Genomic DNA, 57,671 nt, shown 5'->3' with positions numbered 1-57,671 from the left:
TTTATTGTAAAACGCCCGCCTTCTTTAAAGAATGGGAACATTATTTCCCCGTCGATTTTCCTGCCTGTAAGCTTCTCCGTTTCTTCTTTAAGAAGCATAGGCTCCAGCGGATAATGCCCCCTTAAAGTCGAATCGCTGCGGCTTATCAAAATATAGTCTTTTCCCGTCGCTTTAGAGGCTTCGTATATATTTTTTGCCATCTGCCTGTGCGCCGCCGTAGTCTGGGCAACCGTAAGCCCCCTGGAATTCGTAAGCACAAAGAAAATGCTGTTTTCTTCGTTAAAGCCTTCTATAAGGGTTTCAACTTCCCAATTTGTAAATACAGACACATTGTTTACCGTCTGCACGCCCGTAGGGTCGTCGTCAAGCACAACGATTTTTTTGTTAAGTCCCGCGAGCGCTTTTGCAAGCGTTTCGTCAACTTTTTTCTCATCAACCGCCTTGTATGAACGCAATATGTCGGCGCTTATTGGTTTAACTTCCGTCATGATACTTGCCCTCCTTACTGCGCTTTCTTAACTTCAACGCCTGCAAGCTGTTCAAAATACTGAACTATGCCGCCGTGGTCGTCGTCCATATGCCCGCCTACTTTAAGCGCCTGCATAATTTCAAAAAGCTGGGCTGTCAAAGGCACCGGGCAGTCAATTTCGTGAGCCGTGTTTATAACATTTTTAATGTCTTTGTGGTTTATGGAGATCTTGCCGCCCGGCTTAAAGTTGCGTTCAACAATCATAGGTATTTTAGCGTCGAGAACCGTGCTTCCCGCAAGGCCGCCCCTGATTGCGTTGTAAACTTTTACCGGATCCGCGCCGGCCTTTGTCGCAAGCACAAAAGCCTCGGACACAGTAGCTATGGTGAGGTTAACGATAATCTGGTTTGCAAGCTTTGTAACGGAACCGCTGCCGCTGGGACCGATTAACAGCGCGCTTGCGCCCATTATATCCATATAAGGCTTAACGGCTTCAAAGTCTTTTTCCTCTCCGCCCGCCATAAAAGCAAGCGTGCCGTCTATAGCCTTAGGCTCCCCGCCAGATACCGGAGAATCGATAAATCCGACGCCTTTTTCCAAAAGCTTCGCGGCGCACGCCTTGCTTTCCGTAGGAGTTACCGAGCTCATATCGCACACAACCGCTCCGGCTTTAACCGTTGAAAAAACTCCGTTTTCGCTGAAAAGCACGTCGGACACTATTTTGCCATTGGGAAGTATTGTAAATATAATTTCACATTCCCGTCCTATTTCTTCAAGGCCAGCGGCTTTCGCCCCTTCTTTTGCAACTTCGTCGACGGCGTCCTTATTTATGTCGTAAACCATAAGTTCGCACCCTGCTTTTAAAAGGTTTTTAGCCATTGGCTTTCCCATAATGCCAAGCCCAATAAATCCTGCTTTTTTCATAGAAAATTCCCCCGTTTATTTATTTAAGAATAATTTTATATATTTAAACACAACCTCGCTAACAAATGAAATTTCTTCAAGCGAAAGCTTGGAGAGGTGTGTGTTTTCCGATTTATTTAAAAGCTCCCTTATTTTCATAACCGTATACTGTGAAATTTCCGTATTTACGTTTATTTTGCAGATACCGTTTTCGATACATTCAAGTATTTTTTCTTCCGGCGTGCCGCTGCCGCCGTGCAGCACAAGCGGTACGGACGTCAAGTCATTTATTTTCTTTAATATGTCAACCCGTATGTCGGGCTTTGCCTTATACATGCCGTGTACCGTGCCTATGGAAACGGCAAGCGCGTCTATTCCCGTACGTTCGGCAAATTCCTTTGCCTTAATGGGATCCGTATAGCTTTGGCCGTGGTCTATTTCGGTTTCATTGGAAAATTCCCCCAACGCAATGCTGCCAAGCTCCGCTTCCACCGATACGTTTTTTGCATGGGCAAGCTTTACAACCTCGGACGTATTCTTTACATTTTCTTCAAAATCCAATGCCGAACCGTCGTACATCACGGAAGTAAACCCCGCGCCGACAGCCCTTTTTATAATATTAATATCGGTGCAGTGGTCAAGGTGCAGAACAATCTGCCCCTCCGTTTCGCTTGCCGCCTCAAGCGCGATTGAATAAACCGTTTCAAGGCTCATATTTTTAAGGTAAGACGCTCCGAAGGAAACTATAGCCGGGCTTTGAGCCTCCTTAGCCGCTTTTATCACGCCGCGTATCGTTTCATAGCTGTAAACATTAAACGAGCCTAACGCCCTTTTATCCTCCTTCGCGCCTTTAAGCGCGTCTTTTAAATTTATAAACAACTGTCAAGCCTCCTCTTCATAACCGTTATGTACTTTCATTTCCCTTGTAGCCCTGTTTGCGGCCTCAATTGCCATAAGGGCCTTGTCGTCCTCGCGCGCATTTACAATTATGAAAAGCATATCCATTATTACAAGCTGGACAAGACGGCTAACCATAGCCTCCGTATAATAAGCCGAATCATTCGTAGAACTGAATATGCATAAATCGGCCATTTTTGCAAGATCGCTGTTCATATAGCTTGTAATGCCCAGCACCTTTGCCTTCCCTTCCTGCGCCAGGCGGCAACATTCAAGCACTTCTTTGCTCTCGCCCTCATGCGATATAAGTATAAGCAGATCGTCCTTTGTAAGCTGGGAAGCATGGATCAGGGCTATATGGGAGTTTCCCTCGTGTATAACGTTTTTCCCGCTCCTTAAAAATTTATGGTATACGTCCATAGCAACAACTCCGGAGCCGCCCGCGCCAAAGAACATTATTTTGCGCGCGGATTCGATAAGCTTTGCGGCTTCAGTAACGGTTTCCACAGGTATAAGGTTGTTAATATCCGTAATTGCGCTTGAAGCGATGGAAATAACTTTCTGTTTAACCTCTTCGGCGCTGTCGCCGCTTTTAATCTCCTGATATTCGGAGCCCTTGGGCGAATCGGCCGCATCGTGCCTTGATAAATCTTGGGCCATGTCCAGCCTGAAGCTTTGATAAGATTTATAATCAAGCTTATTTATAAATCTTATTATGGTAGTTTCGCTCAAATTACATTCGCGTCCAAGTTCATTCAAGGTCATCCTAACGCATTTATCCCTGTTTTCCAATATATAATTGGCAACAATTTTCTGGTTTTTGGAAAGCGTATTATATTTAACCCTGATTTCAGTGAATAAGTCTTTCGCCACAAAAAATCCCTCCTGATGTTTCCTTTTATCAGCATACCATAAAATAATAAAAAAATATAGTATAATTTTTACTATTTTTTCATGCAAAAATCAAAATTTTATTTATAGCAGTTTTTTTGCTACCCGCGCTTTTTGTATACAGAATTTTTTATACAAGACTTGACTTAAATCAAAAAGGCGTACGCGTTTAATATGGTGAATTTTTCCGTTCTTCATCGCCGCAAATACTTAACCGGTCTCCCGAAATCCCCTTTGGGCAATCACCCGCGCCGCAATTGCCGCACGGCCCGCATATTTGCGCCTTGAACAAAAAAATCCCTCCATTCAAAGCCGGAGAGCCGCTGACGCCCTTATTATCCTGTCGAAAAAATAACGTTATTTAAAGCAGGAACAATATTATCCATAAAACGCCTAAAAATTTTGTAAAAATTGCCTTGTTGCAAAATAAATTTATATAATTATAATAAAAATAAAAATAATTATTTTTAGACAAAAGAGGTAAAAAATTTGAACAGCGAAAAAAAATACTATACAATAGGCGATATTTCCGACATCTGTAACGTACCCATCAAAACCCTTAGATACTACGATGAAATTAAACTGCTTGTGCCCAGCCACAGGGATTCCGAAACAAATTACCGCTACTACAGCGAGGATCAAATGCTTACGCTTTATATAATAAGGCGGCTTAAAGGTTTCGGCTTCACGCTTGAAGAAATCCGTTCAATGGTTTATGGCAGCGCCATAAAAGCGCAGGTAGAACAGCTTGAAAAAAAAGCCAAATCGCTTGAAAAAGAAATTAAAGACATGCAGGCGCTTCACCATGAAATACTGTTTACGATAGACCGTATGAAAAAAGGCAGCGATTTTCTCGGCTGTTTCGGCCAAAACAACGGCCTTTCGGAACTGATAGCAAATTCCGACGGGTCAAAAAACGGATACATACAAACGGAAAATATTAAAGAAACATACTGCGTTTATACCCGCCGAACGGAATATAACTACCAAAACGCTTACGTTTCGGTTGCGCGGTGGTTTGAAATATTTGACATTATAAAAAAATATAATCTCAAATCGGAAGGCGTTATTACCCTCACATACCACAACGGCCAGCTTGAGCAGTTCCTTAAAAAAGACTGTGATCTTGAAGTCAGCGTTCCCGTTGAAGCTGTTGACGAAAGCTGTCCGTATTTCAAGCTGCGTCCGGCATTTAAAGCAGTTACGGCAATGCATGTAGGGAGCCATTCCACCATTATAAACACTCATATTGCCGCTTTGAAATGGATAAACCAGCATAATTACAAGATTAAAGGGCCAATATCGGAAGAATTTATTATCTCTCCTGTGGACGTAAAAAACGAGAGCGAATATCTTACCAAAATAATAATACCTGTAGAATAGCCGCTCACATCCCTGTTCCGTCCGAAACATAAAAACGCCCTAAAGCCATGAACGCATGCAAACAGGCTCGTCCGGGTTTTCAGGACGTTTTTTGTCATTTTATTTGCTTATCATAACAGGCTTGTCTTTCCGGTTATATATTTCCATTTTGGATTATTTTTACTTACGCGCTGCGCCAAAAAATTATAAATTATGTTCCGGTATAAAAATAAAAAATGCTAAAATTATAAATAAGCAAATAATTGCAAAATACAGTTTTGATTTCCATGTATTAAAACGCAAAACATACGATATAATAACAGTTTTTAAACTGTTCCGAATCCACTGCCTTCCTCGGGATATGAAATTTTATCGCTCCGATTTTCCACATAACACATAAAAACATAGCCTGCCGTCATACGCTTATAACCGTATATTTTAAATATCAGTTTTAAATCCCCGCCGCCTAAGCTTTCTACATTAGTTTCTTTTTTTTAAAAAACCACAGACAGAATATTACAACCGCCGCACTCAAAATACATACTGCCGCATATCCGTATTTCCATGACAGTTCCGGCATATGCTTAAAATTCATTCCATACCAGCCCACAATAAGCGTAAGCGGAAGAAAAACGGTCGTTACGACGGTAAACATTTTCATAACATAATTCAGATTGTAATCCATATTCGCCTGATTGGCTTCCCGAAGCTGAACAATACTTTCCCTCAGCCTTTCGACGCTTTGGCTCAGCCTTTCGGCCTTCTTTGTAAAAAGCTTAAAATAATGCAGATGTTCGTCGTCAAATATATCGTTCCTGTTCTCCAGAAGTTCCTCGCCCACGTCAATAAGCTGTTCATAATAATTATGGAGTATAAGCAGTTTCTTTTTCATTGCAAGCATTTCCGCAACAAAAACACGATCCGTATTGCCGGAGGCGATTTCCTCTTCCATGTCGCTTATTTCTATTTCCGTTTCCTCAAGCTCCACATTGTCGTCTTTAATCAGACATTCAAGCACTGCATATATAATTTTCTCAAGGGTAGCCTTCTGAGGGTTAATGCGGCGCACGGCGGAATCAAACAGGCCGTATGTGCTTTTATCCTTATCCACAATGTCAATAAGCAAAAACAGGTTCCGCCTTATCAGAAACGCCATCCTGTCCTTGTCGCCCCAAATATTTTTAACGTCCACAATATTTATAATTCCGAAACTCATATTTTCATAAACGTCGACAGAACTTCTCATGGCTCCGCTTTTTGCGACTCTCCTGCATTCGTTTAAAGCTGTCTGCGGTATTTCAAAAAGGCCGTTGTTTTCTTCAATATCGTCAATGGACAAAAGCCCGGCCGTTATTTTTTCCGGATCCAGCCGATTTATATTTATTTCCCGTATATCTTCATCAATTTCAAACAGCATCTCTGCAACCCCCTTTTAACAGAGTATACCACATAAAAGAATTTAATCGCCTGTTTTTCAGGCAAAATTTGAACTTTCGCATTTTGCGGAACTTTTTGTTTTAAAAAGCGTCTGATTTTTTGTTCTTAAAGCATGCCGCCGCGCATATAAATAATAAAGGGACATGCCGTTTAAAATTTAATATTTTCTTAATGTTTACAATATATTCATTGAATAAAAAAAGCAGTTGTAATATAATTGCGAAAAGGAGTGTGCATAAAATGAATTCAATTATCGGCGCATTGGTAGTATCAATGTCTTTAGGAACAGCGGCGCCTGTAAATACACAGGACGCGTCAGACGACGGCGCTAAAATTTCCCATAGCCAAAATTTTCCTTCACCGGAAGAAACACACGGGCTTATACTATTCGATCAAACCGAAGAAGAACGTATTGCCGAGGAGGAGGAAGAAAAACGGATAGCCGAAGAAAAAAGGCTTGCCGAAGAAAAACGCAAAGCCGAAGAAGCCGCAAAAAAAGCCGAAGAAGAACGCATTAAAAAAGAACAGGAAGAACAGGCGGCAAAAGACAGTCATGGCGGAATTAATTTTGAATACGATATCGCCTCTTACATAACCTACTACAGCCAGAGAAGTTCCGACGCAAACCGTAACTATAATATGCTTCTTGCAAGCGATTCCATAAACGGCATAATACTCAATCCCGGAGATACTTTTTCATATAACGACGTTATACTAAGCCGCCGCACTCCCGAAAGGGACTATAAAGACGCCGGCGTTATATCAAACGGCGAAATTGTGGACGCGATAGGCGGCGGCATATGCCAAATATCTTCAACGCTTTACAACGCCGCGCTTTATTCCGGCATGACTATAACCGAAAGGCGTAACCACTCCCTTAAAGTGGGCTACCTGCCGGCAGGCCGCGATGCAACGGCGTCATGGGGAAGTATAGATTTTTGTTTCAGAAACGATTTGTCCGTTCCCGTTAAAATAGAATCCGTTATGAAAAACGGGGCGATTAAGATACGCTTTCTTTCCCCTTCCGATCCCGGGATAGGAAAAATCGATCTTAAAGTTACGGAAAATAACGGAGTTTATACATTATACAGATATGTAGACGGCGTTGTGGATTATATTGCAAAAAGCGTTTATAAAAAATAAAGGAATTTCAAGCGCGGACAACAATACCGTTTTGTTTAAAAAGGGAAAAAGCATACGGCTTTCAAGGCCGGACGCCTTTTCCCTTTTTATCGCTTTTTGGCATAAAATCACATGCCTGTCCGGTATGTCTGCATTTATCTTTCCAAATTACGTTCTGTTTCATAAAGCGGTTTATTTTTTCAATATTCGTATGCAAACATATATAGCTTCAGTTTACAATAGCATGCACGGTTTTAACGGGCGCCGGCGTCGCAATAGCTGTATTGGAACCGTTTGCCGCCGCGCGTGGGCGCCCTTGCCTTGCTTTTATGCCGCTGACGCCCGTTAAAACTCTCACGGCCTCAAAACGGAAAACCTTTTGCAGTTCAAGGCGTATACGCGTAGGCGCAGCGTATTCTCCGTCAAGCGTATGCAACGCATATATCCATAAAATTTTTCCTTTCGCGGCGTGTGCGCCTTGTAAAATGAAGCTAACTGATGTTGAAGCCGAAATTTAAATATATAACCATATAAAGCCTGAGCTATAGTATAAAAGACGCTATACAGGCATAAAATATTATATTAATAAATCAGTGTCAAAAGCCTTCCTTTGTACATACTATATATTAATCAAATGAAAAAGCGGATATTTAGAAACACAGCCGTAAATACTAGCCTTGAAAGGAGGCTTGTATTATGGGCACAAAAAATAATGGCAGCAAAAAGGCGGCCGTTAAGGAAAGCGAAAAGCTTTCCCCAAACGACCTTGTGGATGAACCGGACAGGGAAATCCGTCAGTTTTCACAATATACCGCAAGCGGCCAAGCCGCGCCTTTAAACGACGTTTTTTTTGAAGGAAAAAGCAACCCTTTAAGCAGTAAGGGGAACTGACATACAAAAGAAAAATCCTCCTGTTAAAGAGAAAACCGCCAAAAAAGATACCCCGTGAAAACGGGGTATTTCCATAACCAAAATCAATTCTTTAAATTTTGTTGCGGCTTTAAAATAGTATGCATGTCTTGAGCCTTCAAAACTTGCCCTCCTTCAACTCCCATAACCCATAAATAACCACGCTGTATGCCAAACGCCATACAGCACGTTTAAAATAAACCTCTGCTGCCTTATGGCATTTTCAGTACAGCTAACGTATTTTTAATCTATTTATTATCTTTTGTTTCCCTTTCGGCAATATAAACCGCCGCAAAAAACTTATTTTAATTCACCATTACATAAAATATCCCCGACGTGCCGGCAGTCCTTATATTTTCCGCCTTACGCAATATAAATGTCAAAAATTCTTGACATTCAATATACCGAATTATATAATAAAAATGTAAAAAGAATTTGACATTTAAATATGCAAAAGGAGGGAATCTCATGAACAGCACAACAGTATTTCTTGCCGTATTCTTTGTTTTTCTGCTCTTCCTGGCCATACTGGATATATTTATGGTTGTTTCCCTAATTGCTCCCGGAGATGAAAGAAAACGTATGATTGTTTTGCAGGCGGCCGCCGATACCTTGCTTATCACCGTTTTGTCGCTTATCATCGATATTATAGAATCTCTTGCATCCGGAACCCCTCCAGCTGTAAACCCATTTGTTAACCTTGGCGTTACAGCTCTTTTCTACTTTATTTTCCTGATGCGTTACAAAAAGAAATACGGCGGCTGACTATGTACAATACAGTACGGGAAAAAAGGAAAGGGCAAGGCCTTTCACAGGACGAGCTGGCAAAAAGATGCGGCGTTTCGCGCCAAACTGTCAACGCCATTGAAAATAATAAATACGATCCAACTTTATCCCTGGCATTTAAGCTTGCAAATGAACTCCATACAACAGTAGACGGGCTCTTCACCCCATGCCCGAAAAATAAAGAAAAGAATATTAAAAAATAAGCTGCCACGGAAAACCGGTATCTTTTCAGCTTGCATTGACGTACAAATTTAACGGGCGGCGGTGTATTAATCAATTTTTTCAAAAAAGTCCGGCTTTTCCGTCCATATGCAGTTAAAAATTTTTCACGTTCAAATAAAAGCCTTTTATTAAAGGAAAATTAATGAAATTCCATTATATGCGGCGCGCATAAGCGGAAGATTTTAATTTCAATAAGTATACGCCCCTATTTGCCTAAAATAAATAATATTTAACGGCAGTTCTTAAACATTCTATTTAACCGTTTATTATAACAGATATTTTATATTGAACTCTGCATAAAAACAACTCGCATCTGAACTTGAAATTAAAAAATTCCCCTGTTATGAAAAATAAAAAGCTCCCTTTTTTAAGGGAGCCTTTTCATACAAACATAATGCACCTTACTGGAATCGAACCAGCGGCCTTTCGGTTCGGAGCCGAACGCTCTATCCACTGAGCTAAAGATGCAAAGCCTTATTTATTTTAACCTTTTTATGCTCATATGTCAAATAAATAAGGTTTATATTTTTTAAAAAACATCTTTTAAAAGCATACTGTGCATAGCATATTATACGTTTATCCGAAACATAAAACGGCGGCGCATAGTTTTAAGACTTTAAATTAAGTATGTAAACTACCGGAAACCCGCGGCAAACCATATTCCGCCGCCGTAATACATAAGCTTGATGTACAGGTAAATCTGTCCGCATAACATTTCAAGGCGTCAAATCCGCTGCAATTTTACAGGCTGACGCCAATAGCAATACGGCCGCCGCTTTTTTTCGGAATGAATTTATTGGATTTGTTTTGTTGTGCCGGCTTGATATGCGCTTGAGGCGCTCAACGCTTACCGACGGGAATTTATCAAAACTTCCGGGTTGTAATAAGCACGAATAATTCAAAATTCCTATTTAGGCCGTCTGCGATTTTGCCGTCATGCCTTCTAAAATCAAAATGTTCTGCCTTATGGCCTTTGAAATCAGGACATAAACCAAATGTATATTTTACATGTACAGCTTTATATATAATGTAAGTTTCACACAGTATCGCTTCCGTTTATTCGATACGGGAAAATGTCCTTAAATTTATTCAATCGGCCGTTAACGGCTTAAAAATATCAGCCGCAAATTAAATCCTTTAACAGCCTTTACCTCCAATTTCTGTCATTATAATTCGGCAGATCCGCCCTGTCGTATTCGGCCCAATCCCAAACCCCTCCGTTATCAGATTTTATATCCGCTCCGAATAAAACCATTGATTTTTTATACGGTTCGCTGCATTCGGGCAAATTTATGGCATATAAATATCCTTTTTCATAAATTAACCCTGCCTTATAGAAAAATATTTTTATCGTATTTTTATCTTTCATAAAATATACATAATCAGGATTGCCCTCGTAACCGCTCCAATAAGTTGTAACGCCGTATTCCTCGGGTATTGCAATAATCTGCATATTTTTCCGCCTTTCCCCCGCCTCTTCAAGAACGTACGATACGGCGGAATTAAAAACTTCAATATTGTCCTTCAGATATGCCAGCCTTGCATAATTTCTTACAGGGTATTTCCAAATAGCAAACATTATTAAAAATAATACAACCGCCGTTTTCCTGCCTTTCCGGCGAATTAATATTACAGAAAATAAAATCGGCAAATTAATGCTTACAACAACAATTAAAATCCAAATTGTTTCATAAAACTCCCTCGGCAATGAATTCCATGACCATCGGCCAAAAATATGCATGCCGTATATCCATACAAACCTAAGCCACATAATCGGGATATAGCTTATAATTGACAGTATGAGTAAAACAGACGCTTTATTAAAAAACTTTAAGCTTTTTATTTTCATGAACTTCTCCCTTTCAAATAACAATGAAATTAACGGTACCTCTTATTCCTGTAATACTCATACCCAAGCTCGACAGCGGCATAGTCGCGCGGATCGTCAAAAGACGTCCTTATATTCAACAATGTTTCCACGGCATTTTTTAAGGAACCGTCGCGTAAATATCCAAATTCGTCATAAAATCCTCCAAGTTCTTCCCCGGGAAAATTAAACTTAAAAGCCGGCTTAATTACATTATCCAATATTTGCGCCGCGCCTGCTCCTACATGGCCAAAGGCCTCCAATTCCCGTTCCATAAACATGCCGTTTGTATAATCTTCCTTAAAAGCTTCCATTAATATAATACCATATACTATATTGCCTGGATCGTCAAAACGCAATATATATCCGTCAAAATAATACCATGGAGAGTTCCATTCAGGCTTTGATTTTAGATCAAAATCACTTCCTCCTCCAACTTGTTTCACAAACTCGCCTATTCTTTTTATATGTGATAGAGATATAAAAGATTTTAAAACTCTTTTATCTAATTTGGCCAATCTCCTTCCATCATCTTCTCCCTCTCTCATTACCTCAAACAGCGCCTCCGTTACATCCGGCATAATAAAATCTTTAGCCGATTTTCTATAATCCATATTAATACCGCATCGCTTCAATTCCTGAACAGCAATTCCATCTAATAATTTCAGCGCGTCCTCATTAATATAATTTAATCCTGCCGTACCGTTTTTGGCGTCGCTTTCTATAGTTTACGCAATATCCAATAAACGTCCTAAAAAGAAAGAACGGTAATCGTATCCATTCATATGTTTTTTAAAGGACGTATTCAAAAATATCGTGTTTTCATAATAATTGATATAATTGTCGGAACATATTTCTTTTCCGCATTTTCCTTATAAAAAAACGGCGGTTAAAAACCGCCGCCCGTCTATCTCCCAAAAAACAACAGCACTGCAAAATATGACGCTATAACGCCGAATATATTTGCAATAACAGCCCCCTGAAGGGTATATCGGCTGTTTTTGACCCCAATACTGAGATAATATACGCTCATAGTATAAAATATTGTTTCCGTAGAGCCCATAAGGACAGACGAAACACGCCCGACAAAAGAGTCCGGGCCGAACTGCTTGAAAATATCAGTCAAAAGGCCTGTCGCCCCCGAAGATGAAACGGCTTTCATAACAGAAAGCGGAAGTATTTCAGGCGGAAGCCCCAAAGGCTCTATCAAAGGCATAAAAAAACCGCATACAAATTCAAGGAACCCAGAACCGCGAAGGACTGCAACGCCGCACATAAGCCCTATAAGCGACGGCAGTATTCCTAAAACCGTATTAAGCCCGTCTTTAGCCCCGCCTACAAATACGTTATAAATATCAACTTTCTTAAATATGCCGCTTATTACGATTCCCAAAACGATAAGCGGCATTATAATTGAAGATATGTACGTCAATATTTCCATTTCCGTCCTCCCGCCGCATACGCCTTTGCTGAAATGATACCCGCCATCGTAGACACGGCAGTGGCTATTATCGTAGGAAGCACAACTTCCCATGGATTTTGGCTTAAATACTGGGTTCTGTATGCAATTATATTTATGCTTAAAAGCTGGATTGACGAAATATTAATTATAAGGAACATACACATAGCGTCTGTAGCCGTATTTTTTTTATCATTAAGCTTTTGCAGTTCCTTCATAGCTTCAAGGCCTAAAGGGGTAGCCGCCCAGCCCAGCCCGAAAAAGTTTGCGGCGAAATTTGCCGAAATCCATTTCATAGCTTTATGGTTTTTAGGGACAGTTGGGAAAAGGGCCCTGTTTATCGGCATGAGCAGATTCGTAAGGGCCGAAACAACGCCGGCTTTTTCCGCTATTTTCATTATCCCGCTCCAGAAAGCCATAATCCCGGCCATCGTAACGGCAAGCGAAACAGCGTCGCGGCTGCCGTCGATAAACGCCTGTGCGGTTCCGCTTCCGTTCCCGCTTAAAATCCCCCACACTACTCCTGTTATTATCATTGCTCCCCATAATTTATTAAGCATACGTTTCTCCACTTCTTTTTAACTTATACTATGTGGAAAAAATAAAGTATAGAAATGCCAAAATTATACACATTTTTAACAATTATCCAAAATTTTGATATTTTTGTTGACAATTATTTACATATATGTTATTTTGTACATGTCTAAAATTTTTATGGGAGGTGTGTTATTTGAAATCAACGGGTATAGTGCGTAAAGTTGATGAATTAGGGCGTGTCGTCCTTCCAATAGAACTTAGGAGGAGCCTTAATATTGATACTAAAGATTCTTTGGAAATTTTTGTTGACGATGAAAAAATCGTGCTTAAAAAGTATGAGCCTGCAGATATTTTTACAGGCGAAATGGATAACCTTATAGACTATAAAGGTAAAAAAGTATCCATAAAATCAATACTCGAAATGGCTGAAATAGCAAATTTAAAAATAAGCAAATGATTTTTTATCCTTAACCTTTGCCGTAAAAACTATAAATAATCCGCTCTCAGCATTTGCGTTACGCGCGGCTTGACGTTTGTTTTTCGGCATGCGCAAACGGCAGGAATAAATGAATTTAATCCTGCACCGCAATATTTTCGATTTACCATAAATCAGCACATATCTAAACCGCCGCGGTACCGCTTTAAAAACATAAAAGCGCATTACTGCGGCGTTTTCCGTTTCCAACTAATTATAACGTTCAATTGCCGCTTAATATAAATTGCTTTTGTTTGTCTTTATCCGCGGCATAAATCCGTATACGGCAACGGTATGCCTTTATAGCCGCATCCCTTTTTTCATTCATATGTAAAGTTTCGGGGAAAGTATATGTCCATTCCCCGAAACCTAATTGCCTCTGCTCCCTGCCAAACATAGGGCATATCTTATAATCATTTGTATTGACGTGTATTATACCGCATCATTTGATGAAAGTGCGCAAAACCGGCCTCCGGAAACAGAATTATTGTTTATGTCAAGTATGAAACCGAAGCGCCACCCTTATCCGATTTATGAGCAGTTAAATTACTGTATGGCGTATAAAAGCCTGATTAACCAGCATCTCATTTATCAGAGCAAGCCTTAATACCCTTCAATATCTATCTTATCGGCCAAAAACTTACGGCCAAGGGCGTCAAGGCAGATTTTCTCAAACATATCCGTGCTGTCGCTTACAAAAAAACTGTGCGACGGGGCTCCCCCTCCCTCGCGGAACATATCGTTTCCATCAAGGAATTCTTCAACCGCTTTTGTCGTTTCTTCCGCCGGGTTAACAAGCAAAACGCCGTCGCCGGCAACTTTTTTAAGACATTTATAAAGAAGCGGATAATGGGTGCAGCCCATAACTATCGTATCAACTCCGTCGTCTATAAGGCTTGATATATATTTTCGTGCCGTAAGGTAAGTTATCTCGTCGTCAGCCCATCCTTCTTCCACAAGAGGCACGAAAAGCGGACATGCTTTTGAAATCACATTCAGGCCTGAATCTATATTGTGTATGGCTTTTTCATATGCCCCGCTTTTAACAGTTCCTGTTGTGGCAATAACTCCTATGCGTCCGTTTTTTGTGGCTCTTGCCGCCGCCGCCGCCCCCGGCGAAACAACGCCGAAAACAGGTATGTCAAATTTTTCCTTTATGGCTTCAAAGCTGTTTGCGCTTGCCGTGTTGCACGCTATAATAACGGCTTTAACATTTTTGCTCAGTAAAAACCGCACGTCCTGAAACGAAAATTTAGTTATGGTTTCTTTTGATTTACTGCCGTACGGCAGTCTTGCCGTATCTCCGAAATAAACTACTTCTTCATTTTTCAGCCTGGACATTATTTCTTTCGCCACAGTCAGCCCGCCAACGCCGGAATCAAATATGCCTATCGGTCTGTTATCCATGTTAACCCCCGCAATCATGCGTCAAACGCCGTGTTTATAAGCTCGTCAATAAGAAGAGTAATGGGCATGCCGGCGTCTTCCCAAAGCTTAGGGTACATGCTTATGGACGTAAAGCCCGGCAAAGTGTTAAGTTCGTTGAATATAACTCTGCCCGTACCGCTTTCAACAAAGAAATCTACCCTTGCAAGGCCTTTCCCGTCAACGGCTTTGAAAATCTTAACGGCGGTTTTTTGTATTTCTTTAACTGTTTCCTCATCCAGATCCGCCGGTATAACCGTCTTTGAATCCGCATTGTTATATTTAGCGTCATAGTCGTAAAATTCAGCCGCCGAAAATATTTCGCCAACGGAAGAAGCCCGCGCTTTTTTCCATCCCAATACGGCGCACTCAACTTCACGCCCCGTTATATTTTTTTCAATTATAATTTTCCTGTCGTTTTCCGCCGCAAGTTCAAGTCCCTTTACAAGCTCGTCGTAATTATGCGCTTTTGTAATCCCGACTGAAGAACCGGCGTTTGACGGCTTTACAAAACATGGGTAGCCAATCTTCTTTTCGATTTTCGACAAAACCGATTTTTTCTTTATTTCTTCTTTTGTTGCAAGCAAATAATCCGCCTGCCTGATTTTTGCGTTTTTCGCAATAATTTTTGTAAAAGCTTTATCCATGGAAACCGCGGACGCAAGCACGCCGCATCCTACATACGGTATCTTCGCAAGTTCCAAAAGCCCCTGTATTGTTCCGTCCTCGCCATATAATCCGTGAAGCGCCGGAAAAACTACGTCTACAGGTATTGTCTTAACTTTATTCCCTACTATTTTCAAAATTCCCCTGTGCGATGCGTCAGGGCTCAATACAGCCGGAGTGCCGAATTTTTCCCATTCGCCTGATTTAATGTTCTCAACCGGCCCGTTGTATATAAGCCACTGGCCTTCTTTTGTTATGCCGACGGGTATCACATAATATTTATCCTGATTTATATTTGAAATTATGGTTGAAGCCGAAACCCTGCTGACTTCATGTTCGGAGGACTGTCCTCCAAAAAGTACAACCACTGTTTTTTTATTCAATTCAATTCCCTCTTTTCTATGCGGCAAATTAAGCCGCTAATATTCTTATTATATTCTTTAGGGCTTATATTGGCAATATAAAAGTGAAAAATAGCCGCCTTTTATAAGCGGCCGAAATTCGATAAAAAATACCGCCCTTCAATTAAAAAACGATGAAAGGCGGCAAAAAATGCCAATGTATAAAATTTATATAAACATTTATTTCGTTCCGAAAACATGGCGGCCTATCTGCGTTGTAATCGGAACAGACCATATCCACCTGCTTGTAGCAGTGGCGGGATTCCAGTAGTAAAGCGCCCCTCCCGTGGGATCCCATCCGTTTAACGCGTCCTGCGCCGCCCTGAAGGCCGTGTCGTTTGGCGTGAGCGCAATCTGTCCGTCGGCAACGGCGTCAAACGCGCCGCTTTGATAGACGACTTCTGCAATCGTATTCGGAAACTTAGGGCTTTTAACCCTATTAAGTATAACGGCGCCGATAGCGACTTGGCCTTCATACGGTTCGCCCCTTCCTTCGCCATGGATCGCGCTTGCAAGTATGTAAAGATCCGAATCTGTCGTAGACTGGACAGTTGAAATTCCAAGCTTCTCAAGCGTTGCGTTTCCAACTATGCCATCCACTGAAATGCCGTTGTTTTGTTGGAAAAGGCGCACTGCCGACGCTGTTTGGGAACCGTAAATCCCGTCAATCTCACCCGAAAAGTACCCCCAATCCGCAAGCCTCTGCTGTATCTGCCTTACAATATCGCCTCTTGAGCCTATGGAATAAGTTGCGGCCATAACGGCCCCTCCGTTTTTGAACTGGGAAAATTTATATCCAAGGCTTGCGCCGCAAAATATAAGCGATATAAATAGTATGTAGGAAAATATCCTTTTCCTCATTGGCACCCCTCCGTTATTTTTCTTTTTTCTCCTGCCACCATTCCACAATCTTAAATTTGAAGCCGGAAATTTTGCCGTTCCCCATTACTATACTATATTCCTCATCTGTCAAAATATTCTTAAGCTTTTTTTCCTCGCCGTTTTCCATTGTTTCCTCAACGAAACAAAGCGACGGATACATAACGCACCACCAGTTTTTACCTTCCGCACTTCCTATTTCAACGCGCACCGCGTCGTAATATCCCGCCGGGAAAACGGCTTTTCCGTAATTTTTAACAGGGAAAAAGCAGTTCTCGAATTTGATTTCAACGCCGTATGCCCTTCCGTTTTTTGAAATAACGCTTTCGGCGGCTTCTTTCATAACCGGTTCCGCTTTTTTAAGCGCGTTAACCGCTTCTTCTTTGCTTTTGCAGTTTTTAACATATGGGGCGGCGGCGTCAAGAACGCTGTCCCTTACAAGAAGTTTAAGCTCTTGGTCGCTCTCGGAATTGCTGTTTGCAAGCACATGGAAGCGTACAACCTCGTCGGCTATGCCTTCCTGTATCCGTTCGGAATAATTGTAAGATGAAACGACGCCCCAAATAAACGCCGCCGCTGCCGCCGTTAACAAAGATATAAGAATCAGTTTGCTTTCTTTAATAATTTTTTCCATTTTTAATCACCCAAAGTAATTATTGCCAACTAATTCATTCTATAACCCCTGTTGAAACAATTTTTGAATTTATATTTATATTAAACTCAATATCCGAAAAAGAACCCCCGTATTTATCGTAAAGGTCCGGATTGCGTCGTTTCAGCCTTTCGGCGATATAAAGGGCGTCCGACGATGTTTCCCGCATTTTTTTAATTGCGTTTAAAACGTCTTTATTTATACTTTCTTCAACGCCGGCTTCAAGGGCGTCTGCCGAACCTTCGGGAATACTTACCGCTTTTCCTTTAACATCAATATCAATACTGCATCTCAGCCCGTTTTCCTCCGTAAATTTTATATCCGCCCTGCTTTTTGTTATCTCTGCCGTTCCCGTATCTTTAACCTCTATGAGATGGCCGGCGGCATTGCCGTTTATATAAATCGCCCCCTGCATTTCATCTCCCGTCAAATAGCCTTTAACGCCGTGTGATGAGCATATTGTCCCTCCTTCAATTTTAACGCCGTCGTCAGCGCTTATAAGCGGTACGATTACGTCGCGCCCCGCGATATATTCCGACGAGAAATCCTTCAGGCTCAGAGGGTTGGCATTTACAACCTCGCCGCTGTTGTTCTTGTAAAAGTCCCATATATAAAGGCCGTCCCCGCCTTCGTTTTCTTCCACTGTTTTCAAAATTCCCGAGGCGCCGTTTTCAGTAGAAAGCACAATTATTTTTTCGCTGAACTGGCTGTTTCTCAGTATAGTGTCAAGAATACCGGCCATAAGAATTTCATCGTCAAGCGCCCCGTCGTCGAGCACAAGAGTTTTAGTGTGGCCGTAATACATACTGCGGCTTTCTTTTTCGGTAAAAAGGTTAATAGCCGCCGGGAACTGGTCCCCTGTGAGTTCTTTTATCTTTTCTCCCGTTGCATTATCCTTTTCGGAACCGCCGTCCGCAATTCCAAGGGAAACTTTAAAGCCGCCGCTTTCACCTTTATCAACGCCCAATGAGATAACAAAATCCCTTTCGTCCATTTCCTTGCTGTCATAACAGCCGCCGAGGAGAAACGACAGGGCCAACGCGGCTGACAGCCATTTATTTCTCATTTACAGCAACCCCTTTCTTAAAAACAAACGCAGCTATAATCGCGGCATATACAATAAAATTCAGTATTCTCAGTTTCCAAAGCAGTTCCATACACATATCTATGGACGACGGATAGAGCGAAACCGCCCAAATAAGCAGACCGGACGCCCAAAACAGGAATACATCCCGCTCCTTGCGCACTCCGGCCTGAGAAAGCAAAAGCCCTGTGTAATATACCCCCGCGTTAAGGAACGCAAAAGCGGACCCGATCCAGAAAGCCGTAATTATAATATCCTGCCTTTCCACAAGCATAATCGGAAAATCTATTGTATTTACAACCTGAAGAACCGCCCAATTTTTAACCTGCATATTTGCCGCGCCGAAAACGGCCGTTGTCAGCAGTACCGTAAGACCGAGCAATACGGAACACAGAATTCCCGCGCTTAAAGCTCTTTTCGCCGCCGGACGGTTCCCGTTCAGGTACGGCCTGATAAACAGCAGATATTCAACGCCGAAAACGGAAAAAACCGCCTGCCATGTGCTCTTAAAACCGCCGCTTAATGAAAGAGGCATTAAATTTTCAATTTCCATATTATAGGCTGTAAGCATATACACAAATATAAGTATCAGAGCCACAACAAAAAACAGTATCTCCGCGGCTCTTGCTCTCGTTTTGATTCCCTGGAGCGCGGCATGCAGGCATAAAAGCGTCATTATTCCGCTTATAATCCATACGGGCGTTTTATCAAGAAGGAGGCTTGTTACAGTTGAAGCAAAAATCTTAAGCACAACGCCCGTGCATAAAATTATTTTGCCGCACAGAAGTATGCATATAGTCCTCCCTGCAAAACTCTTATAGAGCGAACTGCCGTCCATTGAAACCGCCATAGCCGCAATTAAAGAAACTATAATTCCGGCCGCCGTGATCCAGATCCATGAATTCTGCCCCGACAACCGCGCCATACTCTGCGGCAGGCATACGGCCAGAACGCCGAAAGTATCCATTATGATTAAGGCCTGAAGCTGGCGCATTGTAATTTTATGATTTTTTATTTCCATTTTTACCCTCCTTCTTCATCCTTATCGTTTGTCCCTTATTGGCAAATATAGGCCTTTTGCGCATAAATATCAGAGGCAGCCTTATCAAGCTGTCTTTAAAATCCGTAAAATCATTGACAGAACCGCCGCAGAACGGGAAAAGATACGGAATTCCGAAGCTTTCAAGCGACGAAAGATGCACAAGAACTAATATAACCCCGATCCAAAAGCCGTACAGCCCGAAACACGCCGCTAAAACTATTAAAAGATATTTTACAACTCTTATGCTGTTTACCATGGCTACGTTTGGTATCGCAAAACTGCAAATTCCGGTCAGCGCGGATATAATAACGACCGACGCCCCTACTATCCCGGCATCGACAGCCGCCTGCCCTATTATAATGCCTCCCACAATGCCGATTGTGCCGCCTGCCGGCGAAGGCAGGCGTATTCCGGCTTCACGCAGTAATTCAAAAGCCAGTTCCATGATTAAAACTTCGATTATTGTCGGAAACGGCACAGCCGCCCGGCTCCCGGCTATTTTAAGCGCAAGCGGCGTCGGTATAAGGTTTGGGTGGAAAACAACCAGAGCAATATACATTGCCGGTATGCATGCGGCAAAAAAAGCCGCCGCAAAACGCATAAACCTTAGGAAACTGCTTATCTGCCAGCGTTCATAATAATCGTCGGCAGATTGGAAAAATACGTTCAGCGTTGCCGGCACTAATATTACGAAAGGCGTGTTGTCTACTATCACGGCAATCCTGCCTTCATATATCGCGGCGGCCGTTTTGTCCGGGCGTTCCGTAAGCTGCATTTGAGGGAAAGGCGACATAAAGCTCTCTTCAATAAACTGCTGTAAATAACCGCTGTCAATTATAGCGTCGACGTCTACTTTTTCCAGTCGTTTGAGCGTTTCATCAAGTATTTCGTCGCGTACGATATCTTCCATATACAAAACGGCTATATCCGTTTTGCTTCGGCGGCCTATTTTACTTCGGCGCACCTTCAATTTAGGGTCCCTTATACGGCGGCGCACAAGTACGGTATTAAGGCTTCCCTGTTCGCAGAAGCTGTCTTTCGGCCCCAACAGAGTTACTTCCGTTTCCGCCGAAGGGACTCCCCTGGAAGGCCAGCCTTTTGTTGAAACCTGTACCGCAATGTTTTCTCCGTCGCCCAGAAGGATTGTATCTCCTATAAGTACGGCGTCTATAATGGTTTGAAAATCCTTTGCTTCGCTTACTTCGCCTACTCCGATTGTATTTAGCTGAAGTTTGGTTATGCTGTTTTCGCTGTGTCCGCGCACCATTAAATTTGTCAGCACGGCTTCTTCTATCGTGCCGCCGTCGACAATATTGTCGGTATATATCATATAGCATCGGTATCCGTTGGCATAAAATTCCCTGAATACAATGTCGTCGCAGTTTTTAAACACATCTTTTAAATGCGCTATATTTTGATCTAAAGAATAAAAAAGTTCCTGCATAAAAATCACCCCAATGCAAGTTTTTACATTGTAAGTAATTTTTATGCAGGAAAAATTAATTCCGTTTAAGCGTCGGCGTCAATACATATAATTAGCCGAATATTGCGGCTTCTTATCATTCAAGCGTGAGTATGCGCCTTCAAATTTTATTTGCATATGGCTTAAAGGAACTGTTGTAGGTGCGCTTTCAGGCAAAGTTTTATTTGCTGCGCCACAGGTATTCTATCCGGCAATTCCAAAAGGCTTACTTATTGTTTATGCAGCCTGTTTCACCTGCAATTTCCTGCGGCCTGCCATATCGCTTATATCGCCTGTTTTATTCGTAATTTCCAATTGTCTCGCATATCGCTTATATCGCCTGTTTTATCCGTAATTTCATGTGACCTGCCAAATGGTTTATATCATCGGATTTGCCAACAATTTGTATGCATCATAAACTATTTTTAAACATGACGTCTTATCTGTGGTTTTCCATATATGCAGTATACACTGTTTGCGGTGTTTTAACTTAGTTTTATCTCGAGGCTGTACATTAAATATCCCCGCGTTTATTCATAAAATATCCGGCGCAATAATGCACATGCTTTAGCAAGCCATATATTCAGGATAATCTGCCTTATTTTCCTACGCTCGGTATAGGCAACTTCGGCCTACTATCAAAATCCCCCGCCTTGCATAATATTTTCAAATATGCAAAAAAAGGGTGAGGACTTAGTCCTCACCCCATAACCTGCTGTTAAGGTTATCAGCTATATTTAACTTAATCCAGTTTTAAATTAGTTTAATGTAGCTGTCTTTGTAGCGTCATCCCAGTTGATCTTGCTGTCGTTTAAGCCGAGAGCATAACCAAGATCCCTTAATGGAATGAATGCCCTGCTGTCAGTGATTTCGCATGGTGTTGACATGTTGATATCAACGCCGTTGATCTGCATTACATCTGAACCAACAGTCATCTTAACGATCCTTGAACCGAATGTGATTGTTACTGTGTGGCTTGGGTCATCCCATTTAACGATTGCTACGTTTGATAAAGCTTCTGTTACGGCACGAACTGGCATCATTGTGTAACCGTCTTTGATGTAAGCAGGTACATCAAGATTGATTGTTTCTTTACCAGCTGTCATTGTGTTAGCGCCAACCTGGATAACGATCTTTGTTGTGAATGTTGAGTCGTCCTGGTCACGTCCTGCTGTTACAACTTCTACATAGTCGTCAAGAACTGTTACGCTTCTCTTGTCGAAGTAGATTGTGCCTTTGTCTTTGTCACCTTTTGTGATTGATGTCTGGAAGTATGCGTCTGTTGTTTCTGCATCATCGCCTGTATGTCTCTTGTTAGCTTCTGTACCGTCGATACCTGAGCCGTAATCCATATTTGGATCTGTTGCGCCGTCTTTATCGAATGTCTGGTAAGCTGTTAATTTAAGTGGGTATTTACCTGCTGGGAGATCCCTTTCAAGGTAAAGGTTAACATCTGAAAGTTTGATTGTTGATGCTGTTTTGCTTGAAGCATTTTTGATCTTGATCTGAATAGCGTTTCCGTCTTTTTCAACATCATCGATCTTAAGGTCGCCTTCAACAACTTCTACTTTAGGTTCTTTATCGAAAGCAATCTTGTCTAATTCAAGCTGGAGTGTTTTGTCTTTTTCAAGAGCTCCGGCATATGCTTCTTTGATAAGGATGTCGCTTACTGCTACGTTCCTATAGTCGATAGATACTGCGTTTGTTTCAGCTTCTACTGTTACAGGAGCAACTGCTGTAGCAACTTTAACTTCCATATCGTCTTCAACGCCAGCGCCGCCGAGTGTAGCTACGATGTCGCCTGTAAAGTCAGGAGCAACTGATAATGTGTAGCTCATTTCGATTTTGCCTTTTTTGTGTTTGTTTGTTGAGTTGCCGTCTAATTCAAGAACGCCGTTTTCGATTGTGATTACGTTGTCCTCAATGTTGAAATCAGGTTTTGTTGAGAAGTTTTCTGTTTTGTTAACGTCAACGTCCATTACTTTAACGCCTTCTGGGAAAGTAATAGTTGTTTTCCTGCCTACTAACCAGCTGTCGCCGATAACTTCTTTAAGAGTTACTTCTAATGTGTCAACATCTTCGTCAGCGCGGCCTGAGTAGAGGATTGGAAGAGTTTTGTTTTCAGCTTCCCATGATACGCCGTATGTTGTAGCTTTACCGATTTCTACTGACTGTTTGTCTGTATTAGCGCCTGAAACTGTGATTTCGCAAACGTCGTCGATATTTACATCGTCGTCGTCATATTTAACTTCAAGGCCTGAGATTGAGAATGTAGCGGCTTTTGTTGTGCCTTTAGCATTCTGGAAATCAAAGTAGAGGTAAAGTTCCTGTCCGTCGTCGCTGTATTTGTAGTTAACCATGCTTGCGCCGTCAACTGCAGCTGTGCCGCTAGGAAGGTTTGCAGATGCTTTAAAATCAGCTTCGTCATAGATAGCAACTACAGGCGTGTTTTTCTTGAACTCGAAACCGCTTGTAAGTTTGATCTTAAGAGGTGAGTTTTCCCTTGTTGCTTCTAATGAACCTGCAGCAGCTTCTGTGATTGTGATTGTTTTGATTGCCGTACCGCCTTCAACAATGTTTACTGTATCAGCAACTGTTGTTGATGTGTTGCCACCAACGATGTTAGCGAACCTGTATGTTCCTGCTGTAAGAACTGAGTCAAGCGGATCGATTGTTACTTTACCGTCGCCTTCGTCTGTAAGTTCAACTTCAAGCGGAAGGTTTACTTCATTGCTTACTACAGGAAGTGTAAAGATAGCCTGTGTATCTGACAATACAGTTACAACCGCGTCAGTGCCGTATCCTGCTGGAAGGGCTACTTCCTTACCTGTAGGAACTTCCTTGTCGTCAGTGCCATAGATATTCCATTCTGTGTTTTCAAGCGTAGCCTTGAATGTTACGCGAGTTGTGCTTGATGGCAATCTGTCAAGATCTTTCTCTGCAAAATTTAAAACCGGAGCCTGTGATTCACCTTTAGATGTATCAGGTGTAATACGGTAAAGCGAATCTGTTGTGCCTGTTACAATCCTGTTGATTGTATTTGTTGAAGCAGCGAAAGCTGTCATTGGAAGCGAGCCAATAACCATTACTGCTGACAACAATAAAGCCAATTTCTTTTTCATGTTGTTTCTTCCCCCTTTAATTTTTTAGGATTTAATTTTTTCTCAGGAACCTTGGCTTGCGTTTCCTGATTACAAAATGAATTATAGCATCCCGCCTCGGAACCGTCAACAGATTTGGGGTAAGTGTAATGTTACTGTAATATTCGAGAAATATTCGTAACATTAGAGGCCTGAAACGGCGGTTTTACGTTTGTCCGCTAACATTCCCGTAACACGGGCGGCCGTTTTCAGAGCATTTTTTCACCCCGCTCATCCCGTTTTAAGGACACTTTTGACATTATATACCAAAGCCTTTGTATTTTCAATATCTTTTTATGTGATTTCTGGCAAAATCCTTTTCGGCTCGGCCGAAATGACGTATATCTTTCGGCGCCGCGCTTTTTTTGCGCCGGCGTTATGTATTTATGCCGCGTTTTCTTCCTTATTATATAAATCGTCGGCAATATTTCCGTTGCCGCATCCGTATGCCGGGGATTCCCCTGCCGAAACGGCCAGGCGCATCGTTTCTTCCGTTGTATTTTTTTGACGCGCTTTTTTATTAATGGCATTTTGTTCATATTCCCGGCGGGCTCATTCCGATTTCGCTCCATTTTTTTCGGACGTTCAGATTAACCCTCACTCTGCCGCTTCTTTTATTCCCGCTGTTTTCCCAATACTTAGCTTCAGTTTAAAAGTTCGCGCTGGTTTAACAGGCGTTAGCGGCTCAATAGATGTCTTAAAGGCTCCTAACATAGGTTTCGTCTTTGCCCCGTTCTTACGTCACCGACCTTCGTTAAAACTCTTTGCCCTCACAGGAAAAATTTTTTTGCAGTTCAAGGCGCATACCCGCCGACGCTGCGGTTCCTGCGGCAAGCTTATACCACGCGGAAATGCGGAAAATTTTTCATTGCGGGGCGTGTGCGCCATTGTAAACCGAAACTGCCCGCCGTTCTCAAAACCGTAAGAACCCCCTAACGCCGTTTTGGGCGATCGGGGGTTCCTAACTTGTCCGTATTTTTCAGCGTTTCGGATTGGAGCTTATAAAATTTCCGCACGCTGTGTCTATAAAGAAAATATGCTTTTTATATATTCTTCCATTTCGGCAAGCGTTGAGGCTGAATTTATTTTCCCTCGCATTTGAGCTGCGCCCGCCATCCCCTTAGTATAGTCCGAAAGATGGCGGCGCATTTCCCTTACGCCGATATATTCGCCCTTAAAATCCACAAGCATTTTTAAATGGCGCAGGGCAACCTCCATTCTCTCGCCGGCGTCGGGAGGCGGAAGGATCTCGCCCGTTTCAAGATATTTTGTTATCCGCCTGAATATCCACGGGTTTCCCTGTGCGCCGCGCCCGATCATTACGGCGTCGCATCCCGTATAGTCAAAAAGGTTTTCGGCGTCCTGAGGGGAAAAAACGTCGCCGTTTCCTATAACGGGTATGGAAACCGATTTTTTAACTTCCTTTATAATATCCCAATCGGCTTTGCCGCTGTAATACTGTTCCCTTGTGCGTCCGTGTACGGCTACCGCCGATGCTCCGTTGGCCTCCGCAATTTCGGCAATTTCAACGGCGTTAATACTGCCGTCGTCAAAACCCTTTCTGAATTTTACGGTAACGGGCTTTTTCTGGCTTTCAACAACGGAACGCACTATTTCCCCTACAAGCGCGGGCGTTTTCATCAGCGCGCTGCCTTCGCCGTTTTTTACGATTTTCGGCGCGGGGCATCCCATATTGACGTCTATAATGTCAATAGGCGCGTCCTCAAGGCTTTTTGCCATTTTCCCCAGTATTTCAGGGGAACTGCCGAAAAGCTGGACTGCAATCGGCCTTTCCCTTTTATCCACGCTCAAAAGCTTTTCCGTATTCTTGCTGCCGTACATAAGCCCTTTTGCGCTGACCATTTCGCTGTAAACAAGGCCGCATCCCATTTCGCTGCATATAACCCTGAAAGGCATATCCGTAACCCCTGCCATAGGCGCAAGGAACACATTGTTTTTAAGCTCTAAACTGCCTATTTTCATATCGGCCCCCGTTTATTTATTCTTATCGTATATTATTTTAAGCCCTTTAAGGGTCAGCATAGGATCGTAAACGTCGAATATCTCGTTTTTCGGATCTATAATCTGGGCAAGCCCGCCTGTAGCTATAACTTTGGCATGCGGTATATTAAGGCTTTCCTTTAATGTTTTAATAATTTCAACCGTTTCGCCTATTCTTCCCGCAACAACGCCTACCTGAAGGCTTTTTACCGTGTCTTTGGCTACGAAGCTTTCCGGGGCTACAAGCTCCACTTCCGGAAGCTGCGCGCTTTTCCTGTTTAGGGCGGCGGCGCATATTTTTACTCCGGCGGTTATAAAGCCCGTTATAAACTGGCCTTTTTCGTTAACAACGTCAAATGTGTTCGCCGTGCCGTAATCTATAACGATTGAAGGCATGCCGTAAATTTCTTTTGCCGCCACAAGGTCTATAACCCTGTCGACGCCGGCCGTTTTGGGGTTGTCCCTTACTATTTCAAGATCCAGCTTCAAATCGGCCGTTACAATCATCGGCTCCGTATTAAGATATTTCCTTACGCTGTGGGTAAGGGAATACATCATGTTCGGCACAACAGAGCCTATTATAACCCCGCCGATTTGGCGGAAATCCTTTTCTTCATTTTCAAAAAACGAGCGTATTACTATCCCTATTTCATCGGAGGTTTTCGTCTGCTCCGTACTCATGCGCCACGTTTTAATAATTTCGTCGCCCTCAAAAAGGCCGAAAACGGTGTTCGTATTCCCAACGTCAATGACCAGCAGCATACTCGCGCCTCCTTATATTATCAATGTTCCTTTTATAAAGTATAAAAAGGCCTTTAAAAGACAAAAACGGGTCAAGAACGTCAAATATACCGTTGCCGTTGCCTATTTCCCGCGCCATGCCGCCTGTGGCCACAACCTTCATATCCGGCATATTAAGTTCCTTTTTGACATTTTCGATTATGTAACGGGCTTCACCCACATGGCCGTAGTATATCCCGGACTGTATACAGCTTACAATATCGCGGCAATATATGCTCCCCGGCCTTTTGATCTCAATTTTCGGAAGCTGGGCGGTATTTGTAAAAAGGGCCTCGGCGCATATATTAACTCCGGGAGCCGTAATCCCCGTTACAAAAACGCCTTTTTCATCGACGACGTCAAAGGTCGTGGCCGTTCCGTAATCTATTACCATAACCGGCCCGCCGTATATTTCAAACCCGGCGGCAAGCTTTGCGAGCCTGTCGGCTCCCAGTTCCTTGGGATTTGCCATGTTAAGACAGATGCCGCTGTCGAAATCATTTGTAACTATAATAGGTTCCGTCGAAAAATATTTGTTTATGCCTCTTGTAAGGGAATACATAATGTTAGGCACAACAGAACAAATTATAACCCCTCTTATTCCCTTAGGGTCAATATTGTCAAATTTAAGGAACCTCAATATTGTTCCGCCGAGTTCGTCGGATGTTTTAAGGCTGTCGGTAGTCATTCTCCAGCTCCCTATAAGCCCGTCGTCATCGCGCACGCCGATCCTTATTTCGGTGTTGCCAACGTCAATTAATAAAACCATATCATTCCTCCGCCAAAACGTCTTTTCCTTCCAAAAGGCGTTTTTTAACATTTTCACCTTCGTCGGTTTTGTAAATTAAATACCAAAGTTTCAGGGCTTTCAACAGTTCTTTTTTTTCTTTTGCAGTCCTTTTAATCTCAAGCTCCGCGCCTATATCGTCAAAATCGGGGATTTCATCGCTTTTGACCGTTTCAAAATACACCTCGCCGCCGTCGCCGAAACCTATTATAAACGTACACATAAGTTTTTCGGCCAAAGGTATGCAGATTTCTTTGATTTCCTGCTTTATGCTCTCTGGAAGCGCGGAATATTCGCTGTTGATATAATACTTTTCTTTGTCGAATGACGCCGCCGCCAAAACCGTTTTATCCAAAATCAGTCCGCCCTCCTTATCGAAACGTCCCCTGCCGTTAACTCAACCCGGCCGCCGCCTGCTTTTTCCACAATTAAATATCCTTCGTCGGTTATGCCGACGGCCCGCCCTTCGAAATTTTCGCTCCCGCTTACGGCAACGCGCTTATTTAAAGTGTCGCACATGCTTTCATATTTGCTTTTCAGGCTTTTAAAACCGCCTTTACAGAATACGTTGTAGTTTTTTTCAAATTCTTCTATAATTGCCGCGGCTATAACGCTTCTTCCGCATTTTTTTACGGCTTCGCGGTTTATATTCGTTATTATGCCGCTGAGGCTTTCATCAAACTCAGCCTCCATTACGTTAACGCCGATGCCCACTACTACAAAATTCACATAATCTATTTCGCTTGACATCTCCGTAAGTATTCCGCACACTTTCCTGCCGTTTATAATAACGTCGTTAGGCCATTTTATTTTTGCTCCCGCCTCCGTCGTTTTATTTATCGCGCCGCAGACGCTTATTCCCGCCGCAAGCGTAATGGAAGGCACATATACCGGCGCTATATCGGGGCACAGCAGTATGCTCATCCAAACGCCGCTCCCTTCCGGCGACGACCACTTGCGGCCTCGGCGCCCTTTTCCCGCCGTCTGAGTTTCGGCAATAACCACGGTGCCGTGGCGCCCTCCCTCAAAACCGATAGCCTTAGCCTTGTTGTTTGTGGAATCAAGAGAATCGTAAAACTTAATCTCCCGCCCGATCTCATGCGTCGAAATACGGCTTAAAATTTCTTCCCTGCTGTAAACGTCTTGCGTATCTTCAAGCATATAGCCCTTATTCGTTACGGCGCTGATTTTATAACCGTCGTCCCTCAGGGAACGTATTCCCTTCCAAACGGCGCTGCGGCTTACGCCCAAAGCTTCGCCTATTTCTTCGCCGGAAACATATCCGTCGGCCGCGCGCAGAAGCTTCAACAGTTTATCTTTCATCAATAAACCTCCAATAAAAGGATACCCTCCGGAAAGGGCGCGTATATACGCCCTTATGCTGGCATAAGCCATATTCGCATCCCCTTTTATCGGTTTAAGATGCAAATGCCCGTCCTATATTGCCATGCTGTGAAATAACTCGCTCCGTCCCAATATCAATAAATATATGTCCGTTTAAGCTCTTCGGCAGTTTTACTCCGGCGGGTTATAATTATTTATATAAAAAACTCTTGCCGAAAAGGATCAAACCGTTATTTTCCGGCAGTTGCAACCATAACGGCTTTAATTGTGTGCATCCTGTTTTCAGCCTCGTCAAACACAACTGACGACGGCCCCTCTATAACTTCATTGGTAACTTCCTTTTCCCTAACTGCCGGAAGACAATGCATAAAAATTGTATTTTTATTGCCCGTAGCCTCCATAAGCTCCCTATTAACCTGATACGGCCTGAGAACGGCAATCCTTTCGGCCGCCTTTTCCTCTTCTCCCATAGACACCCAAACGTCGGTATAAATAACGTCCGCGCCTTTAACGCCTTCCTTAGGATCGCTCGTTATAAGAATTTCCCCGCCGCTTTCTTTTGCATATGATCTGCACAGTTCTACAAGTTTTTCATCAGGGTAAAGGCTTTCGGGCGCAATTATCACAAAATCCATGCCCATTTTGGAAGCGCCTATCATAAGGGCGTTGGCCATATTGTTTCTGCCGTCGCCTGCATAAACAAATTTTATTCCCTTGATTTTTCCGAATTTTTCCTTAATCGTCATAAAATCCGCAAGTACCTGCGTCGGGTGATCTTCGTCCGTCAGCCCGTTCCAAACGGGAACGCCGCTGTATTTTGCAAGCTTTTCAACGGTTTCCTGGGAAAACCCGCGAAATTCGATGCCGTCGAACATCCTCCCAAGTACCCTGGCCGTATCCTCTACAGTTTCCTTGTGTCCAAGCTGTATATCGTCTTTGCTTAAATATTCAGGGTGCGCCCCTTCGTCTATGCAGCCTATTGTAAAGGAACACCTTGTCCTTGTGGAAGGTTTTTCAAAAATAAGCGCTATATTTTTGCCCTCCATATTTTTCTCGAATATTCCGGCTTTTTTCTTTGCCTTTAAATCAATAGCCAGATCGACAAGGTATTCTATTTCCTCTGCCGTATAATCTTTTAATGTTAAAAAACTTCTGCCCTTCAAATTAACCGACATATTAACTCCCCCATTTTTTAATACTCTTTGTATATCGTTTTAATAAATTTAAAAAAACCGGCAAAGGCTTTTGCGCCCCGCCGGTATTTGCATTTACTTGTTTTCCTTAAGCCTGGAAACAAACTTTTCAACATCAATAACAGCGCGTCCGTGAGTACCCTCGCCTATTTTTGTTTTTTCATCGTACGCCTTAACTTTAAAAGTAAGCATTTTGCCGTTTACTTCTTCAATCTCGGCTATCACACGGACTCTCATGCCTACCGGCGTTGCCGCAAGATGCTTTACATTCACAAACGTGCCAACCGTATCATACCCCTTAGGAAGCACCTGCTGGCACAGCTTAAGCGCCGTCTGTTCCATCCAGTCTATCATCACGGGCGTTGCGAATACGGGGAAGTTCCCCCCGAAGTGCGCCGTCGCGTCGTTCTTTGAAACAATGTATTCACATTCGTTAGTCATGCCCGGGTATAAATTAAAATCCACACAAGTCCCCCCTAAGTATAAAATACAATAATAAATTTTTAATCCTTACACGCCGCAAGCCGGCGCATTGCAAAAAAGCTGCGGCTTCCGAAATAAGGTATATCTTTTTGCAGCATGCGCTTTATGAAATGAAAAATCCTGTTTTTGATTTTTCCCTAAAACCGAAAACCTCAATTACGGCACGTACGCCTTAGGCACACAGTTACGGCAAGTCTTTTCCGTTATCTTCGTTTTGAATTTCGGTATTATCCGTTTTTCCGTCGTCTGAAGTTTCCTGCATGGCATCGGCTTCTGAAAACTCCGTTTCTTCCAGCGGCGCTTTTTCTTCAGCCGCCGCGCTGTCATTACCGCCGTCTTTTTTTTCAAGGCTTACGGATTCCGGATTTTGGCTTTCTTTTTCAAGTTTCACACCTTTTGCTTCGTCTGCTTCCGCTTTAAGCAATTCCATTGCGCCTTTCGGATCTTTGAGTATTTCCCTGAATTCCTCGCCCGTGATTTTTTCTTTTTCAACAAGCGCTTTTGCCGTCGCATGAAGCGCGTCTATATTGTCGTTAAGCAGCCTTATGGCCTCGCTGTAAGATGTGTCCATAATGCGTTTAACTTCCCTGTCGATTGTGCCGGCCACATCTTCGCCGTAGTTCCTCGAATGGGCGATTTCCTTGCCTATGAACACTTCTCCGCCGTCGTCGCCGAGGAGCACAGGGCCTAAAACGTCGCTCATTCCGTACTTCATAACCATGCTGCGGGCAATCCCCGTAGCGCGCTCAATATCGTTGCTTGCGCCTGTGGTAACGTCTTTAAATATAATGTGCTCTGCGGCGCGTCCGCCGAGGAACGAAATAATTTCCTGCTCCATGGTCTTTTTTGTAATATACATTTTATCTTCGCCCGGAAGAGGCATTGTATATCCCCCCGCCATGCCCGTAGGTATAATCGAAATGCTGTGGACAGGGTCAAGCTCGCTTAAAACTTCAAAAAGTATGGCGTGGCCGCTTTCATGGTAAGCTGTTATACTCTTTTCCTTCTCATTTATAACGCGGCTCTTTTTCTCCGTACCTATGCCGACTTTGACAAAAGCCTTCTGTATTTCTTCCATGTCGATTTCTTTTTTATTGTCCCTTGCCGTTAAAAGCGCGGCCTCGTTAAGCAGGTTTTCAAGATCGGCGCCTGTAAATCCCGCCGTTGTCTTCGCAACTACTTTAAGATCCACTTCCTTTGAAAAAGGCTTGCCCTTTGCATGCACCTTCAAAATAGCCTCGCGGCCTTTAACGTCCGGCCTTCCGACATATACCTGTCTGTCAAACCTTCCCGGCCTCAATATAGCCGGATCGAGTATATCCGCCCTGTTCGTTGCGGCGACGACTATAACCCCTTCGTTTATGCCGAAACCGTCCATCTCCACAAGAAGCTGGTTAAGGGTCTGTTCCCTTTCGTCGTGCCCACCGCCTAGGCCAGCTCCCCTTCGGCGGCCTACGGCGTCTATTTCGTCTATAAATACAATGCACGGCGAATTCTTTTTTGCCTGATCGAATAAATCCCTTACCCTTGAAGCTCCGACTCCGACAAACATTTCCACAAAGTCGGAACCCGAAATACTGAAAAACGGAACCTTTGCTTCCCCTGCGACAGCCTTTGCGAGGAGAGTCTTACCTGTTCCCGGAGGTCCGACAAGCAGAACTCCTTTCGGAATTCTTGCGCCGAGCTCGACAAATTTTTTAGGTTCTTTAAGGAAATCCACAAGCTCGACAAGCTCGGCCTTTTCTTCGTCAAGGCCGGCTACGTCATCAAACGTAACCCTGTTTTTATCGTCTATGGTAACTTTTGCGCGGCTTTTGCCGAAATTCATCATTTTTCCGCCGCCGCCCTGCATTTTCTGGAACATGAAGCTGAAAATGATAATAGCGAGTATCATAAGTATTACGGACGGGAGTATACTGCTTAACACGCTTACTTTCGGCATATCCACAATTTCGGCTTTAAGCGTGCCGGCAACAATTTTGCCGTTTATAAAATCCATAAAGCTTGAGAAACTTACAAGGCTGGTCCTGAAAGTCGTCCCGTCGTTTGTAACTGCCGTAACAAAGCCGTAGTCGTTGGCTTCGGAACTTTTTTCAACTGAAATTTTAGCAATTTCATCGTTTTCAATCTTCTCGATAAGGTCGCTGTATGTATATTGCGTTGAAACCTGCCCTACCGAAGCGTTATTTGTATTCAAAAAGGCAAGAATACCCAAAACAATTACAAACATAACGGCATACAGCCCAAAACTTTTCCAATATTTATTCAAGATTAATCCTCCTGTTCCGCATTTTGCTGTTTGTGCAAATATGCACTAAATCAATAATATATTTTAGCATAATTAAAATGTATTGGCAACTGAAAACACATCTATTTTTCGCCTTTTTAATCATTTTAATACATTCTTTACACATATTTGCAAAGCCCGCGCCAAACGCCGCCGAAAACATGGGCTTTTTAAAAATTTCACATCTAAAAAAGCCGCTGTTGCCCGCCGGCGTCGCCTCGGGAATACGGCTTTTAATAAAGGCGCGCTCTTTTGCGCCCCGTAAATCTATGATATTAATCAGGCGTCCCTTAAAATCTGCATAAATGTTCCGCCTTATTCTTCCAAAAACGAAATTATGCCTATAAAATCAAGGTTTCTGTATTTTTGGGCATAGTCCAAGCCATACCCCACCACAAACTCATCGGGTATTTTAAAGCATGTATAATCAATATCCACATGCGAAACGCGCCTGTCGGGTTTGTCAAGAAGCGTACATATTTTAAGGCTTCTCGGGTTCCTGCTTAAAAGCAGTTCTTTAAGCATGCTTAAAGTCCTGCCGCTGTCCACAATATCTTCAACGATTATAACGTCTTTCCCGGCGATAGGTTCGTCCAAATCCATTAATATTTTAAGGTTGCCCGAACTTTCCGTAGAGTTTCCGTAGCTTGAAACATCCATAAAGTTTATAAACACGTTGCTTTTGATTTTCCTTGCAAGGTCAACCATAAATATTACGCCGCCTTTGAGTACGCATATAAAATGAATGTCCCGTCCTTCGTAGTCTTTTTCTATAAGCGCCGCCATTTCATCAATTTTCGCCGTTATTTCTTCTTTAGTAATCATAACGTCAATTTTTTCTGTCATTGTTCAAATCCTCCCATACATGGATATAAAGCGTATCGGGCGGGCCTTCTTCATAAGGCGTAAACGCCTGCCTTTTGCCGATAACCCACAATATGCGGCTTCCCGAGGCAATAAGCGCCGTCGAGCCGCGTTCTTCCCTCGGTATTTTTTCGTCTATAAAAAAATCTTTCAGCTTTTTGCGCCCGCCGCCTTTCGCGACTGTTATAAAATCCCCTGCCCGCCTGTTTCTGACAACCAGAGTTTCATTAATCTTATCACATTTAAACGCTTTCGTATATACTTTTATGCGTTTTTCACTATTTTCCGACGTTTCCGCCCCGCTTTCCATAACGGCTTTGTTTTCCGCTTTTCCGAAACCGCACGCCGTTTGTCCCTCCCGCGAAACTTCAACGTATATCCCGGCTTCAGGCACATATACGGCCCCGCCTTCTTTGAGGGCATAACAGTATTCGCCCGTTTTCTTCGGCGCCGCGGCCGTAAGCACAAGACTTCCGTATTCCGCCCTTGCCCCGAAAGGCGACGGGAGATTTATGCTTTTCCCGCTCTGCGCGCCTATAAGACCGATAACCTGCGATATATGGATTGCGTTTAAATTTTTGATATCCTTTTTAAATGTCCTGAAACCCATGCGTATAACGCGCCTTAAAAGCACCGTTTCAATCCCCGAAAGCCTGTCCATATTAAGGTAAACGCTTTTTTCCCCTTCTTTTTCCAACGCATGGATATACCGTTTCCTTGCTTCGCCTTCAATAAACTCGTCCTCTTCGGAAACAAGCGCCGCCGTTTTGGCGATATTTTCGGCTGCTTTTAAGTTGATTTCCCTCTCTAAATACGGTATTACTTCAAGCCTGATTTTATTGCGCGCGTAATCCGTTTTAAGGTTAGTGGAATCCGTACAGTACTCCTGCCCTATTTCTTTAAGCCATCCTTCTATCTCATGCCGCGTGCAGTTTATCAGCGGGCGTATAATAATATCCCTTACCGGACGTATTCCTTTAAGCCCTGTAAGGCCGCTGCCTCGCGCAAGGCGCATTAAAACCGTTTCCGCTTGGTCGTTCATATTATGGGCGACGGCTATTTTGTTAAATCCGTATTCGCTCACAGCCTCATAAAAGGCCCTGTAGCGCACAATCCTGCCGGCTTCTTCTTCCGTAACTCCTAATTCTCCCGCCTCTTTCGGCACGTCAAAACGCCGGATAACAAAATCCACCCCAAGCTTTTTGCATAGGGCGCGCGCAAAGTTTCCGTCCCTCTCCGCTTCTTCGCCGCGTATGCCATGGTTAACGTGCACGGCAAGCAGGCCGAGCTCTAACTTTTCCCTCAGATTTGAAAGCAGCGTTATAAGCGCTACGGAATCCGCCCCGCCGGAAAGGCCGACGACAATTTTGTCCCCTCTTCGGATCATATTAAATTCATTTATTGTGTTTAACGCTTTTTTCATATAAGGCTTCCTCCCGTTCGGCTTTTATAATACAATAACCGCATAAAAAAGTGAATACATATTTTCCCTCGTGACATCTTCAGTTTACAATGGCACACACGCCCCGCAAAAAGATTTTCCGCATTTGAGCGCTGTATACGCCTCCCGTAGGAGCCGCTTTTCCGGCACATATGCACCTTAAACTGCAAAAAATTCCCCCTCATAATGTCGGAGAATTTTAACAGGCGTTAGCGTCCTAAGAGCAAAGACGCACAGGCGCATCGTTTCTACGCGAGCGGCTTTAATACAGTTATTGTACCTTTAACGTCCGTTAAAACCTTGCGCGCTCTTGTAAACCGAATCTAACTGTAATTTAAAAAACCGCGTTTTCGGAACCAAATCCGAAACACGGTTTTTTCATTATACTGCGCATATTTAATTTGCATATGACGTCCTCTTTTAAATTTATGCCCGACGTACAAGTATCCGCCCCTTTTTCCCTTCATGCATATCCCGCTTTATTTTCCCCTTGTAGGCATCCGCCGCGTCATACCGTGCGGCATATCTTTAATTGCCCTTGTCCGTTAATTTAAACAAACTTACATAATAAAACTTATTATATAACCCTGCCTACAACAACGGTCATATCGTCGCACGGCTGTCCTCCGTCGGCCCTTTTTGCCGCTTCAACAATAAGAGCCGCCATTTTATCTACATTCCCTCCGGAACGCGCCGCCGCCTCGGCAACCGCCTTTTCTTCGTTTTCTATGCCGAATGCGTCGGTTATCCCGTCTGTAACCATTATAATACTGTCTCCGCTTTTAAGCGCTGCAACAGTACGTTCTCCCTGCCAATCGCATATAACCCCCACAGGCAGAGATGTGGAACGTATGGCTCTTATTTCACCGCCGCTGTAAATAAAAATTGTAGACCCTCCGTTTTTGATTATCTCGCACTCTCCTGTAAAAAGGTTTATACTGCATATATCAAGCGTTGTATACATATCTCCGCGGCCGACGGAAAGCGCGGAATTCAGCACCTTAAGCGTAAGGCTTAAATCAAATCCCGCCTTGACGAATTTTTTTGTAAGGTCAATGGCCTTTAGGCTTTGCCTCGCGGCCTCTTCGCCGCTTCCCATACCGTCGCAAAGGGCCATAACCGCCTTTTTCGGTTCATATTCGCCGCTGAAAGCCGTATCCCCTGTTTTTGAACTTCCGCTTTTAACTTCTTTTGAAACGGCAGTTTCAAAAACAAGCCCCTGGTTTTCTTTGAACGCAACAGTACAGAACCCGTTTTTGTCCGACGAACACTTATCCTGTTCCATAACGAACTGCCGCCCCGTAATCCTGTTTACCGACAAAAGCGCCAAGTCCCTGCATTCCGCGCCTCGGCCGGAAGGCCTCATAGTTACATATATAATGTATCCGCGCTCCGCCTCTTTTACTGCAAAAACCTTTTTAACTTCTATGTTTTTCCTTTCCAGCGCCGCGCGTACCTCTTTAGCTATGCTTTCGTTAAAACGCGGCATCTGCACAACCTGGCTTCCCAAATCGCCGACTATTTTCTCCACGCTTTTAAGCTGTTCGCGCAGTATATTGCGGCTTTCATTCATCCTGTTCTGCCATGCCATATTTGTTTTATATTCTTTGACGCATAAAACCGTTTCCTCCGTCAGTTTTGAAAGGCGCACGCAGCCGTTTTTAAGCCATGACGGGAGGTTTTTTTCATTGACGGCGCCGTTTGTTTCAATCTCGCCTATAACCTGCTGTATGGCTCCGTACACTTCAAAGCTTTTTGTTCTCCAGCAGTAAAGCGACATACTGCAGCTTTCGCATACCCTTCGGCTGACGTCGTCTATTATAACCCCCGCTCCTTTAGGAGTTATGCCCTCTGTTTCTTCCGCCGTTTCAAAGGCCCCGGCAAGAGCGCCGAACGCCCCGGCAAAGGCTTTAAGCTTTTTATTTGTAAGCTCTTTGATCCGCATAAAATATTCCTCGCTGTTAAATTCCGCTTCATGGCTTGCAAAAGTATTTATGTTCTCAAAAACCTTTTCGGGAGTCAGCACAAAAAATATTATTGCGGCCCCAATGGCCAGGCACACTGACACCGTCATTTCAGCCCCCGTATAAAACGCCGGTATTGCGGTCCCCGCCGCAAAGGAAAAAGCGGTCAACGCCCTTTTGCTGTTGAACGCTCCTCCGCAAAGGCCGGCTATCGAAAACATCATAAACATATTTACATCCCCGCCCGCCATTATAATCAGGCTGAACGCAAAAACCGCCCCGGCGGCGCATCCTACGGCGGAGCCTGCCGAATACCCCGCCAAAAGTATTATGTATGAACCTGCCGCCACCGCTGCCGCAAAACCGAAAAAGCCTTTGCTTCCCAAGGCGCATATTGCAATTATCGCCGCCGATGCCGCAAGTATAAATTTATCGTCGCTTAACACATGCCTGTTTATGCCGTCGTTTAAAACTTCGGTGCCTTTTTCAAATATAACTGCAAGGGAGAAAACCGCCGCGGCTTCAGCCGCTATACGCACCGCAAGGAAAAGTCCCGCTCTTTCCGCAACCATAAAACAGACCCCTCCGAATATGAAACACAGGCTTCCTTTCACGGCATTGATATACTGCCCGTAACGCGAGCTTTTTATGTCAAGGAAAAATTCCGAAACCGCCGCCGCCGATAAAGCAAATATATAAATCGGAACTCCATATATGCCGCCCATTGAAACATACCCCAAAAACGCCGCCATGCATATAACATAGAACCGGGCGCCTTTTCCGAAATGCGCGGAAACAAACGCCATTCCTATTGGGTTAAAGTTTCCGAAAACCGACGCCCCGCCGAAAAGGAACCCCAAAACACAGCTTACGGCCGTCTGTTTTATATCCTGTATATTGTCAATAGGCAGGACAAATTTTCTGCGCGCTGTTTTCCTTTTACTTTTATATTTGGATTTCCTGCTTACACTTTCCGGCATGATAACTTTTCCATATGCAGCAACAGGCCTTTCCATATTCATCACCTCGCGATAAGTATAAAACAGCCAGTCCTAAAAAATTTGTCAAACTTGGTACGGTATTACATAAAAATTATATTCTTTTTCTACATAAAAGGGCGCCGTCCCTCATGCGCCATGTATATTGCCGTTTTTTAACGGCGCGTTATGATGTATTTGCGCCGCGCGGCATAAATATCCGCGATTTTTCCAAGTTAAAGCCGCCGCATACGCAAATAAATAAAAAAAACGGTATTTTCATATTTATACTCCATTCAATGAAAATACCGCCCTATAAAAACATATAAAATTATATTCCCTTCATAAATCACCTTGCCCTGAATATATTGTAACAGCCTTAGCCGCACGGCATATAAAAATCAACATCCATATTCGTCGTCGTCATATAAATTGCCCGGCCTGAAATACGCCGCCGTTTTCGGCCTGCCGCTTCTCTTTTTTTCAAATCCTTTTTCCCTGCGCTTTTCGGCCTCCGCTTCTTTCTCCATTTTTCTCATTCTTTCATACCTGTCAAACTCCGATACTTTTTTAGACACTTTACTTCTCCCCCGGTTAAAAAATAAAAATACCGCCATAAAACCATAACTCCTAAAATAAAATATATAATTCATCGGCTGAAATAGGCATACGCACATATGCAAATTCCAATTTTAAAAAATGCCTTTAAAATATAATATATTTTATTAATAAAGCGTTATAATTCAAAAATAAAGACAAATTAACACATCAATTATTGTTCAAATTTGCTATAATGTCAATATTTATTTTAAAATCTATTGATAAATATCAAAAAAAGTATATACTTAAAATATAATATAAAAAATAATTCGTTTGCATTAAAAATTTTTATTTAAGGAGGTCCCAAAATGAAACAAAAGCCCATTGCACTTTCTAAAAGCGACCTAGCCATACTCGAATCCTACAAGGTGCTTGCCGAGGGACTTGCCAATTATCTTGGCGACGGCTATGAAATCGTTATCCACAGCCTTGGAAACCTTGAACATTCTGTTATAAAAATTATAAACGGCTATCACACCGGCCGTAAGGAAGGCTCGCCTATTACGGATTTGGGGCTTACCATGGCCAAAAATATAAACGAAAGCAACCACGAAAAATATATGTCCTATTTTAACAGGACTCCCAAAGGCGAAGATCTTAAATCAACCTCAATCGCCATAATGGGCGAAAAAGGCAATGTTATCGGCCTTTTATGCATTAACCTTTATATGAACACGCCTCTTGGCAGCATATTAAACAACCTTACGCCCACTTATGAAGAAGGCAAGCCGCCTAAAAGTTTTGCCGAAAGTTTTGTTGAGGATGTCGACGAACTTCTGAAGCTGAGCCTTAAGGAAGCGTCCGATAAAGTTTATAACGACCGTAATATCGCCACCTCAAACAAAAACAAAGAAATAATTACCATACTTAACGAAAAGGGAATTTTTAATTTTAAGGACGCCGTAGTTAAAATTGCCGATATGATGGGTATTTCAAAAAATACCGTTTATATGCATATCCGCAACATCGGCAAAAAATAACCTACATAAATATTTTAAATATTTACTGCAAATGCCTTTATCCGCCGCGCCGTTGCACGGCAATCCGGATAAGGGCACATTTTTCGCCGTTTATGAAGCGCGGCGATATACCGCGTCAGTCAGTCTGCCGGTTTTATTTATAATGCTAAACCTTATCCCCCGCGGATCATTTGTATATTCAGCATTTGCTCCGCTTAACCCTGTCCGTTTGTTTATGCTTCATTTTATATGTAAAAACATGTTTGTAAATTTATACCGCAATTCCTTTCCACGGCATATTTTTTAATGTCCGTATCCAGCCAAAAAAACGTTTGCCGTATTCATGTGACGTCCGTTATGCGTTTCACAGCCCGGATATTCCCACATGACGTTAAATACATACTTTGCCGAAAAACATCGTCTCATCGTATTATTTCCGCTTTATAAAATTGCTTTATAATAAGCCCGTAAAGATATGCGGCCGTGTTTTCGCTGTAAATATGAATAACAATACAGTCCCCGCCGGGTATATTATTTAATCACGGCAAAAATCTTTATATGTATCGTCGGAAAATTCCCCGCTTTAGAATTCTCCTTGACAAAACAATTTTTTAAATTAACACAAGAAAAACAGCGGTCTATAACCTGATCTAAAAATTGGAAATTCATAAAAACCCCATAAATTCTGCCTAAGTTTAAACCGCTGTTCCATATTAAAAAATTTTACCGTATTTGCGCATGCTGTCTGCGGTATGTATCGTTATCCTTCTGCCTTAGCTGTGTTTCGACGTTCAACAGCTCGGCCTCCAACACTTCCCTGTTTTTTTCGTCGGCAACGGCAATCCTACGCTCCAACTGCTCTTTTGTCTGTTTCAGCTTTTCTATTTCCCTGTCGACCTTTTCGGTATCCATAGTCGTCTTTGAGCTTTTAACCTTTTGAGATGTTTCCGTTTCATCAGCTTCCTGAAATTTTATAGTTCTAAGGCCGTTTTCATTATATTCGGCTTTATATATTCCGGCGTCCTCTACAGGTTCTTCATGGATATATGAATCAAACCTCGGCGCGGCAAATCCCAGCCCTTGTTTTTCCGCCGTACCTATATTAGACGGAATATCAATCTTATGTACGTCGCCGTTTTTAATTTTGTCCACAGCCTCATTAATAATCGAACAGTACCTGTCCATATTCGGTTTTACAGCTTCTGCCGGCGGCATGCCGCTGTCGCTTGGTTTGTCTTTGTCCGGCAAATATATTACAAATTCCGAATTTTCAACCATTTCGTCCGGCAGTCTCGGCATTTCGCCGATAATCAAGCCATGCCTTTCTCCGCCCTCCGCTTTCCCTATCCTTTCACGGTTTGAAATCCCGGTATTTCGGCCTGCGGAATTTAACATATTTGCAAAACCAATGTTTCCTTCCATATTTCTCACCATCCCCAAATCAACTTCTTCCTATGCAAATAAAACTTTTTAATATATATATCGGATAAATTATATGTATTATAACATATATCAATATTTTCTATAAAATATTCCCGCACTTTTGATAACATTGAAATTATTTCCTCTCATTTGCCACCGCAAAAGCTTAAAAATCAAAAACAGCCGTATACCGACGCAGTTTGTACTGCACAGTATACGGCCGCTTTCCCGTTATTCATAAACCCCAAATAAATTCTATTGCTTTTTTAATAAGCAGTATAAATTTAAAACCGCTTATATCGCGAAATTAATATTTTTCCGGGAAGAAAAGCTTGTTAACTTTTTCGTCAGCAGGCTTTCCTACCATTGTGCCGATTAAGAAGCACACAAGGCCTACAGTCATACCGATTATAATATTGTGGAACTGGCCCACTTTAATATTTAATGCCATTGTTATGCAGTAAGCCGCCGTGCCGCCGACCATTCCCCAAAGCGCTCCCGTAGCGTTTGCTTTTTTCCAGAAAAGCCCAAGCACAAATGTCCAGAAGAATGCCGTTTGAAGTCCGCCGAACGCAAACATATTGATCCAAACGATAATGTCGGGAGGATTAACAGCCATAAGAACTGATATAATACCCATAGCGGCTGTAACGCCAAGTGAAATTTTGCCGACTTTTTTCTGATCGATTTTTTCGCCTTTAGATTCTTTCTGATACATATAAATATCTTTAACAATTGCAGACGAACCGGCAATAAGCAATGAAGAAATTGTCGACATAGTTGCCGCAAGAGGTCCGATAATCGTGATGCCCGCAAGGAACGGGTGCATATAGTTGGCTACAAGCGTAGGAACAACCGTGTCGGTTGAAGCGCCTTCCGGAATTGATGTAAGCACGCCCCTTGAAAGAACGCCGAGCATATGCATGCCTACCATCATTGCGCCTACTACGATTGTACCGTAAATCATAGCCCTATGTACTGATTTTGTGTCTTTGTAGCTGAGGCAGCGAACATTGCTCTGTGGAAGTCCGAGAGTACAAACGCCGCAAAGCATCCACTGTGTGATGTAAAGCTGTACCGGTATTGTAGCTACGCCGCCGCTTTCGGCAGTCGGGCTTAACATATTGAACCCTTCCCCTGTTTCAACAGCCGTAGCGGAAACCTGGTTGATTGTGGCCATAATGTTGTCAATACCGCCGCCTTTGCTGATAATTGCATATCCAAGGCAGAACATACCTATAAGCATAACGATCGCGCAGGCAGTATCTGTGATAGCAACGGCATTAAATCCGCCCACCGTCGTATAAAGCACGACAACCACAGCAAAGAATAAAAGCCCCATTTCGTAGCTTAAACCTGTTGCGGCCGAGAAAATCTGAGCGCCGCCGATAAACTGTCCGAGCATTGTAGTTGTAAAGAATACAATAATAACTATTGCCGAAATAACCGCAAGCACGTTTGACTGATAACGCTGCCTGATAACGTCTACAACCGTAACAGACTCGGTGCGCCTGCCGATAACGGCCATTTTTTTGCCGAGTACGCCGAGAACTATAAACGCGGCGACAACCTGTGTCGATGCATAGTAAACCCAGCCGAAACCTTTTTCCCATGCAACTCCGGGGCCGCTGAGGAACGAACTAACCGAACTGTATGTTGCGACAAGCGTCATGGCAAGAACGAAACCGCCTAAGCTTCTTCCGCCTATGAAATAATCCTTTGAATAGTTTTCGGCCCTAGCGTCCGAAGACGTTTTCTGAATATAAAAGCCCATGCCAAGAAGTATAATAAAGAATACAAATACCGGGCTAATCCTTAAAAAAGCAGCCATTCGTTTCCCCTCCTTTTAGTCTCTCTTCGATACGTCCACAACGGGCTCGTCGTCATCAAGGTCAAAATCCTTAAACACAAATTTTGTAAGGAAAACAACCAATAAAATCGACAAAACCCAAGAGCCCACGCAGCTTAACACAAACCACAGCGGCATACCGAGAATTGTAGCCGTGGAATCCGCAAGCCCAAATCCCGTTACCCACCAGAATGCGATTATAATAAACGCAACTATCCATGTGGCTTTAGCTTCTTTATTCATCTGAATAAATTTTTCCTTGTAACTCATTTTTTCCATAAACTATCCCTCCTTATAAAAATTCGCCTCATACGTCAGAAACAAACGCACGGCCGCTTTATTATTGCCTTTTGCATTTATAATAACATATTAATTACCGCCGTTGTCTCTGCCGTAAAATGCTGATATTCCAACGGAAACCTTTATTCCGCCAAATATTTCACGCTTAAAAACCGCGGCGCCGCTTTCAGGCGGGACGCCGCATCCCTACTAATTTCTTTCGTAACATACTTCGCCGTCTATCATTGTCAAGTCTACTTTCAGTTTATATATGTCCATAGGATCAATGGAAAGTATATCGTCGGAAAGAACTATCATGTCGGCAAGCTTGCCGGTTTCCAGGCTTCCTTTGATATTTTCCTCATAAGAACCGTACGCTCCGTTATATGTAGCCACTCTTATGGCTTCCATAACCGAAACGGCCTGCGTCCTGTCGCATTGTACGTTTTGGCTCCTGTCATACCTGTTTACGGCTCCGTCGATGCACTCAAGCCCCCACGGACCGCTCGGCGCGTCGCTGTGGAGCGAGCACATAACGCCCGCGTCAATCATGCTCCTTAAAGCTCCGAGATATTTGTTCCTTTCGCCGTAGAACTTCATATAGTTGGCCCCTAACCTGGAAACCAGACCGGCGTTAACCGACGGGCAGATATTCATTTTAGCCATTCTGTCGATTAAATCCTGATCGACAAGCGTGCAGTGCTCAATCCTATGGCGGAGATCCGGGCGGGGATTTGTTTCAAATGCCTTTTCATATCCCTCAACCATAAACTCAATGGCGCCGTCTCCTATCGCATGGGCCGTCGCCTGACATTCGGCGTCGTTTATTTTTTTAATATATTCGGCTACTTCTTCCCTTTCCCAGCCTTTTTCACGGATAAGGCTCGGATCATGGCTGTACGGTTCCCTTGTATAACATGAAGGCCCGCCGCTTCCGCCGTCTATCATAAACTTGCAGGAACCGACCCTGAAATATTCGTCGCCGAGACCCGTCATATAGCCGAGCTTCATAAAGTGATCGTTGTCCTCAAGGGAATACCTTTTTCCGAATATACTGTGAAGGGCCATATAAACGCGCACTTTAAACTTCCTGTCCCTTCCGCCGCGGCAAAGCTTCTGCATAGCGTGGTAAGAAGGCTTGTCACATGCGCCCATGTCGTGTACCGACGTAATACCGGCCTCCAAAAGTTCCTGATGGCTTTTCATGGCCGCTTTTACTTGCGCCTCCTCGTTGTAGTCCACCTTTCCCCAAAGGTAAAAATGCGTATGCCCGTACACCATACCGGTCAGCTTGCCGTCGATAACTTCAACCTCGCCTTCAGGCCATTTTGACGCATCCTCAGGACCGTATACTCCGAGGTATTCAAGGGCTTTTGAGTTATACACGCATACATGTCCGCCTCCGTGGTTGCAGTGGACCGGATTGTCCGGCGCTGCCGCGTCAAGTTCTTCAATGGTCGGATGTCTCTTTTCGGGCAAAAGAAGCGGTTCATATCCCATCATTGAAATCCATTCTCCCGGTTTTTTAATTTTAACGGCTTCTCTTATCTTATCAAAAAGTTCGGCAAGGGATTTGCAGTTGGCATAGTATGTATCAATCATAGGGGCGTCTATTTCCGGCTCTATAAGGCCCTTTAAAATCGGATGGAAATGTGTGTCTATAATGCCCGGCATGAGAGTTCTGCCTTTAAGGTCAATAACTTTTGTTTTGTCGTCTATTATTTTTTCAAGTTCCCCGTCATTTCCGACAAAAACGATTTTGTTCCCTTTTACTCCAACGGCGCTGACAATATCGTCATTTTTGTTAACTGTTATTACTTTGCCGTTTTTAAAAGCAATATCAACATATGAAAAATCAAAATTCATACTATAAACCAGCCCCTTTTATGTATATTTTTGTATTTTTTTACTATAGGTGTATTATGACACGTTCCTTGAGTAGAATGTCAACAGCGAGAATGTCAATTATTGTATTTTATTTAAAACAATTCAAAAAACACTACAGTTGATGTACCCGTGATTATGCCGAAGATCGGCGTCTTAAAACCGATATTTTCGCCGTTTTATTTGGATAAAGTATATATTTTTTATACTTTAAAACAATATAGTTACGGGAGCGTTTAATGTGATCAAATTAACACTATTAAAAATAAGTATAATTTAAGGGCATTTTTAATATTCAAATGCCCTTTTTTAATATACATATGACTACTATCTGCCGTATATGATTAACGGATAACGCCGTATATGTGCATTTTTATACTTATAGTGATGCAATAATAACACATACCTACAGCAAAATCAACAATTAATATAAATTTATCACTGCACACCGGTTATTGTCATCATTTTTATACAATATGCTTAATTGATATATAACTTATCGGCATATTATAAGAACATTGTCACAACAACCGTAATAAGCCCCGTAATACCTACTGCAAGCCCGCTCATCGCCCCTTCAATTTCCCCTATTTCTATAGCTTTCGACGTACCTGCCGCCGAGGAACTCACTCCTATTGCAACGCCGAGGGCAACCCTGTTTTTAAGCTTAAAAACCTTCATAAAAACAGGAGCGAAAACAGCGCCGACAATACCCGAAAATATAACCACCGCAACCGCAACCGGCACTATGCCGCCGAGGGCTTCGGCTATTTCCATCGCTATCGGGCTTGTAACGGCACGCGGTATAAGCGAGGCCGTTATACTTTCGTGCAGCAGGAAAAGCCTGCAAAAGAATATCGAACATGCAACGGAAGTAACCCCTCCCACAAAACATCCGGCTATAACCGGCAGGAAATTCCTTTTAAGAGTTTCAAACTGCCTGTAAACCGAAAGTCCGAGAGCCGCCGTTGCCGGCACAAGCATAAGGCTTATGGCCGCGCCGCCGCTATTATATTTTTCATACGGAATATCAAAAGCGGTAAGCGCCGCTATTGTGATTACAATGGCTATTAAAAGCGGGTTCGCAAAAGGCGTTTTAAATTTTTCTTTTATTTTGAGGCCGATCGTATACGCTATAAGGCTTAAAAACAATCCGAATATCTGAGTATTAATCAAAATATCTTTCATTTATTTTTCCCCCTGTTCTGTAAGGCCGAAACAAAGCATACCGTATAATAAGTCACAAAAAATGTTATAAAAGTGCATATTATGCTGATGAAAATTATAATAAGTATGCTTCCCTTTAAAATTTCATACTTTTCGATTATTGCCGTAGCGGCCGGCACAAAGAAAAACGCCATATTTCCCAATAGGAAATCCCCTGTTTCCTTAATTGCGTCCTCTTTTAAAAATTTTAAAAAAAGAAGCAGAAAAAGCATAATCATGCTTATGACGCTCCCGGGGAACGCAAACGGCAATACGGCGGATACAGCCTCGCCCGCAAGGCATACTGCCGAAATAATCGTCAGCTGTTTAATTATTTTCATACCCATTACCCCTTATCTTCCATTTTCCAGTTTATATAATAAAAGTTATTCTACCACCGGCAAAAATAAATGTCAACGAAGGCAAAATCACGGCTGTCTTACAGAACACGATAATAAAAAATTTTTTAAAATCCGTCGGCCGCTTTGCATAAAACGCACATTGGAGAGTAAAAGGAATTTTATGCGCTCCGTCCGTTTTTTTGCCGCGGATATTAAAACGTATAATTTTATGTTATAATTTAAAAACAGCCATAAAATTAAGGGAGGGTTACATATATGAAAGAAATCGAAACAACGGCCATAACCGAGGCCGTGAAAAAAATGTGCATTGATTCCAACTGTTTCTTAAACGGCGATATTCTTAACGCCCTTGAGGAATCACATAAAAGCGAAATATCGCCTATAGGGCGCGAAATGCTTTCTCAGATAATAGAAAACGCCGGCATAGCGCGCCGCGGACACATGCCCATATGCCAAGACACGGGGCTCGCCGTCGTATTTATAGAAATCGGCCAGGACGTGCATATCACAGGCGGCAGCCTGAAAGAAGCCGTAAACGAAGGAGTGCGCCGCGGATATTCCGAAGGCTACCTCCGCAAATCGGTAGTTTCAGATCCGTTTATACGCGTCAACACAAAAGACAATACCCCCGCAATCATACACTATAACATAGTCGAAGGCGACAGCCTTAAAATCGAAATAGCGCCTAAGGGAGCGGGCAGTGAAAATATGAGCAGGATTTATATGCTTAAGCCGTCGGACGGCATTGAAGGCGCAAAAAAAGCAATTCTCGAAACCGTTGAAGCGGCCGGCCCGAACCCATGCCCGCCAATGGTTATAGGCGTAGGATGCGGCGGAAATTTCGAGCTTGCGGCCATGCTCGCCAAAAAAGCCCTTCTCCGCCCCGTCGGTTCCCATAACCCGCTTAGCCACATACGCGATATGGAAATTGAACTGTTGGAAAAAATCAATAAAACAGGCATAGGCCCGCAGGGGCTCGGCGGAATTACGACGGCCCTCGGCGTAAACATAGAAACATATGCGACGCACATTGCCTGTATGCCCATAGCCGTAAACATAAGCTGCCACGTAACGCGCCATGCCTCGCACACATTTTAAAAGAAAGGGGAAACATTATGACAGTTAAAATAGAAACGCCGCTGACAAAAGAAAAGTGCGCCTCTTTAAAAGCAGGCGACATAGTTAAAATAACAGGCACAATCTATACGGCCCGCGACGCGGCGCACAAACGCATGATAGAAGATTATGAAAAAACGGGAAAATTCCCTTTTGAAATGAAAGACTCGATTATATACTATGCAGGCCCCGCCCCGGCAAAACCCGGGCAGGCAATAGGCCCGGCAGGCCCCACCACATCCTACCGCATGGACGCATACGCGCCGTTCCTTCTTGACATGGGGGAGAAAGGCATGATAGGCAAAGGGGCAAGAAGCATTGAAGTCGCGCAGTCAATGGCCCGCAACGGCGCAGTATATTTTGCCGCCACAGGCGGAGCGGCGGCCCTGATCTCAAATTCTATTAAATCGTGCGAAGTTATAGCTTATGAAGAGCTCGGCGCGGAGGCCGTGCATAAACTGTATGTGGAAGATTTCCCCGCCGTTGTCGTTATGGATGCAAATGGCGGCAATCTTTATGAAAGCGAAAAAGCAAAATACAGGAAACTTTAACAATGCCGTGCGTCAGCCGTTATTTTTCTCCAAAACGGCAAGCCGCGGTTACGTTATCCTAAGTTGACCGACAACCGCAAATACATAGGGCGCCGTTAAAAAAATTTCAAAAAATTTAAGCCCCGCCGAAATTATATTGCGCCCGTCCTTTTTCCTCCGGCCTTTAAAACGTCTTTCAGCGGGGCTTTTGCTTCTTTTTCAGTCATAATATATATTCGAGGACATCGGATCTCCCAGATATTCCAAATCATCCTTGGTATATTGATATGTAGGCGGGATAATGCCGTCTTTTATATTTTCAAGATTATGAAGCGGTTTAAGCGATTCAATATGAAAGTTATCGTACAAGTATATTGTTTCCAGCTTTGACATGCCCGCTATCGGATCTAAATTTCTTACGTCGTTTCCCCCTAAGTTTAAAAATATAAGTCCGGTAAATCCTTCTAAAAAGCTTATATCTGTAATCAGCGAAGAATCTTTGTTTTTGCAGCTGTGAATCGTGAGAACGGCCAATTCTTTTTTATTTGGCAAATATCGGATTGAGTTAAAATCATCGGATACGCAGGAGCTTATATACAAACATTTCAGCTTTTTCAGTTTTTTTAAAAATGAAAAATCGTTAATTTCCGAATCGGATAAAACAAGCGTTTCCAAATTTTCAAATCTTGACAATATTTCGGAATTATTCAGTTTTGTATAACTTATGCTTAATGAAAATATGTCATCAGGCGTTTCTTTTATTTCTTCAAGAGAATTATACCCCAATCCGTCCAGACTCCCCTGCCCGCTTATGGCGGAGAAAGGAAAATTTACTCCTATTATACCTCTTCCATACGGATCCTCCCCGTACAGATTTGGCTCCGCTTTTTCCGTTCCCGAAGCCGATTTCAAAGCGAATACCGCAAATACAAACAGGCATAACGCCGCGGCTTTTTTCCATCCCTTCATAAAAAATTCTCCTTATCTTTGCCTTAATTTCAGGCTTTGCAGTTTAAATTCTCCGCTTTAAGATTAAATTATTATCCTTTTGTTTTTCCGTTAAACTATAAAAATTAAAGGCGGCATATAAGCCGCCCGTTAAATCAGCCCTTTGTTTCCGACTGCTTTTTCCGTTCATATATTAAAACGTGATCGCCGTTTTTTAACGTGTGTCTGAAAGAACATTCCTCGCCGTTTACTTTGAGCGTTACCGGGCCCGATATATTATCAAGATCAAGGCCGGAATACTGGAGCATATCCATAAGATAGTACGGCTCTTTGTTTTTCTTTTCGGGAAGCGTCAACGACATGTCGTTGACTGTGAACGATATATTTCCGGCAAGCTTTGCGGCAATGCTTGTTTCCTCACGATCCGCAACTTTTTCCGCTTCATTTGCTTCATCGGCTGCATACTCTGCATATGTTTCCCGTTTGTTCCCAACTTCTTGAGAAAAACCGTATTCCTCCGCCGTTTCTTCTTTGAAGTTTTCCTGCTTTTCAAAGCCTTTTCCGTTTTCTTTTTTCTGCCCGAAAGCCTTTATCATATCCGTATATTCCCGGCTTAAAGGCTCAAACACAACGTTATCCCCGTTTTCAAGCTGCGTGTCCGCCGGGACTATTTCGCCGTTGACAACAATGTCCATGCCCGAAATTATCCCTTCTATATCCGTAAGATATGCCTTTGCGTTTTCGCCGTTTACAGCCGGAACAAATATAATATTATCGCCGGCACGCACAATATCCGAAAGCCTGCCTTCCCCGCCGTTTACCTCAAGCCTTGCGGGTTCTGCCTTTTCGCCGTAAAATACGCGCCTTTCGCCGTTTACGGTTACAACAACGTTTTGCCCCGAACGACCCATTATATCCTGATAGTTATATCCGTTCATCATCAAAAGATTCAGCACGGTAAACGCCCCGCTTCTGAAAAGCTTTGCGCTTTTGTCATTAAGGGTTACCCTGAAACCGTCGTTCGTCAGGTTAAGCCCGGCCGAAACCGCAATGCCTAATGGCGTTGTATATTCGGGATCGTTGAGATCGTAAATTTCCGATACGGCGCTCATACGGAAATTATTTCCTGCCGTAGCAACCCGTTTCGGATCCATTTTAAGGCTTTCCGTTATAATTTCTTTAAGCCCGTCCAACTTGCTCCCGCCGCCTGCAAGGAAAAGTGCGGACGGTTCCCCTCCGTTAACTTCAATTATGCGTTCGCTTATTTCACGGCAAAGCCTTTCAACGTCCGCATTTACACATTCCGTTATATCGCTTTTCGGAATATTCTGTTCAAAGCCCAGTATATCCGTAAAACGTATTTCATCTTTTGAATTAAGCTGAAACTTTATCTTTTCGGCCGTATCAAAATCAACGAGATATTTTTTCATAATGGATTCCGTTATCTCGTCGCCTGCAACCGTAGCCATTGTATATCCTATTACGCTTCCGTCGCGGCATACTGCAATATCGCTCGTTCCCGCACCTATATCCACAAGCGCCAAATTTAAAAGGCGCAGGTTTTCGGGTATTGCGGCGTTAATGGCCGCGATAGGCTCCAGCGTCATGCTTGCGATTTCAAGGCCGGTTTTGGCCATAGCCGTATAAAGGCTGTCGACAACCTCTCCCGGCAGGAAAGTTGCGATTATATCAACTTTCAGTTTTTTTCCGCGGTGGTCTTTAAGGCTTGACATCATGTAATTGTCTATATAGTATTGGCATACGTTATACCCCACAAGATAAAACCGGCGCGGTTCCGTATCCTGCCCTGCATTTGCTTCAAAAGTTTCTTCGGCCGCGCATATCGCCCCGGCTTCAAGGCGGCTGATTATTTCATCATTTATGACCTGCACGCCGTCAAGTTCCATCTCAAACACGGCGCGTTCCGTTTTAAGGGCACGCCCGGCGGCGGCCACACACACCCTGTCAAACCCGATCCCGACCTTTTCTTCAAGACGGCGTTTAACCGCGCCGGCAACAGACGCGACTTGATCGATGTCTTCAATCTGCCCGTCAACCATCGCCCTTTTGGTATGTTCGGCCTTTTCTACGGCAATAATATTGACTTTGCCGTTTTCAACAAAGCCCACCATGCCTATAATGCTTCTTGTCCCTATATCCAAAGCAAAAACCGTATTCTGCGGCGTAAGCGACTGTGATTTTCCGTTAGCTTCCATTTTATCCTTCCTCCGTACGCCCGGCATTCGCGCCGTCAGCCCTTTTTCTACATTTTATACATTTTTAAAGGGAATGTAAAGAGTGAAGTAAACGCAACCTCGTATACGCCGCATTTAAAAAAAGGCATAATACTTTTTGTGAATATATTACATATTTTATAAATATTTGCACAAATATCACAAATCATGTTGATGCCACGCTTAATAAAATATATTATTATTTTAAAGTAGGGGCGAACGTTAAACACTTTATTAAATATCCATATAATACCAAAAAATTTGCCGTTTGACATGTGTATTTTAGAAAGGTTGTGATATATCTATATTTTATCTGCACAGAAATTCCATTTTGGCTTTATATGGATTATTGTATAGAAAACTTTATATTCAATGAAGGTGGGGGAAATTATGAAAAAACTGTTTAGCTTGGTTTTATGCCTTTCATTGACAATATGTTTCGCAACAAGCGTTTCAGCCGCACCCAGATATGCAAATTCAGGTTTTATTTATGGATTTCAAGATTGGGATGGCGATCAGGTAAAGCCGGGAGATCAAATCATAAAAACAGCCGACGAATGTTACAACGCTTTAGACTATGTGCTGAAATGGGGATACGACGGTCAAGTAATACTTAACCCAAAACTTGCCGATATGGATAACGATAGGCTTGACAGCGCAATAATCTACTTTGCCGGACACGGAGATGGACTTTCGATAGATTTAGGATACGGTATGGGAATTTCCAACGGTACAGGAAAGGATTATAAAAATATCGAAAACCTGGATTTCAATCAGGTGCAGTTGGGAGTTTTATCAGCCTGCTATTCGGCGGTTCCCGGCATACCTTCAATAGCCAAACAAATTAACGATAATGGAGCGGCATGTACGATTGGCTGGAAAGAAGACGTCCAGTCGCCGTCTTTGAAAGATTTTAACGCAAAGTTTTTTGAACATTTAGATAATGGTGATAATTTTGAAAATACCGCCGCTGGAGCTGAAAATGATTTAACAAACGGTTCGACATTACCTTCATACCATCCTACGGCAACCGTATTCAATTATGAGTTTTTCGGCAATAAACAGAATACAATAGAAAAATTAAGCAACAAACAATCAGAGAATAAAAAAGGAATAGAAAGCCTTTTACATGAAGGTCTTGAACAATATGTTATTACAGATGATGTATCTTATAAACATATGTCCGGCGAATATGGTGAAATAGAAAATTATATAAAAGAAAACATAAATAACGAATTTAATCTCAACGACTACACTATATACGAAAAAGAACGTTCAAAAACAGTTCAATATAAACCAGTTTATTTCAGATACAATCTTAATGGCATTGAAACGGATTTCGGTTACAATATATTAATAGAAAATGATAAAGCTGTACTGATTACTGTTGCAGGAACCCCAATTTCAGAAAATACGCCTCTCACGCTGTCGGAAAACAACTACACCGACGAGGAGCTTTTTGATATTGCCATTGAGGAACTCGGGTTCGATAACGAAATCAAGAATAAGCGGGCGTCGCGCATGTACCTTTCGGCAACGGGCGAAATACTTTATCAAGTTGAAATAACCTATTATGACTATTATAACAACGGCAGTACGACGGCGTTCTGCGTCGGATACAGTTTTACGGAATAAATCATTGTTCCGGCAAAACAGCTGATTCTTTAATACATTAAGTAACGTCAGGCCGCGGCAACAATATGCCGCGGCCTTTCCGTTTTCATAATTTAAACTTCCGTTTGCGTTGCTGTAACTATAAAACTTTATAAAATATTGCATAACTTTGCGCGCCAAAAATCCTTTGCATGGGGCCGTCAATTCCTTTAAAACTTATTTCAAAAAAGCCGTCCCCTTTCAAAAATCAGTATTTATATTGGCGTTTATATATCCGCCTTCCCAAAACCTTGAAAACGCCGCCGCATTAAAACACAACCGTAAATATCCGCCTCAAATATTTTCATCGTTAAAACAAATAATCCCGCTTAATACAAACCGTCGGCACGCTTTCGCATGCCGACGGTTTATCCCGTACCTCTGTGAAGTTTAAATTTTTACCGCTTCGGACATCGCGTCAAACAGCGCTGTCCTTCGGAAATCCCGAGTATTTATCAGAAATCCCTGAATACAGCCCCTGTGTTGGCGCTCGTAACAAGCTCCCTGTATCTTCTGAGATACCCGTTCGGCACGTCCTTAACGACAGGCCTGAAGTTTTCACGGCGTTTTGCAAGTACCGCTTCGTCAACTTCAACATTAAGAGTATTATTGTTCATATCTATTGAAATAATATCGCCCTCTTCTATAAGGCCTATCGGCCCGCCTGCCGCCGCTTCGGGAGAAATATGCCCTATAGCCGCCCCGCGGGATGCTCCGGAAAAACGCCCGTCCGTTATAAGCGCAACGCTTTTGTCAAGGCCTAATCCCGCAAGCGTTGCCGTCGGCGCAAGCATCTCCCTCATGCCGGGGCCGCCTTTCGGCCCTTCATATCTTATAACAATAACGTCGCCCGAAACTATTTTTCCGGCCGTCATGGCTTCAATGCAGTCTTCCTCGCTGTCAAACACCCTTGCCGGGCCTTTATGCACAATCATTTCGGGCAGTACGGCGCCTTTTTTAACAATAGCCCCGTCCGGCGCAATGTTGCCCCAAAGCACTGCAAGGCCGCCGTCCGGCGAATATGCCGTTTCCCTGCTCCTTATAACGTCCCTGTTCCTTACCTTTGCATTTTTGATATTTTCGGCTACCGTCCTGCATGTGCAGGTTATAAGGCTTGTGTCAAAAAGGCCGTAGCTTTCCAGTTCTTTCATAAGCGCGCTTAGGCCTCCGGCCTCATCCAAATCCACAAGGCAGTCGGCTCCGGCGGGGGCAAGCTTAACAAGGTGCGGCGTTTCCTTGCTTATTTTGTTAATATCCTCAAAATTAATAGTAAGCCCGGCTTCATGGGCGATAGCAGGCAGGTGCAGGGCCGTATTTGTCGAACATCCCAGCGCCATATCAGCATGGAGCGCGTTTTTTAGGGATTTTTCGGTTATAATATCCCTTGGGCGCAGATCTTTTTCAAGTATTTCCATAATTTTCATGCCCGCTTCCTTTGCAAGCCTTATGCGCCCCGCATGCACGGCCGGTATTGTCCCGTTGCCGGGAAGCCCCATTCCTATAATTTCCGTAAGGCAGTTCATGGAATTTGCCGTAAACATTCCGGCGCAGCTTCCGCATCCCGGGCAAGTATTGTTTTCAACATCCATAGCTTCCTCTTGAGTGCACAGCCCCTGTTCAAGCTTTGGTATAAACTCATATCCGTTTGAATAAGTGGTTTTCGAGCCGTCCATAAGTTTTCCGGGCATCATAGGCCCGCCGCTTACAAATATACTAGGAAGATTAAGCCTCAGCGACGCCATCAGCATGCCCGGCACAATTTTATCACAGTTCGGAATAAAAACAAGCGCGTCAAAAGGGTGCGCCTTTGCCATTATTTCAACGCTGTCGGCGATATGCTCGCGGCTTATAAGGGAATAATGCATTCCGTCGTGCCCCATTGCAAGCCCGTCGCAAACGCCTATTGCCGGAAATTCAAAAGGCGTGCCGCCTGCAAGCCTTATGCCGTCTTTAACGGCCCGGGCAATTTGATCCAAATGCATGTGTCCCGGTATTATCTCATTTTTGGCGCATACAACGCCTATAAGCGGCCTCTCGATTTCCGCATCGGTAAGGCCGAGGGCTTTTAACAGCGTCCTGTGCGGCAGTTTTTTGGGGCCGGTTTTCATTGCGTCGCTTCTCATATTAAACATCTCCTTTAACAAATAACAAAAATCAGTCTGACAACTTTAAATTAATTTTATACAACGCATACCATAATGTCAATATATTTCTGGACATGAACACATTTATCTGATAAAATCAGTCTTACAACTTACGTAGGAGGAAACATATGCCCAACGAATTTATACCGGTTTCACAGTCGATTGCGAACCGCATAAGCGATATGATATTTTTAGAAAAAAAGTACATGCCCGGCGACAGGCTCCCCAACGAATACGATCTGAGTTCAAAGTTAGGCGTAAGCAGGACTTCTTTGAGGGAAGCCATAAAAATTTTAGCGGCTAAGGGCGTGCTTGTTATAAAGAGGGGAAGCGGGACATTCGTATCGTGCGCCCCGGAAACAAGCGGCGATCCTTTCGGCATGAAATACCTTGAGGACAAAAAAAAGCTCGTAAAAAACTGGTTTGAGTTCCGCCTTATACTGGAACCGCCCAATGCGAAGCTTGCCGCCGTTAACGCAAGCCCGTTTGAAATCTCGCAGATAACGGCCGCTTCAAACCATATACTTGAGCTTATAAAAAGCGGCCGCCCGTTCATAAGCGAGGATCAGCATTTTCATGCGCTGATAGCTACGGCGACAAAAAACGACGTTATAAAGCTTACCCTCCCTTCTCTCGAAGCCGCCGTAAGCGACGCCATCAACACTTCGTCAAAAATAGGGCGCGCCCCCATGTCCACGGAAAACGTGGAAATTTACCACCCGCATATTGCAAAATTCATAGAGTACCGCGACGGCGACGGGGCCGAAATGGCTATGCGGCTTCATATACTGCGCGGCCTTAAAGACCTTGAGGATGCCTGAATCCCGCGGTATGCGCCGCCAAAATTACGCCGAATCCGCCCGCTTGTATGTAAACCGGATTTTTCTGCAAAAAATAAACGCGCCGGAATAGTTTATCTTATCATATCCGACGCGTCTACCACCGTCCAAATTTCAATTTTAAAATCATAAATCCCGGCCTGTATTGTACGGCGTATGCTTTAGCTTTTTCCGCACAGCCGCTGAGAAGCCCATGCAAATCGACGTATAATTTTTTATACAAGGCGGCATTTGCAAAGGCATACAGGCTCCATACCTTGGGTACATACGGTTGAGGACTGCATTAAGCCGCCCGATACCGGCGTTAAAAGTATTTGACGTAACTTTGACTGCCCCTGCATGCTTTTTCCTCGTTCTTTGCCGCCCTCAACTCTTTACTCCGCATGTGAAAATTTTTTGTTATTCAACGTGCAAATGCGCAGACTTACCAAGAGGTAATGGAGCGAACCGTGCGATAGCCGCGGCGCGTTTTCCAACGGAAAATTCAAGAGTTCACAGGCAAGTATTCTAAGTTCCGAAGAACAGAAAAATTTACCGTATAGAGCATGCATCCCCTTGCAAACCGAAGGTATAATAAATTTTTCTCTATAGGACGCTGCAAATACTTGAACATACTGCCTAACTTCCCTTTTGGCAAACGCCACGCGCCGTTATTCTTTTACAGTTCGTATATTTGCATGCGGGCAAGCCCGCGCATTTGCGCCTTGAATAACAAAAAAATCTCCGCACGGCGTCTAAAATATCAAAACGGCGTCGGCAATTTAAAATAAAAAACCAAAGCGGCGTCAAAAGTATTTGACGCCGCTTTTATGCCGCTAATAAGCCCTCAACCGTATATGCCATTGTAAACCTAATGAAAAACACGTTTAATCCGCATGTGCGGCTACCATAAATTTTTTTGCCGTCAATCAGTCCGTATCGTTATAACGCTTAAGTAAGTCCTGCGCCAAACAAAGCGGAATTCTATTTACGGTGCATGCATATTTTTACAATCCAATAATTTCACCGAAAAGTCCCTTTATAAAATTTTAAAGGGCCGTCATGTTAAAAGCACGCATTTATTCATACCTGAAATCAAGCTCAGGGTTTTTAAGCGTAACTTTAGCGCCCGCCGGTACGGATTCCGTAATAAATACGTTGCCCCCTATAACGGAATCGGCTCCTATGACAGTTTTCCCGCCGAGTATAGTCGCCCCTGAGTATATAGTTACATTATCCTCAATAGTCGGATGCCTTTTTACGTTTGCCAAAAGCTGGCCGCTCCTTGTGGAAAGCGCGCCGAGGGTAACGCCCTGATAAAGCTTGACATTGTTGCCTATATTTGTAGTTTCGCCTATAACAATTCCCGTACCGTGGTCTATGAAGAAATATTCCCCTATCTGCGCCCCGGCGTTTATATCTATCCCCGTTTTCCCGTGGGCATATTCCGTCATTATGC

Annotated in this window: 51 protein-coding genes and 1 tRNA gene (2 of these 52 running past the window's edge); 11 read left to right on the top strand and 41 right to left on the bottom strand. The window is 43.2% G+C overall.

Annotated features, from left to right (window positions below; translation table 11 throughout):
- The 4 genes in view from NE664_08535 to NE664_08520 are tightly spaced (at most 15 nt apart) and all read right to left on the bottom strand, a layout consistent with a single transcriptional unit that may run on beyond the window.
- On the bottom strand, window positions 1-488 hold the beginning of the coding sequence (locus NE664_08535; GenBank protein MCQ4726704.1) for a hydroxyacid dehydrogenase. 952 nt of this gene lie to the left of the window's left edge; only the first 488 of its 1,440 coding nucleotides appear in the window; the start codon lies at window positions 486-488; the stop codon falls past the left edge of the window.
- Between the two features lie 14 nt (window positions 489-502).
- On the bottom strand, window positions 503-1,393 hold the full coding sequence (garR, locus tag NE664_08530; GenBank protein MCQ4726703.1) for a 2-hydroxy-3-oxopropionate reductase: 891 nt from the start codon (window positions 1,391-1,393) through the stop codon (window positions 503-505).
- Between the two features lie 15 nt (window positions 1,394-1,408).
- Window positions 1,409-2,251 (bottom strand): class II fructose-bisphosphate aldolase, encoded by an 843-nt coding sequence (locus NE664_08525; GenBank protein MCQ4726702.1) that lies wholly within the window; start codon window positions 2,249-2,251, stop codon window positions 1,409-1,411.
- Between the two features lie 3 nt (window positions 2,252-2,254).
- Window positions 2,255-3,142 carry a MurR/RpiR family transcriptional regulator gene (locus tag NE664_08520; GenBank protein MCQ4726701.1) on the bottom strand — a complete coding sequence of 296 codons (888 nt, stop codon included), beginning with the start codon at window positions 3,140-3,142 and terminating at the stop codon, window positions 2,255-2,257.
- Window positions 3,143-3,649: 507 nt separating this feature from the next.
- Between NE664_08520 and NE664_08515 the strand changes: the two genes are divergently transcribed.
- Complete coding sequence (locus tag NE664_08515) at window positions 3,650-4,543, top strand: MerR family transcriptional regulator (GenBank protein MCQ4726700.1); 894 nt, start codon at window positions 3,650-3,652, stop codon at window positions 4,541-4,543.
- Window positions 4,544-4,997: 454 nt separating this feature from the next.
- Here the strand turns inward: NE664_08515 and NE664_08510 are convergent, their stop codons facing one another.
- Window positions 4,998-5,939, bottom strand: a complete 942-nt coding sequence (locus tag NE664_08510) for a hypothetical protein (GenBank protein ID MCQ4726699.1) — start codon at window positions 5,937-5,939, stop codon at window positions 4,998-5,000.
- A 260-nt stretch (window positions 5,940-6,199) separates the two neighbouring features.
- On the opposite strand from NE664_08510, the gene NE664_08505 reads away from it, so the two are divergent.
- Window positions 6,200-7,102: a VanW family protein gene (locus NE664_08505; GenBank protein ID MCQ4726698.1), complete on the top strand. Its 903-nt coding sequence runs from the start codon at window positions 6,200-6,202 to the stop codon at window positions 7,100-7,102.
- A 208-nt stretch (window positions 7,103-7,310) separates the two neighbouring features.
- Here the strand turns inward: NE664_08505 and NE664_08500 are convergent, their stop codons facing one another.
- Window positions 7,311-7,517 (bottom strand): hypothetical protein, encoded by a 207-nt coding sequence (locus tag NE664_08500; GenBank protein MCQ4726697.1) that lies wholly within the window; start codon window positions 7,515-7,517, stop codon window positions 7,311-7,313.
- A gap of 260 nt (window positions 7,518-7,777) precedes the next feature.
- Here NE664_08500 and NE664_08495 point away from each other — a divergent pair, with 260 nt between their 5' ends.
- The 3 genes from NE664_08495 (at window position 7,778) to NE664_08485 (ending at window position 8,979) form a co-directional block, all read left to right on the top strand.
- Window positions 7,778-7,972, top strand: coding sequence for a hypothetical protein (locus NE664_08495; GenBank protein ID MCQ4726696.1), 195 nt, complete (start codon window positions 7,778-7,780; stop codon window positions 7,970-7,972).
- Window positions 7,973-8,458: 486 nt separating this feature from the next.
- A complete protein-coding gene (locus NE664_08490; GenBank protein ID MCQ4726695.1) occupies window positions 8,459-8,755 on the top strand; it encodes a hypothetical protein in 297 nt (98 codons plus the stop codon).
- A 2-nt stretch (window positions 8,756-8,757) separates the two neighbouring features.
- Complete coding sequence (locus tag NE664_08485) at window positions 8,758-8,979, top strand: helix-turn-helix transcriptional regulator (GenBank protein ID MCQ4726694.1); 222 nt, start codon at window positions 8,758-8,760, stop codon at window positions 8,977-8,979.
- 414 nt (window positions 8,980-9,393) lie between these two features.
- On the opposite strand, the gene NE664_08480 is transcribed toward NE664_08485, so the two are convergent.
- The 5 genes from NE664_08480 to NE664_08460 all read right to left on the bottom strand — a co-directional run bounded on the left by NE664_08480 (window position 9,394) and on the right by NE664_08460 (window position 12,884).
- Window positions 9,394-9,466, bottom strand: a tRNA-Arg gene (locus NE664_08480).
- A 679-nt stretch (window positions 9,467-10,145) separates the two neighbouring features.
- The gene (locus NE664_08475; protein MCQ4726693.1) at window positions 10,146-10,847 is read right to left on the bottom strand and encodes a hypothetical protein; all 702 of its coding nucleotides are present in this window, start codon (window positions 10,845-10,847) and stop codon (window positions 10,146-10,148) included.
- Window positions 10,848-10,876: 29 nt separating this feature from the next.
- Window positions 10,877-11,479, bottom strand: coding sequence for a hypothetical protein (locus NE664_08470; GenBank protein ID MCQ4726692.1), 603 nt, complete (start codon window positions 11,477-11,479; stop codon window positions 10,877-10,879).
- Window positions 11,480-11,772: 293 nt separating this feature from the next.
- Complete coding sequence (locus tag NE664_08465) at window positions 11,773-12,306, bottom strand: spore maturation protein (GenBank protein ID MCQ4726691.1); 534 nt, start codon at window positions 12,304-12,306, stop codon at window positions 11,773-11,775.
- A complete protein-coding gene (locus NE664_08460; protein ID MCQ4726690.1) occupies window positions 12,294-12,884 on the bottom strand; it encodes a nucleoside recognition protein in 591 nt (196 codons plus the stop codon). Before NE664_08460 ends, NE664_08465 begins: the two co-directional genes overlap by 13 nt.
- A gap of 125 nt (window positions 12,885-13,009) precedes the next feature.
- Between NE664_08460 and NE664_08455 the strand changes: the two genes are divergently transcribed.
- A complete protein-coding gene (locus tag NE664_08455) occupies window positions 13,010-13,318 on the top strand; it encodes an AbrB/MazE/SpoVT family DNA-binding domain-containing protein (GenBank protein MCQ4726689.1) in 309 nt (102 codons plus the stop codon).
- Window positions 13,319-13,939: 621 nt separating this feature from the next.
- Here NE664_08455 and murI read toward each other — a convergent pair.
- From murI to NE664_08355, 20 genes are all read right to left on the bottom strand, one after another.
- Entirely contained in the window at window positions 13,940-14,743 is an 804-nt protein-coding gene (gene murI / locus NE664_08450) for a glutamate racemase (protein ID MCQ4726688.1), read from the bottom strand.
- A 14-nt stretch (window positions 14,744-14,757) separates the two neighbouring features.
- Window positions 14,758-15,810 carry a D-alanine--D-alanine ligase gene (locus NE664_08445; protein ID MCQ4726687.1) on the bottom strand — a complete coding sequence of 351 codons (1,053 nt, stop codon included), beginning with the start codon at window positions 15,808-15,810 and terminating at the stop codon, window positions 14,758-14,760.
- A gap of 198 nt (window positions 15,811-16,008) precedes the next feature.
- Window positions 16,009-16,689 (bottom strand): spore cortex-lytic enzyme, encoded by a 681-nt coding sequence (gene sleB / locus NE664_08440; protein MCQ4726686.1) that lies wholly within the window; start codon window positions 16,687-16,689, stop codon window positions 16,009-16,011.
- Window positions 16,690-16,702: 13 nt separating this feature from the next.
- Complete coding sequence (spoIIR, locus tag NE664_08435; GenBank protein ID MCQ4726685.1) at window positions 16,703-17,341, bottom strand: stage II sporulation protein R; 639 nt, start codon at window positions 17,339-17,341, stop codon at window positions 16,703-16,705.
- Window positions 17,342-17,375: 34 nt separating this feature from the next.
- On the bottom strand, window positions 17,376-18,425 hold the full coding sequence (locus tag NE664_08430) for a Ger(x)C family spore germination protein (GenBank protein MCQ4726684.1): 1,050 nt from the start codon (window positions 18,423-18,425) through the stop codon (window positions 17,376-17,378).
- Complete coding sequence (locus NE664_08425) at window positions 18,415-19,464, bottom strand: spore germination protein (protein MCQ4726683.1); 1,050 nt, start codon at window positions 19,462-19,464, stop codon at window positions 18,415-18,417. Before NE664_08425 ends, NE664_08430 begins: the two co-directional genes overlap by 11 nt.
- Window positions 19,445-20,929 carry a spore germination protein gene (locus tag NE664_08420; protein MCQ4726682.1) on the bottom strand — a complete coding sequence of 495 codons (1,485 nt, stop codon included), beginning with the start codon at window positions 20,927-20,929 and terminating at the stop codon, window positions 19,445-19,447. Before NE664_08420 ends, NE664_08425 begins: the two co-directional genes overlap by 20 nt.
- Window positions 20,930-21,705: 776 nt before the next feature.
- On the bottom strand, window positions 21,706-24,069 hold the full coding sequence (locus NE664_08415; GenBank protein ID MCQ4726681.1) for a copper amine oxidase N-terminal domain-containing protein: 2,364 nt from the start codon (window positions 24,067-24,069) through the stop codon (window positions 21,706-21,708).
- 1,041 nt (window positions 24,070-25,110) lie between these two features.
- On the bottom strand, window positions 25,111-26,070 hold the full coding sequence (gene dusB, locus NE664_08410; GenBank protein MCQ4726680.1) for a tRNA dihydrouridine synthase DusB: 960 nt from the start codon (window positions 26,068-26,070) through the stop codon (window positions 25,111-25,113).
- A gap of 12 nt (window positions 26,071-26,082) precedes the next feature.
- Entirely contained in the window at window positions 26,083-26,850 is a 768-nt protein-coding gene (locus NE664_08405; protein ID MCQ4726679.1) for a type III pantothenate kinase, read from the bottom strand.
- Complete coding sequence (locus tag NE664_08400) at window positions 26,834-27,637, bottom strand: type III pantothenate kinase (protein MCQ4726678.1); 804 nt, start codon at window positions 27,635-27,637, stop codon at window positions 26,834-26,836. The genes NE664_08405 and NE664_08400 overlap by 17 nt, the downstream gene beginning before the upstream one ends.
- A gap of 1 nt (window position 27,638) precedes the next feature.
- A complete protein-coding gene (locus tag NE664_08395) occupies window positions 27,639-28,010 on the bottom strand; it encodes a DUF6145 family protein (protein MCQ4726677.1) in 372 nt (123 codons plus the stop codon).
- 2 nt (window positions 28,011-28,012) lie between these two features.
- Complete coding sequence (locus tag NE664_08390; GenBank protein ID MCQ4726676.1) at window positions 28,013-28,978, bottom strand: biotin--[acetyl-CoA-carboxylase] ligase; 966 nt, start codon at window positions 28,976-28,978, stop codon at window positions 28,013-28,015.
- A 251-nt stretch (window positions 28,979-29,229) separates the two neighbouring features.
- On the bottom strand, window positions 29,230-30,174 hold the full coding sequence (argF, locus tag NE664_08385) for an ornithine carbamoyltransferase (protein MCQ4726675.1): 945 nt from the start codon (window positions 30,172-30,174) through the stop codon (window positions 29,230-29,232).
- Window positions 30,175-30,267: 93 nt separating this feature from the next.
- Window positions 30,268-30,657 carry a thioesterase family protein gene (locus tag NE664_08380; protein ID MCQ4726674.1) on the bottom strand — a complete coding sequence of 130 codons (390 nt, stop codon included), beginning with the start codon at window positions 30,655-30,657 and terminating at the stop codon, window positions 30,268-30,270.
- 202 nt (window positions 30,658-30,859) lie between these two features.
- On the bottom strand, window positions 30,860-32,905 hold the full coding sequence (gene ftsH, locus NE664_08375) for an ATP-dependent zinc metalloprotease FtsH (protein ID MCQ4726673.1): 2,046 nt from the start codon (window positions 32,903-32,905) through the stop codon (window positions 30,860-30,862).
- 372 nt (window positions 32,906-33,277) lie between these two features.
- The gene (hpt, locus tag NE664_08370; GenBank protein ID MCQ4726672.1) at window positions 33,278-33,808 is read right to left on the bottom strand and encodes a hypoxanthine phosphoribosyltransferase; all 531 of its coding nucleotides are present in this window, start codon (window positions 33,806-33,808) and stop codon (window positions 33,278-33,280) included.
- On the bottom strand, window positions 33,792-35,249 hold the full coding sequence (gene tilS, locus NE664_08365; protein MCQ4726671.1) for a tRNA lysidine(34) synthetase TilS: 1,458 nt from the start codon (window positions 35,247-35,249) through the stop codon (window positions 33,792-33,794). The genes hpt and tilS overlap by 17 nt, the downstream gene beginning before the upstream one ends.
- Window positions 35,250-35,844: 595 nt before the next feature.
- Window positions 35,845-38,247: a SpoIIE family protein phosphatase gene (locus NE664_08360; protein MCQ4726670.1), complete on the bottom strand. Its 2,403-nt coding sequence runs from the start codon at window positions 38,245-38,247 to the stop codon at window positions 35,845-35,847.
- Between the two features lie 362 nt (window positions 38,248-38,609).
- Window positions 38,610-38,786: a hypothetical protein gene (locus tag NE664_08355; protein MCQ4726669.1), complete on the bottom strand. Its 177-nt coding sequence runs from the start codon at window positions 38,784-38,786 to the stop codon at window positions 38,610-38,612.
- Window positions 38,787-39,116: 330 nt separating this feature from the next.
- On the opposite strand from NE664_08355, the gene NE664_08350 reads away from it, so the two are divergent.
- A complete protein-coding gene (locus tag NE664_08350) occupies window positions 39,117-39,788 on the top strand; it encodes a PAS domain-containing protein (protein ID MCQ4726668.1) in 672 nt (223 codons plus the stop codon).
- A gap of 702 nt (window positions 39,789-40,490) precedes the next feature.
- On the opposite strand, the gene NE664_08345 is transcribed toward NE664_08350, so the two are convergent.
- The 6 genes from NE664_08345 to NE664_08320 form a co-directional block, all read right to left on the bottom strand.
- A complete protein-coding gene (locus NE664_08345; protein MCQ4726667.1) occupies window positions 40,491-41,201 on the bottom strand; it encodes a hypothetical protein in 711 nt (236 codons plus the stop codon).
- Between the two features lie 295 nt (window positions 41,202-41,496).
- A complete protein-coding gene (gene panF / locus NE664_08340) occupies window positions 41,497-43,020 on the bottom strand; it encodes a sodium/pantothenate symporter (GenBank protein ID MCQ4726666.1) in 1,524 nt (507 codons plus the stop codon).
- A 15-nt stretch (window positions 43,021-43,035) separates the two neighbouring features.
- Window positions 43,036-43,317 carry a YhdT family protein gene (locus NE664_08335; GenBank protein ID MCQ4726665.1) on the bottom strand — a complete coding sequence of 94 codons (282 nt, stop codon included), beginning with the start codon at window positions 43,315-43,317 and terminating at the stop codon, window positions 43,036-43,038.
- 210 nt (window positions 43,318-43,527) lie between these two features.
- Complete coding sequence (locus tag NE664_08330) at window positions 43,528-45,183, bottom strand: amidohydrolase (GenBank protein MCQ4726664.1); 1,656 nt, start codon at window positions 45,181-45,183, stop codon at window positions 43,528-43,530.
- A gap of 525 nt (window positions 45,184-45,708) precedes the next feature.
- Window positions 45,709-46,389, bottom strand: coding sequence for an LrgB family protein (locus NE664_08325; GenBank protein ID MCQ4726663.1), 681 nt, complete (start codon window positions 46,387-46,389; stop codon window positions 45,709-45,711).
- Window positions 46,386-46,748: a CidA/LrgA family protein gene (locus tag NE664_08320; protein ID MCQ4726662.1), complete on the bottom strand. Its 363-nt coding sequence runs from the start codon at window positions 46,746-46,748 to the stop codon at window positions 46,386-46,388. Before NE664_08320 ends, NE664_08325 begins: the two co-directional genes overlap by 4 nt.
- A gap of 276 nt (window positions 46,749-47,024) precedes the next feature.
- On the opposite strand from NE664_08320, the gene NE664_08315 reads away from it, so the two are divergent.
- Window positions 47,025-47,867, top strand: coding sequence for a fumarate hydratase (locus tag NE664_08315; GenBank protein ID MCQ4726661.1), 843 nt, complete (start codon window positions 47,025-47,027; stop codon window positions 47,865-47,867).
- Window positions 47,868-47,884: 17 nt separating this feature from the next.
- Entirely contained in the window at window positions 47,885-48,436 is a 552-nt protein-coding gene (locus NE664_08310) for a Fe-S-containing hydro-lyase (GenBank protein ID MCQ4726660.1), read from the top strand.
- A gap of 198 nt (window positions 48,437-48,634) precedes the next feature.
- Here NE664_08310 and NE664_08305 read toward each other — a convergent pair whose 3' ends face one another.
- Both NE664_08305 and pilM read right to left on the bottom strand, forming a co-directional pair.
- A complete protein-coding gene (locus NE664_08305; GenBank protein ID MCQ4726659.1) occupies window positions 48,635-49,384 on the bottom strand; it encodes a hypothetical protein in 750 nt (249 codons plus the stop codon).
- Window positions 49,385-49,518: 134 nt separating this feature from the next.
- The gene (gene pilM, locus NE664_08300) at window positions 49,519-51,579 is read right to left on the bottom strand and encodes a pilus assembly protein PilM (GenBank protein MCQ4726658.1); all 2,061 of its coding nucleotides are present in this window, start codon (window positions 51,577-51,579) and stop codon (window positions 49,519-49,521) included.
- Window positions 51,580-51,987: 408 nt separating this feature from the next.
- Between pilM and NE664_08295 the strand changes: the two genes are divergently transcribed.
- Window positions 51,988-53,232 (top strand): CHAT domain-containing protein, encoded by a 1,245-nt coding sequence (locus NE664_08295; GenBank protein MCQ4726657.1) that lies wholly within the window; start codon window positions 51,988-51,990, stop codon window positions 53,230-53,232.
- A gap of 473 nt (window positions 53,233-53,705) precedes the next feature.
- Here the strand turns inward: NE664_08295 and ilvD are convergent, their stop codons facing one another.
- Window positions 53,706-55,373: a dihydroxy-acid dehydratase gene (gene ilvD / locus NE664_08290; protein ID MCQ4726656.1), complete on the bottom strand. Its 1,668-nt coding sequence runs from the start codon at window positions 55,371-55,373 to the stop codon at window positions 53,706-53,708.
- A 149-nt stretch (window positions 55,374-55,522) separates the two neighbouring features.
- Here ilvD and NE664_08285 point away from each other — a divergent pair, with 149 nt between their 5' ends.
- Window positions 55,523-56,215: a FadR family transcriptional regulator gene (locus tag NE664_08285; protein MCQ4726655.1), complete on the top strand. Its 693-nt coding sequence runs from the start codon at window positions 55,523-55,525 to the stop codon at window positions 56,213-56,215.
- 1,076 nt (window positions 56,216-57,291) lie between these two features.
- Here NE664_08285 and NE664_08280 read toward each other — a convergent pair.
- A protein-coding gene (locus tag NE664_08280; protein ID MCQ4726654.1) for a serine O-acetyltransferase crosses the window boundary here: on the bottom strand, window positions 57,292-57,671 show its 3' portion. It continues 517 nt past the right edge of the window; 380 of the gene's 897 nt are visible here — the last part of the coding sequence; the start codon falls outside the window, past its right edge; the stop codon is at window positions 57,292-57,294.

Origin of the sequence: Anaerotignum faecicola (assembly GCA_024460105.1) — a bacterium.
GTDB lineage: Bacteria > Bacillota > Clostridia > Lachnospirales > Anaerotignaceae > JANFXS01.
Note: the sequence above shows the minus strand (reverse complement) of the source record. Positions and strands in the feature narration are given on the sequence as shown.

Excerpts from the sequence above, each read along its gene's own strand:
- NE664_08285 (MCQ4726655.1), top strand. The coding sequence starts at position 55,523 with ATGCCCAACGAATTTATACCGGTTTCACAGTCGATTGCGAACCGCATA.
- NE664_08505 (MCQ4726698.1), top strand. The coding sequence starts at position 6,200 with ATGAATTCAATTATCGGCGCATTGGTAGTATCAATGTCTTTAGGAACA.
- tilS (MCQ4726671.1), bottom strand. The coding sequence starts at position 35,249 with ATGAAAAAAGCGTTAAACACAATAAATGAATTTAATATGATCCGAAGA.
- argF (MCQ4726675.1), bottom strand. The coding sequence starts at position 30,174 with ATGTCGGTTAATTTGAAGGGCAGAAGTTTTTTAACATTAAAAGATTAT.
- NE664_08345 (MCQ4726667.1), bottom strand. The coding sequence starts at position 41,201 with ATGGTGAGAAATATGGAAGGAAACATTGGTTTTGCAAATATGTTAAAT.
- NE664_08470 (MCQ4726692.1), bottom strand. The coding sequence starts at position 11,479 with ATGGATTATAGAAAATCGGCTAAAGATTTTATTATGCCGGATGTAACG.
- NE664_08350 (MCQ4726668.1), top strand. The coding sequence starts at position 39,117 with ATGAAACAAAAGCCCATTGCACTTTCTAAAAGCGACCTAGCCATACTC.
- NE664_08490 (MCQ4726695.1), top strand. The coding sequence starts at position 8,459 with ATGAACAGCACAACAGTATTTCTTGCCGTATTCTTTGTTTTTCTGCTC.
- NE664_08360 (MCQ4726670.1), bottom strand. The coding sequence starts at position 38,247 with ATGGAAAGGCCTGTTGCTGCATATGGAAAAGTTATCATGCCGGAAAGT.
- NE664_08425 (MCQ4726683.1), bottom strand. The coding sequence starts at position 19,464 with ATGGAAATAAAAAATCATAAAATTACAATGCGCCAGCTTCAGGCCTTA.
- NE664_08460 (MCQ4726690.1), bottom strand. The coding sequence starts at position 12,884 with ATGCTTAATAAATTATGGGGAGCAATGATAATAACAGGAGTAGTGTGG.
- NE664_08320 (MCQ4726662.1), bottom strand. The coding sequence starts at position 46,748 with ATGAAAATAATTAAACAGCTGACGATTATTTCGGCAGTATGCCTTGCG.
- NE664_08295 (MCQ4726657.1), top strand. The coding sequence starts at position 51,988 with ATGAAAAAACTGTTTAGCTTGGTTTTATGCCTTTCATTGACAATATGT.
- NE664_08335 (MCQ4726665.1), bottom strand. The coding sequence starts at position 43,317 with ATGGAAAAAATGAGTTACAAGGAAAAATTTATTCAGATGAATAAAGAA.
- pilM (MCQ4726658.1), bottom strand. The coding sequence starts at position 51,579 with ATGGAAGCTAACGGAAAATCACAGTCGCTTACGCCGCAGAATACGGTT.
- NE664_08330 (MCQ4726664.1), bottom strand. The coding sequence starts at position 45,183 with ATGAATTTTGATTTTTCATATGTTGATATTGCTTTTAAAAACGGCAAA.
- ilvD (MCQ4726656.1), bottom strand. The coding sequence starts at position 55,373 with ATGAGAAGCGACGCAATGAAAACCGGCCCCAAAAAACTGCCGCACAGG.
- NE664_08390 (MCQ4726676.1), bottom strand. The coding sequence starts at position 28,978 with ATGAAAGATAAACTGTTGAAGCTTCTGCGCGCGGCCGACGGATATGTT.
- panF (MCQ4726666.1), bottom strand. The coding sequence starts at position 43,020 with ATGGCTGCTTTTTTAAGGATTAGCCCGGTATTTGTATTCTTTATTATA.
- NE664_08455 (MCQ4726689.1), top strand. The coding sequence starts at position 13,010 with ATGTTATTTTGTACATGTCTAAAATTTTTATGGGAGGTGTGTTATTTG.
- NE664_08315 (MCQ4726661.1), top strand. The coding sequence starts at position 47,025 with ATGAAAGAAATCGAAACAACGGCCATAACCGAGGCCGTGAAAAAAATG.
- NE664_08415 (MCQ4726681.1), bottom strand. The coding sequence starts at position 24,069 with ATGAAAAAGAAATTGGCTTTATTGTTGTCAGCAGTAATGGTTATTGGC.
- NE664_08475 (MCQ4726693.1), bottom strand. The coding sequence starts at position 10,847 with ATGAAAATAAAAAGCTTAAAGTTTTTTAATAAAGCGTCTGTTTTACTC.
- NE664_08495 (MCQ4726696.1), top strand. The coding sequence starts at position 7,778 with ATGGGCACAAAAAATAATGGCAGCAAAAAGGCGGCCGTTAAGGAAAGC.
- NE664_08400 (MCQ4726678.1), bottom strand. The coding sequence starts at position 27,637 with ATGGTTTTATTAATTGACGTTGGCAACACCGAAATAAGGATCGGCGTG.
- ftsH (MCQ4726673.1), bottom strand. The coding sequence starts at position 32,905 with ATGTTTGTAATTGTTTTGGGTATTCTTGCCTTTTTGAATACAAATAAC.
- NE664_08485 (MCQ4726694.1), top strand. The coding sequence starts at position 8,758 with ATGTACAATACAGTACGGGAAAAAAGGAAAGGGCAAGGCCTTTCACAG.
- sleB (MCQ4726686.1), bottom strand. The coding sequence starts at position 16,689 with ATGAGGAAAAGGATATTTTCCTACATACTATTTATATCGCTTATATTT.
- garR (MCQ4726703.1), bottom strand. The coding sequence starts at position 1,393 with ATGAAAAAAGCAGGATTTATTGGGCTTGGCATTATGGGAAAGCCAATG.
- NE664_08405 (MCQ4726679.1), bottom strand. The coding sequence starts at position 26,850 with ATGCTGCTGGTCATTGACGTTGGGAATACGAACACCGTTTTCGGCCTT.
- NE664_08305 (MCQ4726659.1), bottom strand. The coding sequence starts at position 49,384 with ATGAAGGGATGGAAAAAAGCCGCGGCGTTATGCCTGTTTGTATTTGCG.
- NE664_08325 (MCQ4726663.1), bottom strand. The coding sequence starts at position 46,389 with ATGAAAGATATTTTGATTAATACTCAGATATTCGGATTGTTTTTAAGC.
- NE664_08465 (MCQ4726691.1), bottom strand. The coding sequence starts at position 12,306 with ATGGAAATATTGACGTACATATCTTCAATTATAATGCCGCTTATCGTT.
- NE664_08420 (MCQ4726682.1), bottom strand. The coding sequence starts at position 20,929 with ATGCAGGAACTTTTTTATTCTTTAGATCAAAATATAGCGCATTTAAAA.
- NE664_08310 (MCQ4726660.1), top strand. The coding sequence starts at position 47,885 with ATGACAGTTAAAATAGAAACGCCGCTGACAAAAGAAAAGTGCGCCTCT.
- NE664_08510 (MCQ4726699.1), bottom strand. The coding sequence starts at position 5,939 with ATGCTGTTTGAAATTGATGAAGATATACGGGAAATAAATATAAATCGG.
- murI (MCQ4726688.1), bottom strand. The coding sequence starts at position 14,743 with ATGGATAACAGACCGATAGGCATATTTGATTCCGGCGTTGGCGGGCTG.
- NE664_08430 (MCQ4726684.1), bottom strand. The coding sequence starts at position 18,425 with ATGAGAAATAAATGGCTGTCAGCCGCGTTGGCCCTGTCGTTTCTCCTC.
- hpt (MCQ4726672.1), bottom strand. The coding sequence starts at position 33,808 with ATGACAGAAAAAATTGACGTTATGATTACTAAAGAAGAAATAACGGCG.
- dusB (MCQ4726680.1), bottom strand. The coding sequence starts at position 26,070 with ATGAAAATAGGCAGTTTAGAGCTTAAAAACAATGTGTTCCTTGCGCCT.
- spoIIR (MCQ4726685.1), bottom strand. The coding sequence starts at position 17,341 with ATGGAAAAAATTATTAAAGAAAGCAAACTGATTCTTATATCTTTGTTA.